The 52,388-nt window shown below is 63.0% G+C and carries 62 protein-coding genes, 2 tRNA genes, 1 pseudogene and 1 riboswitch (2 of these 66 cut by a window edge); of the genes and pseudogenes, 41 read left to right on the top strand and 24 right to left on the bottom strand.

Going from position 1 to position 52,388, the window contains the following annotated elements:
• The 13 genes and pseudogenes from ROE7235_RS02710 to ROE7235_RS02650 all read left to right on the top strand — a co-directional run.
• Positions 1 to 117, top strand: partial view of an ABC transporter substrate-binding protein gene (locus ROE7235_RS02710; protein WP_370743415.1) — the final stretch only. The gene continues 870 nt to the left of window position 1, outside the view; only the last 117 of its 987 coding nucleotides appear in the window; the start codon falls outside the window, past its left edge; the stop codon is at positions 115 to 117.
• A gap of 178 nt (positions 118 to 295) precedes the next feature.
• Positions 296 to 373, top strand: a riboswitch (SAM riboswitch).
• 54 nt (positions 374 to 427) lie between these two features.
• Complete coding sequence (metZ, locus tag ROE7235_RS02705; RefSeq protein ID WP_121093149.1) at positions 428 to 1,609, top strand: O-succinylhomoserine sulfhydrylase; 1,182 nt, start codon at positions 428 to 430, stop codon at positions 1,607 to 1,609.
• Between the two features lie 102 nt (positions 1,610 to 1,711).
• Entirely contained in the window at positions 1,712 to 2,803 is a 1,092-nt protein-coding gene (gene folE2 / locus ROE7235_RS02700) for a GTP cyclohydrolase FolE2 (RefSeq protein WP_121093114.1), read from the top strand.
• 80 nt (positions 2,804 to 2,883) lie between these two features.
• Entirely contained in the window at positions 2,884 to 4,332 is a 1,449-nt protein-coding gene (locus ROE7235_RS02695; RefSeq protein ID WP_121093113.1) for a TrkH family potassium uptake protein, read from the top strand.
• Between the two features lie 9 nt (positions 4,333 to 4,341).
• Positions 4,342 to 5,082 (top strand): glutamine amidotransferase, encoded by a 741-nt coding sequence (locus ROE7235_RS02690; protein WP_121093112.1) that lies wholly within the window; start codon positions 4,342 to 4,344, stop codon positions 5,080 to 5,082.
• 60 nt (positions 5,083 to 5,142) lie between these two features.
• Positions 5,143 to 5,218 (top strand) — tRNA-Thr (locus tag ROE7235_RS02685).
• A 127-nt stretch (positions 5,219 to 5,345) separates the two neighbouring features.
• Positions 5,346 to 6,446 (top strand): ABC transporter permease, encoded by a 1,101-nt coding sequence (locus ROE7235_RS02680; RefSeq protein ID WP_370743419.1) that lies wholly within the window; start codon positions 5,346 to 5,348, stop codon positions 6,444 to 6,446.
• Positions 6,446 to 7,225: an ABC transporter ATP-binding protein gene (locus ROE7235_RS02675; RefSeq protein WP_121093110.1), complete on the top strand. Its 780-nt coding sequence runs from the start codon at positions 6,446 to 6,448 to the stop codon at positions 7,223 to 7,225. The genes ROE7235_RS02680 and ROE7235_RS02675 overlap by 1 nt, the downstream gene beginning before the upstream one ends.
• A gap of 3 nt (positions 7,226 to 7,228) precedes the next feature.
• Positions 7,229 to 7,561 (top strand): annotated as a pseudogene (locus tag ROE7235_RS20915) (MlaD family protein); the annotation flags it as partial.
• A 1,376-nt stretch (positions 7,562 to 8,937) separates the two neighbouring features.
• Complete coding sequence (locus ROE7235_RS02665) at positions 8,938 to 9,570, top strand: ABC-type transport auxiliary lipoprotein family protein (RefSeq protein WP_121093108.1); 633 nt, start codon at positions 8,938 to 8,940, stop codon at positions 9,568 to 9,570.
• Between the two features lie 58 nt (positions 9,571 to 9,628).
• Positions 9,629 to 10,207 (top strand): YqaA family protein, encoded by a 579-nt coding sequence (locus ROE7235_RS02660; protein ID WP_121093107.1) that lies wholly within the window; start codon positions 9,629 to 9,631, stop codon positions 10,205 to 10,207.
• A complete protein-coding gene (locus tag ROE7235_RS02655; protein WP_121093106.1) occupies positions 10,204 to 10,659 on the top strand; it encodes a disulfide bond formation protein B in 456 nt (151 codons plus the stop codon). Before ROE7235_RS02660 ends, ROE7235_RS02655 begins: the two co-directional genes overlap by 4 nt.
• A gap of 58 nt (positions 10,660 to 10,717) precedes the next feature.
• Complete coding sequence (locus tag ROE7235_RS02650; RefSeq protein WP_121093105.1) at positions 10,718 to 11,068, top strand: DUF6614 family protein; 351 nt, start codon at positions 10,718 to 10,720, stop codon at positions 11,066 to 11,068.
• Positions 11,069 to 11,094: 26 nt separating this feature from the next.
• Here the strand turns inward: ROE7235_RS02650 and ROE7235_RS02645 are convergent, their stop codons facing one another.
• Complete coding sequence (locus tag ROE7235_RS02645; RefSeq protein WP_121093104.1) at positions 11,095 to 12,081, bottom strand: 2-hydroxyacid dehydrogenase; 987 nt, start codon at positions 12,079 to 12,081, stop codon at positions 11,095 to 11,097.
• Positions 12,082 to 12,238: 157 nt separating this feature from the next.
• On the opposite strand from ROE7235_RS02645, the gene ROE7235_RS02640 reads away from it, so the two are divergent.
• On the top strand, positions 12,239 to 12,745 hold the full coding sequence (locus ROE7235_RS02640) for an SH3 domain-containing protein (protein WP_121093103.1): 507 nt from the start codon (positions 12,239 to 12,241) through the stop codon (positions 12,743 to 12,745).
• A gap of 44 nt (positions 12,746 to 12,789) precedes the next feature.
• On the opposite strand, the gene ROE7235_RS20070 is transcribed toward ROE7235_RS02640, so the two are convergent.
• From ROE7235_RS20070 to ROE7235_RS02625, 4 genes are all read right to left on the bottom strand, one after another.
• Entirely contained in the window at positions 12,790 to 12,966 is a 177-nt protein-coding gene (locus ROE7235_RS20070) for a hypothetical protein (RefSeq protein WP_183073292.1), read from the bottom strand.
• Positions 12,963 to 14,018: a YeeE/YedE family protein gene (locus tag ROE7235_RS02635; protein WP_245963863.1), complete on the bottom strand. Its 1,056-nt coding sequence runs from the start codon at positions 14,016 to 14,018 to the stop codon at positions 12,963 to 12,965. Before ROE7235_RS02635 ends, ROE7235_RS20070 begins: the two co-directional genes overlap by 4 nt.
• Positions 14,019 to 14,161: 143 nt before the next feature.
• The gene (locus ROE7235_RS02630; protein WP_121093101.1) at positions 14,162 to 15,094 is read right to left on the bottom strand and encodes a sulfurtransferase; all 933 of its coding nucleotides are present in this window, start codon (positions 15,092 to 15,094) and stop codon (positions 14,162 to 14,164) included.
• 219 nt (positions 15,095 to 15,313) lie between these two features.
• Positions 15,314 to 16,240 (bottom strand): DMT family transporter, encoded by a 927-nt coding sequence (locus ROE7235_RS02625; protein ID WP_121093148.1) that lies wholly within the window; start codon positions 16,238 to 16,240, stop codon positions 15,314 to 15,316.
• A 139-nt stretch (positions 16,241 to 16,379) separates the two neighbouring features.
• On the opposite strand from ROE7235_RS02625, the gene ROE7235_RS02620 reads away from it, so the two are divergent.
• The 5 genes from ROE7235_RS02620 to ROE7235_RS02600 all read left to right on the top strand — a co-directional run bounded on the left by ROE7235_RS02620 (position 16,380) and on the right by ROE7235_RS02600 (position 19,603).
• Entirely contained in the window at positions 16,380 to 17,162 is a 783-nt protein-coding gene (locus ROE7235_RS02620; protein WP_121093100.1) for an SseB family protein, read from the top strand.
• 39 nt (positions 17,163 to 17,201) lie between these two features.
• Positions 17,202 to 17,975 carry a YiiX/YebB-like N1pC/P60 family cysteine hydrolase gene (locus ROE7235_RS02615; protein WP_121093099.1) on the top strand — a complete coding sequence of 258 codons (774 nt, stop codon included), beginning with the start codon at positions 17,202 to 17,204 and terminating at the stop codon, positions 17,973 to 17,975.
• A 137-nt stretch (positions 17,976 to 18,112) separates the two neighbouring features.
• Complete coding sequence (gene rplM, locus ROE7235_RS02610; protein ID WP_121093098.1) at positions 18,113 to 18,574, top strand: 50S ribosomal protein L13; 462 nt, start codon at positions 18,113 to 18,115, stop codon at positions 18,572 to 18,574.
• Positions 18,575 to 18,576: 2 nt separating this feature from the next.
• Positions 18,577 to 19,071, top strand: a complete 495-nt coding sequence (gene rpsI / locus ROE7235_RS02605; protein ID WP_121093097.1) for a 30S ribosomal protein S9 — start codon at positions 18,577 to 18,579, stop codon at positions 19,069 to 19,071.
• Between the two features lie 118 nt (positions 19,072 to 19,189).
• A complete protein-coding gene (locus ROE7235_RS02600; RefSeq protein ID WP_121093096.1) occupies positions 19,190 to 19,603 on the top strand; it encodes a universal stress protein in 414 nt (137 codons plus the stop codon).
• Between the two features lie 120 nt (positions 19,604 to 19,723).
• Here ROE7235_RS02600 and rpsU read toward each other — a convergent pair whose 3' ends face one another.
• Positions 19,724 to 19,930: a 30S ribosomal protein S21 gene (gene rpsU / locus ROE7235_RS02595; RefSeq protein ID WP_071470372.1), complete on the bottom strand. Its 207-nt coding sequence runs from the start codon at positions 19,928 to 19,930 to the stop codon at positions 19,724 to 19,726.
• Between the two features lie 109 nt (positions 19,931 to 20,039).
• Here rpsU and ROE7235_RS02590 point away from each other — a divergent pair, with 109 nt between their 5' ends.
• The 3 genes from ROE7235_RS02590 (at position 20,040) to ROE7235_RS02580 (ending at position 22,763) form a co-directional block, all read left to right on the top strand.
• Complete coding sequence (locus ROE7235_RS02590) at positions 20,040 to 20,729, top strand: COQ9 family protein (RefSeq protein ID WP_121093095.1); 690 nt, start codon at positions 20,040 to 20,042, stop codon at positions 20,727 to 20,729.
• A 57-nt stretch (positions 20,730 to 20,786) separates the two neighbouring features.
• Positions 20,787 to 21,686, top strand: a complete 900-nt coding sequence (locus ROE7235_RS02585; RefSeq protein ID WP_121093094.1) for a branched-chain amino acid aminotransferase — start codon at positions 20,787 to 20,789, stop codon at positions 21,684 to 21,686.
• 81 nt (positions 21,687 to 21,767) lie between these two features.
• Positions 21,768 to 22,763, top strand: coding sequence for an NAD(P)H-quinone oxidoreductase (locus ROE7235_RS02580; RefSeq protein WP_183073286.1), 996 nt, complete (start codon positions 21,768 to 21,770; stop codon positions 22,761 to 22,763).
• Positions 22,764 to 22,815: 52 nt separating this feature from the next.
• On the opposite strand, the gene ROE7235_RS02575 is transcribed toward ROE7235_RS02580, so the two are convergent.
• Positions 22,816 to 23,826: an extracellular solute-binding protein gene (locus tag ROE7235_RS02575; protein ID WP_121093093.1), complete on the bottom strand. Its 1,011-nt coding sequence runs from the start codon at positions 23,824 to 23,826 to the stop codon at positions 22,816 to 22,818.
• A gap of 202 nt (positions 23,827 to 24,028) precedes the next feature.
• Between ROE7235_RS02575 and ROE7235_RS02570 the strand changes: the two genes are divergently transcribed.
• Complete coding sequence (locus ROE7235_RS02570; RefSeq protein ID WP_121093092.1) at positions 24,029 to 25,684, top strand: ABC transporter permease; 1,656 nt, start codon at positions 24,029 to 24,031, stop codon at positions 25,682 to 25,684.
• Between the two features lie 169 nt (positions 25,685 to 25,853).
• On the opposite strand, the gene ROE7235_RS02565 is transcribed toward ROE7235_RS02570, so the two are convergent.
• The 5 genes from ROE7235_RS02565 to ROE7235_RS02545 all read right to left on the bottom strand — a co-directional run bounded on the left by ROE7235_RS02565 (position 25,854) and on the right by ROE7235_RS02545 (position 29,900).
• Entirely contained in the window at positions 25,854 to 27,035 is a 1,182-nt protein-coding gene (locus ROE7235_RS02565; protein WP_121093091.1) for a M24 family metallopeptidase, read from the bottom strand.
• A 66-nt stretch (positions 27,036 to 27,101) separates the two neighbouring features.
• The gene (locus ROE7235_RS02560; RefSeq protein ID WP_121093090.1) at positions 27,102 to 28,478 is read right to left on the bottom strand and encodes an aminotransferase; all 1,377 of its coding nucleotides are present in this window, start codon (positions 28,476 to 28,478) and stop codon (positions 27,102 to 27,104) included.
• 78 nt (positions 28,479 to 28,556) lie between these two features.
• Positions 28,557 to 28,796 (bottom strand): DUF8831 family protein, encoded by a 240-nt coding sequence (locus ROE7235_RS02555; RefSeq protein WP_121093089.1) that lies wholly within the window; start codon positions 28,794 to 28,796, stop codon positions 28,557 to 28,559.
• A gap of 71 nt (positions 28,797 to 28,867) precedes the next feature.
• On the bottom strand, positions 28,868 to 29,398 hold the full coding sequence (locus tag ROE7235_RS02550) for a cytochrome b (RefSeq protein WP_121093088.1): 531 nt from the start codon (positions 29,396 to 29,398) through the stop codon (positions 28,868 to 28,870).
• A 10-nt stretch (positions 29,399 to 29,408) separates the two neighbouring features.
• Positions 29,409 to 29,900: a CREC-EF hand family protein gene (locus tag ROE7235_RS02545; protein ID WP_121093087.1), complete on the bottom strand. Its 492-nt coding sequence runs from the start codon at positions 29,898 to 29,900 to the stop codon at positions 29,409 to 29,411.
• A 70-nt stretch (positions 29,901 to 29,970) separates the two neighbouring features.
• Here ROE7235_RS02545 and ROE7235_RS02540 point away from each other — a divergent pair, with 70 nt between their 5' ends.
• The 4 genes from ROE7235_RS02540 to ROE7235_RS02525 all read left to right on the top strand — a co-directional run bounded on the left by ROE7235_RS02540 (position 29,971) and on the right by ROE7235_RS02525 (position 32,534).
• A complete protein-coding gene (locus ROE7235_RS02540) occupies positions 29,971 to 30,429 on the top strand; it encodes a MarR family winged helix-turn-helix transcriptional regulator (RefSeq protein ID WP_183073284.1) in 459 nt (152 codons plus the stop codon).
• 57 nt (positions 30,430 to 30,486) lie between these two features.
• Positions 30,487 to 30,711, top strand: coding sequence for a hypothetical protein (locus ROE7235_RS02535; RefSeq protein ID WP_121093085.1), 225 nt, complete (start codon positions 30,487 to 30,489; stop codon positions 30,709 to 30,711).
• Positions 30,712 to 30,816: 105 nt separating this feature from the next.
• Positions 30,817 to 31,998: an RSP_2647 family RNA methyltransferase gene (locus tag ROE7235_RS02530; protein WP_121093084.1), complete on the top strand. Its 1,182-nt coding sequence runs from the start codon at positions 30,817 to 30,819 to the stop codon at positions 31,996 to 31,998.
• Positions 31,998 to 32,534, top strand: coding sequence for an RSP_2648 family PIN domain-containing protein (locus ROE7235_RS02525; RefSeq protein ID WP_121093083.1), 537 nt, complete (start codon positions 31,998 to 32,000; stop codon positions 32,532 to 32,534). The genes ROE7235_RS02530 and ROE7235_RS02525 overlap by 1 nt, the downstream gene beginning before the upstream one ends.
• Positions 32,535 to 32,585: 51 nt before the next feature.
• Here ROE7235_RS02525 and ROE7235_RS02520 read toward each other — a convergent pair whose 3' ends face one another.
• The gene (locus tag ROE7235_RS02520) at positions 32,586 to 33,377 is read right to left on the bottom strand and encodes a sulfite exporter TauE/SafE family protein (protein WP_121093146.1); all 792 of its coding nucleotides are present in this window, start codon (positions 33,375 to 33,377) and stop codon (positions 32,586 to 32,588) included.
• 26 nt (positions 33,378 to 33,403) lie between these two features.
• On the bottom strand, positions 33,404 to 33,829 hold the full coding sequence (locus ROE7235_RS02515; protein ID WP_121093082.1) for a SufE family protein: 426 nt from the start codon (positions 33,827 to 33,829) through the stop codon (positions 33,404 to 33,406).
• 134 nt (positions 33,830 to 33,963) lie between these two features.
• On the opposite strand from ROE7235_RS02515, the gene ROE7235_RS02510 reads away from it, so the two are divergent.
• On the top strand, positions 33,964 to 34,431 hold the full coding sequence (locus tag ROE7235_RS02510; protein ID WP_147434158.1) for a hypothetical protein: 468 nt from the start codon (positions 33,964 to 33,966) through the stop codon (positions 34,429 to 34,431).
• A gap of 97 nt (positions 34,432 to 34,528) precedes the next feature.
• Here ROE7235_RS02510 and rnd read toward each other — a convergent pair whose 3' ends face one another.
• Positions 34,529 to 35,695: a ribonuclease D gene (rnd, locus tag ROE7235_RS02505; RefSeq protein ID WP_121093145.1), complete on the bottom strand. Its 1,167-nt coding sequence runs from the start codon at positions 35,693 to 35,695 to the stop codon at positions 34,529 to 34,531.
• A gap of 118 nt (positions 35,696 to 35,813) precedes the next feature.
• Between rnd and ROE7235_RS02500 the strand changes: the two genes are divergently transcribed.
• Positions 35,814 to 35,890, top strand: a tRNA-Pro gene (locus ROE7235_RS02500).
• Between the two features lie 108 nt (positions 35,891 to 35,998).
• On the opposite strand, the gene ROE7235_RS02495 is transcribed toward ROE7235_RS02500, so the two are convergent.
• On the bottom strand, positions 35,999 to 36,805 hold the full coding sequence (locus ROE7235_RS02495) for a ferredoxin--NADP reductase (RefSeq protein WP_121093080.1): 807 nt from the start codon (positions 36,803 to 36,805) through the stop codon (positions 35,999 to 36,001).
• A 220-nt stretch (positions 36,806 to 37,025) separates the two neighbouring features.
• Between ROE7235_RS02495 and ROE7235_RS02490 the strand changes: the two genes are divergently transcribed.
• Complete coding sequence (locus tag ROE7235_RS02490) at positions 37,026 to 37,487, top strand: Lrp/AsnC family transcriptional regulator (RefSeq protein WP_121093079.1); 462 nt, start codon at positions 37,026 to 37,028, stop codon at positions 37,485 to 37,487.
• 65 nt (positions 37,488 to 37,552) lie between these two features.
• The gene (locus ROE7235_RS02485; RefSeq protein WP_121093078.1) at positions 37,553 to 38,161 is read left to right on the top strand and encodes a COG3650 family protein; all 609 of its coding nucleotides are present in this window, start codon (positions 37,553 to 37,555) and stop codon (positions 38,159 to 38,161) included.
• Here ROE7235_RS02485 and ROE7235_RS02480 read toward each other — a convergent pair.
• Positions 38,151 to 38,600, bottom strand: a complete 450-nt coding sequence (locus ROE7235_RS02480; protein WP_183073282.1) for a DUF1499 domain-containing protein — start codon at positions 38,598 to 38,600, stop codon at positions 38,151 to 38,153. The genes ROE7235_RS02485 and ROE7235_RS02480 overlap by 11 nt on opposite strands.
• Before the next feature lie 300 nt (positions 38,601 to 38,900).
• Here ROE7235_RS02480 and ROE7235_RS02475 point away from each other — a divergent pair, with 300 nt between their 5' ends.
• On the top strand, positions 38,901 to 39,146 hold the full coding sequence (locus ROE7235_RS02475; RefSeq protein ID WP_121093076.1) for a hypothetical protein: 246 nt from the start codon (positions 38,901 to 38,903) through the stop codon (positions 39,144 to 39,146).
• Between the two features lies 1 nt (position 39,147).
• Here ROE7235_RS02475 and cueR read toward each other — a convergent pair whose 3' ends face one another.
• From cueR to ROE7235_RS02455, 4 genes are all read right to left on the bottom strand, one after another.
• On the bottom strand, positions 39,148 to 39,537 hold the full coding sequence (gene cueR, locus ROE7235_RS02470) for a Cu(I)-responsive transcriptional regulator (RefSeq protein WP_121093075.1): 390 nt from the start codon (positions 39,535 to 39,537) through the stop codon (positions 39,148 to 39,150).
• Positions 39,534 to 42,005, bottom strand: coding sequence for a heavy metal translocating P-type ATPase (locus tag ROE7235_RS02465; RefSeq protein WP_121093074.1), 2,472 nt, complete (start codon positions 42,003 to 42,005; stop codon positions 39,534 to 39,536). Before ROE7235_RS02465 ends, cueR begins: the two co-directional genes overlap by 4 nt.
• Before the next feature lie 54 nt (positions 42,006 to 42,059).
• The gene (gene hisN / locus ROE7235_RS02460) at positions 42,060 to 42,872 is read right to left on the bottom strand and encodes a histidinol-phosphatase (protein WP_121093073.1); all 813 of its coding nucleotides are present in this window, start codon (positions 42,870 to 42,872) and stop codon (positions 42,060 to 42,062) included.
• A 64-nt stretch (positions 42,873 to 42,936) separates the two neighbouring features.
• Entirely contained in the window at positions 42,937 to 43,299 is a 363-nt protein-coding gene (locus tag ROE7235_RS02455; protein ID WP_121093072.1) for a helix-turn-helix domain-containing protein, read from the bottom strand.
• A gap of 278 nt (positions 43,300 to 43,577) precedes the next feature.
• On the opposite strand from ROE7235_RS02455, the gene ROE7235_RS02450 reads away from it, so the two are divergent.
• The 3 genes from ROE7235_RS02450 (at position 43,578) to ROE7235_RS02440 (ending at position 46,182) form a co-directional block, all read left to right on the top strand.
• Positions 43,578 to 44,543 (top strand): NADPH:quinone oxidoreductase family protein, encoded by a 966-nt coding sequence (locus tag ROE7235_RS02450; protein ID WP_121093144.1) that lies wholly within the window; start codon positions 43,578 to 43,580, stop codon positions 44,541 to 44,543.
• Positions 44,544 to 44,673: 130 nt separating this feature from the next.
• Positions 44,674 to 45,456, top strand: coding sequence for a Bax inhibitor-1/YccA family protein (locus ROE7235_RS02445; RefSeq protein ID WP_121093071.1), 783 nt, complete (start codon positions 44,674 to 44,676; stop codon positions 45,454 to 45,456).
• A 60-nt stretch (positions 45,457 to 45,516) separates the two neighbouring features.
• Complete coding sequence (locus ROE7235_RS02440) at positions 45,517 to 46,182, top strand: hypothetical protein (RefSeq protein ID WP_121093070.1); 666 nt, start codon at positions 45,517 to 45,519, stop codon at positions 46,180 to 46,182.
• A gap of 51 nt (positions 46,183 to 46,233) precedes the next feature.
• Here ROE7235_RS02440 and rpmG read toward each other — a convergent pair whose 3' ends face one another.
• The 3 genes from rpmG to ROE7235_RS02425 form a co-directional block, all read right to left on the bottom strand.
• Positions 46,234 to 46,401, bottom strand: a complete 168-nt coding sequence (gene rpmG / locus ROE7235_RS02435) for a 50S ribosomal protein L33 (protein WP_121093069.1) — start codon at positions 46,399 to 46,401, stop codon at positions 46,234 to 46,236.
• Positions 46,402 to 46,537: 136 nt separating this feature from the next.
• The gene (gene metG, locus ROE7235_RS02430) at positions 46,538 to 48,253 is read right to left on the bottom strand and encodes a methionine--tRNA ligase (protein ID WP_121093068.1); all 1,716 of its coding nucleotides are present in this window, start codon (positions 48,251 to 48,253) and stop codon (positions 46,538 to 46,540) included.
• Between the two features lie 68 nt (positions 48,254 to 48,321).
• Complete coding sequence (locus tag ROE7235_RS02425) at positions 48,322 to 49,647, bottom strand: FliI/YscN family ATPase (RefSeq protein ID WP_370743418.1); 1,326 nt, start codon at positions 49,645 to 49,647, stop codon at positions 48,322 to 48,324.
• 88 nt (positions 49,648 to 49,735) lie between these two features.
• Here ROE7235_RS02425 and ROE7235_RS02420 point away from each other — a divergent pair, with 88 nt between their 5' ends.
• The 6 genes in view from ROE7235_RS02420 to flgG are tightly spaced (at most 18 nt apart) and all read left to right on the top strand, a layout consistent with a single transcriptional unit that may run on beyond the window.
• On the top strand, positions 49,736 to 50,101 hold the full coding sequence (locus tag ROE7235_RS02420; RefSeq protein ID WP_121093067.1) for a FlgB family protein: 366 nt from the start codon (positions 49,736 to 49,738) through the stop codon (positions 50,099 to 50,101).
• 8 nt (positions 50,102 to 50,109) lie between these two features.
• Entirely contained in the window at positions 50,110 to 50,502 is a 393-nt protein-coding gene (gene flgC, locus ROE7235_RS02415) for a flagellar basal body rod protein FlgC (protein ID WP_121093066.1), read from the top strand.
• Between the two features lie 17 nt (positions 50,503 to 50,519).
• The gene (fliE, locus tag ROE7235_RS02410; RefSeq protein WP_121093065.1) at positions 50,520 to 50,810 is read left to right on the top strand and encodes a flagellar hook-basal body complex protein FliE; all 291 of its coding nucleotides are present in this window, start codon (positions 50,520 to 50,522) and stop codon (positions 50,808 to 50,810) included.
• 4 nt (positions 50,811 to 50,814) lie between these two features.
• Positions 50,815 to 51,081 carry a flagellar biosynthetic protein FliQ gene (locus ROE7235_RS02405; protein ID WP_121093064.1) on the top strand — a complete coding sequence of 89 codons (267 nt, stop codon included), beginning with the start codon at positions 50,815 to 50,817 and terminating at the stop codon, positions 51,079 to 51,081.
• Positions 51,082 to 51,083: 2 nt separating this feature from the next.
• Positions 51,084 to 51,800 carry a flagellar hook-basal body complex protein gene (locus ROE7235_RS02400; protein WP_121093063.1) on the top strand — a complete coding sequence of 239 codons (717 nt, stop codon included), beginning with the start codon at positions 51,084 to 51,086 and terminating at the stop codon, positions 51,798 to 51,800.
• A gap of 18 nt (positions 51,801 to 51,818) precedes the next feature.
• Positions 51,819 to 52,388 carry the 5' portion of a flagellar basal-body rod protein FlgG gene (gene flgG, locus ROE7235_RS02395; protein WP_121093062.1) on the top strand. Its footprint extends 216 nt past the window's final position, so only the first 570 of its 786 coding nucleotides appear in the window; the start codon lies at positions 51,819 to 51,821; its stop codon lies off the right edge, out of view.

Below are 52,388 nucleotides of genomic sequence, written 5' to 3'. Positions count from 1 at the left end.
GTCGCGGATTACGAGCGGACGGTGGCGTCGCTTCTGGCAGGCGGCTCCGACCCCGTCATCACCGAGCAGCCCGAAGGTGCATGGACCCATGCCATCACCGACGCGGCACTGAACTGATCGAATACAGGGCGGGGGACAGTCCCCGCCCTGTCTACACCCCTGTTCCGCGACATGCCCCATCGGCATCCCGTGCCGCATCAACGGCCATGTTCCCGAGTTTTCCGGCCTGACCCAACCCCGCACCGGCGATTGACGCGCCTGCCGCTTGGCGGTATGCACCCCGTGTGACGCGTAGTTGCGGCACCGTGGCGATTTGTCACCCGATTGCGGGCCACGTTAATCACACCGCTAAAGAGGTCTGGGCCAGCCCCCGACCTGCTTCAGGTTCGGGGGTTTTTGCGTGGCCGCAGGGCCGATGGGGAATGACATGAGCCAAGACTGGAACACACGCACGAAGCTCGTGCATCAGGGCGCGCGCCGCAGCCAATATGGCGAGGTGGCCGAGGCTATCTATATGACACAAGGCTTCGTCTACCCGACAGCCGAAGCCGCCGAAGCGCGGTTTCTGGGCGCAGGGCCGGACGAGTTCATTTATGCGCGCTACGGCAACCCGACCGTGGCCGCGTTCGAAGACCGCATTGCCGCCATAGAGGGCTGCGAAGACGCGTTCGCCACCGCCTCTGGCATGGCCGCCGTGTCCGGTGCGCTGATGGCAATGCTGCGCGCGGGCGACCATGTGGTCGCGGCACGGGCGCTGTTCGGGTCGTGCCTGTATATTCTGGAAAACGTTCTGGCCCGCTACGGGGTCGAGATTTCCTTTATCGACGGCACCGATCTGGACGCGTGGCGCGCCGCAGTCCGGCCCGACACAAAGGCTGTGTTTCTGGAAAGCATGTCCAACCCCACGCTAGAGGTTATCGACCTGCGCGGCGTGGCGCAGATTGCCCATGCCGTGGGCGCGACGGTGGTGGTGGACAATGTGTTTGCCACCCCCGTTTTCAGCCGCGCCGTAGAGATGGGGGCCGATGTGGTGATCTATTCCGCCACCAAGCATATCGACGGGCAGGGGCGTGCGCTGGGTGGCGTGATCTGCGGAACCCGCGAGTTTATTCGCGGCACGGTCGAGCCCTATATGAAGCACACCGGCGGCGCGCTTTCGCCGTTCAACGCGTGGGTGATGCTGAACGGAATGGCAACGCTGGACCTGCGCGTGCGCGCGCAAGCCGCCAATGCCCAAGCCATTGCCGAAGCGTTGCAGGATGATACGCGGTTGGCGCGGGTAATCTATCCCGGGCTGCCCGATCACCCGCAACACGCGATTGCCGTCGACCAGATGTCCGGTTTTGGCACGGTGCTGGCGCTGGACGTGGCAGGCGGACAAGATGCGGCGTTCAAGCTGCTGAATGCCCTGAATATTATCGTGATATCCAACAATCTTGGCGATGCGCGTTCGATCGCGACGCATCCGGCGACCACCACGCACCAGCGCCTTCCCGACGACCAGAAGGCACTATTGGGGATAACCCCCGGCCTGATCCGGCTATCCGTCGGCCTGGAAGATGCAACCGACCTGATTGCGGACCTACGCGCCGCGCTTGGCGCGATCTAGGCGAAAGGTGTCGCGAAAAGGGGCGCCTCGGCCATGAAAAAAGTGGAAAAGCACGATTGGGCGCTTACCTTTAGGTCCGACAGACAGGAAGGACGATCCAAGATGAACGTGCATGTCCCAGGCCTAGAACAGACCCCATCGGAAGCAGAGGCCGAAGCCGCGCTGGAAACCCTGCGCCGCTTTGCCGATGGTGCTTCCGGCGATGCGCGCGCGCGGGTCGAGGCGGCGGCAACCAGCCTGTTGCCCGCCACCAGCTATCCCGACCTGAACCGCGATTACCCAGAAGGGTTTCGCGCGGATGCCGCGTATAAAGCGGGTCTGCCCGACCTTCAGAACGGCCCTGCCAGCCTGATCGTGGGCGCAAAAGCCCCGATCCAGCATGTTGGCATTTCGAATTTCCGGCTGCCCATCCGGTATCACACCCGCGACAATGGTGATCTGACGCTGGAAACCTCTGTCACCGGGTCCGTCAGCCTGGAGGCCGAGAAGAAGGGCATCAACATGTCGCGCATCATGCGCAGCTTCTATGGCCACGCAGAGCGCACGTTCAGCGCGGATGTGGTGCGCGCCGCACTGGAGGATTACAAGGCCGATCTGGAGAGTTTCGACGCCCGCATCATGATGCGGTTCAGCTTTCCGGTGAAGGTGGAAAGCCTGCGTTCTGGCCTGCACGGCTACCAGTATTACGATATCGCCATGGAAGTAGTGGACCGCGCGGGCGTGCGCCAGACCTTCATGCATCTGGATTATGTGTATTCCTCGACCTGCCCGTGTTCGCTGGAACTGAGCGAACATGCCCGCGCCACGCGCGGGCAGTTGGCGACGCCGCATTCCCAGCGTTCCGTCGCGCGGGTGTCTGTGCAGGTTTTGCCCGGCAACAAGCTTTGGTTCGAGGATTTGATTGACCTGTGCCGTGCCGCCGTGCCCACCGAAACACAGGTCATGGTCAAGCGCGAGGACGAACAGGCCTTTGCCGAGTTGAACGCGGCCAACCCGATTTTCGTGGAAGATGCCGCGCGCAGCTTTTGCGAGCAACTCGACGGCGATGCGCGCATCGGCGATTTTCGGGTGGTTGCCAGCCATCAGGAAAGCCTGCACAGTCACGATGCCGTCAGCGTCCTGACGCATGGTGACACGTTCGAGTCCGAAAGCTTGGACCCGCGCTTGTTCGCGAGCCTGTTTCATGTTGGCTAAGCACGACAAAAACTGCGGCTAGGTCGCGGCGGCGATTGCGCGCTTGACAGCCGGGCGCGCAGCGACAAAGGCTGCGCGCTATGTTGGACCTGCGCCCTGTCATATACCTGATCGGCGTGCTCACCCTGACAGTGGGCGCGCTGATGTTGTTGCCCATGGCGCTGGATCTGAGCGCGGGCAATCCCAACTGGCGTGCATTTGCCGAAGGGAGCTTTCTGACCTGCCTTGTCGGCGCGGTTCTGGCCGGGGCGACCCGCAACGCGCTGGGGCAGGGGTTGGGCCGTCGGCAGTCCTTTCTGATGGCGACCAGTCTGTGGCTGGTCCTGCCCGGTTTCGCGGCCATGCCATTCATGTTCGGCGCGCCCAATGTCGGCTGGACCGATGCTTATTTCGAGGCGCTGTCGGGCATGACCACGACCGGCACCACGGTGTTCGTGGGGCTGGATGACATGCCGCGCGGGGTTCTGCTGTGGCGGTCCATGCTGCAATGGCTGGGCGGGCTGGGTATTGTCGTGGTGGCGCTGGTCTTTCTGCCGGTGCTGCGCGTCGGCGGTATGCAGCACTTCCAGTCCGAAGGGTTCGACACGCTCGGCAAGGTGATGCCGCGGGTCTATGATATCTCGCTCGGGCTGCTTCAGATCTACATCTCGCTCACGCTCTTTGCCGTGATTGCGTATATGGGCTTTGGCATGAGCGGTTTTGACGCGCTCAACCACGGCATGACCACGATTGCGACGGGCGGGTTTTCGACCACCGACCAGTCCTTTTCGGCATTTCAGGGGCCGCTGGAATATGTCGGCGCGCTTTTCATGGTGCTCGCCGGTTTGCCCTTCATTCGCTACATCCAGCTTCTGGGGGGCGATCCTTGGGCCTTGTGGCGCGATGTTCAGGTGCGCGCGTTCCTGCGCTGGATCGGCTACGCGGTGGCCGTGGTCATCCTGTACCGCATGGCCACGGGCGAGGGCGCGTTCTTGGATGTGTTGCGCGGCACCCTGTTCAATGTGATCACGTTGTTCACCGGCACCGGCTATGGCAGCGAGGATGTGGCCGGTTGGGGTGATTTCCCATTGATGGTGGTCATGCTGGTCGGTTTCATCGGGGCCTGCACGGCATCAACCGGTTGTTCGATCAAGGTGTTCCGCTTTCTGGTTCTTTTCGAAGCGATCAAGCTGCGGATGCGCCAACTTGGAAGCCCGCATCAGGTGATCGCGCTGCGCTTGGGCGGCAAACGGCTGGAAGAGGATGTTGTCTCTTCCGTGATCGTAATGTTCACAGCCTTTGCATTGGCCTTTGTGCTGCTTTCGGCTGCTTTGGCATTGTCCGGGTTGGACACGCGCACGGCGCTGACCGCCGCCTGGACCGCGATTTGCAATGTCGGACCGGCTTATGGGCCAGAGGTGGGGCCAACGGGCGCGGTTGACCAGTTTTCCACTGCGGCCAAATGGCTGATGATCCTTGGCATGTATCTGGGGCGTCTGGAACTGCTGGCCGTTCTTGTCTTGTTGATGCCCCGCTTCTGGAGAGGATAGGCCGCCTGAATGAAACCGTTCATTATCATTCAGTTACGGCCCGAAGCTGATGTTGCGGATGATGAGTTCGCCGCCATTTTGCGGCGTGCCCGTCTGACCGCAGGCGATGTGCGCCGCATCCGGCTGGAGCGCGAGACGCTGCCCGAAGATCTGGACCTTGCGGCTTATAGTGGCGTGATCGTTGGCGGTGGCCCCGGCTGTGTCAGCGACCCGCCCGACCGCAAAACCCCGATGGAGGCGCGGATAGAGGCGCAGATCCTTGGTCTTATGCCGCGCATTGCCGACAGCCGGACGCCATTTCTGGGGTGCTGCTACGGCATTGGCATTCTGGGCCGGTATCTGGGCGCGCCGGTGTCGCAAGAGCATCATTCCGAACCTGTCGGCCCGATCATCTGCACGCGCCGTCCCGAGAGTGCGGGCGACCCCTTGCTAGAGGGCGTGCCGGAGCAAATGACCGCGCTTGTCGGCCATAAAGAGGCGATGGACGCTTTGCCAGCGGGTGCGGTGCACCTGCTGCACGGGGCGCGCTGCCCCATCCAAATGCTGCGATATGGCGACCGAATCTATGCCACGCAGTTCCACCCCGAAGCCGATGGTGCAAATTTCGCCCTGCGCATTCGCGTCTACAAGGACAAGGGCTATTTCGACCCGACCCAAGCCGACAGCCTGATCGCGGCCTGTGACGGCGTGCAGACGGAAGCGTCAGGCCGGGTGTTGGCGAATTTCGTGCGCCATTTCGTACGCGATTAGCCATTGCGCTTGCGATCCCCGATTGCGCCCGCGCAGCCTTTGGGCTAAATCCCGCCCCACGCCGGCATAGCTCAGTTGGTAGAGCAGCGGTTTTGTAAACCGAAGGTCGGGGGTTCAAGTCCCTCTGCCGGCACCATGAAGCCCAGATTTGCGGATAATCCCGGCAGCCCGTGTCTGACAGCGGCGGCAGGCATGGCAGCGCGGCGCTTGGCCCTATATACACAAGGGCGACTCGGACCCTTTGCAAAGGACAGGTCTTGACCGTGGCAACCGACCCCGAAACCGTGACAACCTCTCCCGTGTTGGAGCGGGATGGCGGCGTGTGGCGGTTGTCTGGGGTGTTGACGGTGCGCAACGTATCAGCGCTGGCCGCAGAGCTGCCACGCGCCCAAGGCGCGCTGGACCTGTCAGGGCTTACACGGCTGGACACGGCCGGGGCCTATTTGTTGCACAGCCATTCCGGCGCGCTGGAACTGACAGGTCTGCGCCCCGACCATGCGGCACTGCTGGACCGTGTGGCGGGGACCATTCCGCAGCCGCCAGACCCGTCGCGCCACCCATTGACCGCTGCGCAGATCCTGGAACGGATCGGGCGGATGGTCGCCAATGCGGGCGGTTTCCTTGTAGAAATTACTGACATGCTGGGCTTGTTTCTGGCGCGTCTGGGCCGCATCGCCCGCCATCCCGGTCAGTTGCCGATGACGGCGTTGGTGCACCATGCCGATCAGGTGGGATGGCGGGCGATTCCCATCGTATCGCTCATGTCGTTCCTGATTGGTGTGGTGCTGGCCTTTCAGGGCGCGGTGCAGTTGCGCCAGTTCGGGGCAGAAATCTTCGTCGTGGACCTGATTTCGATCTCGATCCTGCGCGAACTGGGCATCTTGCTGACCGCGATCATTGTGGCGGGGCGCACCGCGTCCAGCTTTACCGCCGCAATCGGGTCCATGAAGATGCGCGAAGAGATCGACGCCATGCGCACCTTGGCGATTGATCCGGCCATGGTGCTGTTTGTGCCGCGCATTCTGGCGCTGCTGATCACGCTGCCCATTCTGGGGCTGGTGGCCAATGTCATGGGCCTGTTCGGCGGCGCGCTTATGTCCTGGATCGAACTGGGTATTTCGCCCGCCGTCTTTCTGACCCGCCTGCTGGAAGAGACGGGCACCAACCATGTGCTTGTCGGGTTTGTCAAAGCGCCGGTTTTTGCCATCATCATTGGCGTGATCGGCTGTCATGCCGGTATGCAGGTGCGCGGCAATGCCGAAAGCCTTGGCGCGCAGACCTCCTCCGCCGTGGTCCGCGCGATTTTTGCGGTTATTCTGGCCGATGCGCTGTTTTCCGTCTTTTTCGCGATGATGGATATCTGATGACACGCGATGTGGTCATAAAACTCCGCGGTTTGCGCAACGCCTTCGGGGCGGACGTGGTGCATGACAATCTCGACCTCGATGTACATCGCGGCGAAGTGCTGGGCGTGGTCGGCGGCTCTGGCACGGGCAAATCCGTGCTGCTGCGCTGCATTGCAGGGCTGCGTCCGCCGCAGGCGGGCAGCATAGAGATTTTCGGTCAGGACGCGCTGAACTGCTCGGAAACCGCGCGCCGCGCGATTGACCAGCGCATGGGCGTCATGTTTCAGGATGGCGCACTGTTTTCCAGCCTGACGGTGCGCGAGAATGTCGAAGTGCCGATGCGCACGATCGACGGGCTGGATGCCGGATTGCGCCGCGAACTGGCCGATCTGAAAATCGCCATGTCGGGCCTGCCCTACAAGGCGGGTGACAATTACCCGTCGGAACTGTCGGGCGGCATGCGCAAACGCGCGGGGCTGGCGCGGGCGCTCGCACTCGACCCTGAAATCGTGTTTCTGGACGAACCCACGGCGGGGCTGGACCCGATCGGCGCCTCTGCTTTCGACGAATTGATCCGCGGACTTAGCCGCGCAATGGGGCTGACCGTGTTCATGGTCACGCATGATCTGGACAGCCTGCACGCCTGCTGCGACCGAATCGCGGTTTTGGCTGACCGGCGGGTGAAGTATACTGGCACGATGGAAGAGATGCTCGAGATCGACCACCCATGGGTGCATGAATACTTCCACGGGCCGCGCGCGCGCGCCGCGATCGCCACCAAGGACAAGGTCAGCTAACCCATGGAAACCAAGGCAAATTATGTTCTGATCGGGGTGTTCGCACTGCTGGGCTTTTTCGGTGTGATGGGCTTTTTCCTAGCCTTTGGCAAGGTCCAGTTCGACCAGCAATATGCCTATTACGACGTCCGATTCGACAGCGTTTCCGGACTGTCGCCCGCTGCGGATGTGCGCTTTGCCGGTCTGCCCGTAGGGCGCGTGACCGATATTCGCCTGTCGCCCGATCAGGATGGCACTGTCTTGGTCTCGCTGGAAGTGCAGCGCGATGCGCCGGTGCGCGCCGATACCGTCGCCGTGGTCGACAGCTCCGGCATTACCGGTGTGTCCTATATCGCGCTGTCGGCTGGCAGCCCCGATGCGCCGCTCATCAACAACCGCGAGGATGTGCCCGAACTGCAAGCGGGGCGCTCGACCATTCAGTCGCTCACCGAAGGTGCGCCGCGCATTCTGGACGAAGCCTTGCAGGTTGTCGAACAGGTCAACCAGCTTTTGGGCGAGGAAAACCGCTCAAGGGTCCAGAATATATTGATAAACCTAGAGACATCATCGGGCGAGATTTCGCGCGCACTAGACAGTTTCGCAGGGTTTACCGACACGGTTCAAGCCGCGACCGTGACCTTTGCAGAATTTGCAGATAATCTTGAGCCGATCCTGCTACAGGCCGAAACAACATTGGAAAGCCTGCAATTTGCCGTCGATGAGGGTGCTTTGGTTGCGACCAACGCCCGCATCGCGTTCGAGACCGGGACACAAACGTTGGAAACCGTAGATCAGTTTGTGGCCCGTGATCTTACCGAAATGGTCGCACAGCTGCGGGACGATGCCACGGCCCTGCGCGGGGAATTGGAAACCGCCAGCCAAGAGGCAACGACCATGTTCGCCGACCTGTCGCGCACAGGCCGGGCGACCACAGAACGGATGGAAGCGCTTGATCCCGCATTGGCGCTGCTAGAGCCGCTTCTGGTGCGCGCGGAAACCACGCTGCAATCGGTAGAGCAAATGTCCGACAGCGTGGAAACGCTGGTCAGCGGAGAAGGCACGCTTCTGGTCACTGAGGCCCGCGAGATGGTCGCGCGCGCAACGGTCGCGGCCGATAGCGTGGCGACGATTGCGGAAACCGATCTTCCGGTCATCATGGCCGATATCCGCGCCGCCACCGCAGAGGTCCGCACGGTCGTGGATACGGTCGGAAAAGACCTTAGCAACGTGTCGGGCAACATCGACGCGCTCAGCACGTCCGGCCTGCAAACGCTTGACCAAGTGACTGAAACCTTCGGGAATGCCAACGCCACGCTCGAAGCGATCAACCGCGCGCTGGACACGGGCGAGGGCGCGTTGGAAGCTGCCGAGCGCGCCTTTATCGGTGCTGACAGGGTCATCAACGAAGATGTTGCCGCAATCACCACCGATCTGCGCGATGTGCTGGACCGGCTGGGTGCCGCGGTGGATGCGGTCTCTGCCGATATTCCCGCCGTCACGGCAGAGCTGCGCGCCACCGCCGAAAGCGCTGCGCGCACCTTTGACGATCTGGGCCAAGTGGTGCGTGACAGCGCCGGTCCGGTGCGCGATTTCACCTCCGCGGGTCTGCCCAACATTACGCAACTTGCCCGCGAAGCGCGCGGGTTGATCGCCAATCTTGACGGGCTGACGCGCAAGCTGGAAAGCGATCCTGCGCGCTTGCTTCTCAACAGCCAGACACCGGAGTTCAGAAGATGAAGTTTGCCCGTCTAGCCATTGTATTTTCAAGTATTTTATTGATTTCTGGCTGCGGTGCGATATCCGCGCTGAACAAGGCATCAACGCCGCTGGATGCTTACGAATTGCGCGCGCCATCGGGCTTGCCGCAAGCCACGCGCAGCCTGTCGCGCGCGCTGAGCGTAGAGCCACCGACGACCTCTGGCGCACTGGATACGGACCGCATTCTGGTCAAGCCCAATGCCGTGCAATCGCTGTATCTGCCCGATGGTCGCTGGGCCTCTGAATTGCCCGCAATGTGGCAAACCATGGCCCTGCGCGCGTTCGAGGATACCGGCGCGTTGTCCTATGTCGGACGTCGCCCGCTGGGTGCGGTGGGCGATTTTGCCCTGATCAGTGAGATCACCGATTTTCAGGCCGAACTGGTCGGCGAAGAGGCCGCAACGATCCGGCTGCGCCTGACCGCGCGGATGGTGCGCGAAAGTGACGCGCGGGTGATGGCGCGGCAGGTCTTTTCTGCCGCGGTGCCGGTCGAGGGCACGGAAACACTGGCGCTTGTCAACGGGTTCAACACGGCGTCAGACACGGTCCTGGCCGATATCGTGCGCTGGGGATTGCAGGTGATGGGCGTGACACTGCCGGCGTCATAACCGGGGCGCTGCCCCGGACCCCGGAGTATTTTGAGCAAGATGAAGAAGGGTCCGCAAGGTGCTGAAATCACTATATGACTGGTGCTTGGCAATGGCCAGTCATCGCCACGCTTTATGGGTGTTGGCATTTGTCGCCTTCATCGAATCCTCTGTGTTTCCCATCCCGCCCGATGTGTTGATGATCCCGATGATCATCGCGCGACCCTCAAGGGCGTTCCTGATTGCCGCAATAGCGACCGTGGCCTCTGTCGCGGGTGGGCTTTTGGGCTACTGGATTGGCGCTGGCGCGTTCGAACTGGTGGGCCGTCCGGTGTTGGAGTTTTACGGCAAGGACGCGTATTTCGCAGAGTTTTCCGCGCGTTATGCTGAATGGGGCGCTTGGGCCGTGCTGATCGCGGGCGTCACGCCTTTCCCGTACAAGGTTATCACCATCCTGTCGGGGGCGACCGCGTTGTCGTTGCCGGTGTTCATCGTCGCCTCCATTGTGGCGCGCGCTCTGCGCTTTTTCATTGTCGCCGCCCTGTTGTGGAAATTCGGCGCACCGATTCGTGATTTTATCGAGCGGCGGCTGGGGCTTGTCTTCATCGTCTTCGTGGTGTTGCTGATCGGCGGGTTCTACGCGGTGAGGTATCTGTGAGCAGATCACGACAGTTACAGCTTTTGGCGCTGACCGGTTCGGCCGGGTTGTTGCTGGGGGCGCTTGCGTTCCAGTATATTGGCGGAATGGCGCCTTGCGCCTTGTGCATCTGGCAGCGCTGGCCGCATTTGGTCGCACTGGTGGCAGGCGCGGGGCTGGTGCTGCCCGGGCCATGGGCGCTTCTGGGCGCGCTTGGCGCGGCGGGGTCAGGGGCGATCGGGGTTTACCACACCGGCGTAGAACGGCGCTGGTGGGAGGGCCCGTCCAGTTGCACATCCGGCGGCGACCTGTCGGGGATGAGCGCGCAAGAATTGCTGGACCAGATCATGGCTGCGCCGGTGGTCCGCTGCGACGAGGTGCCGTGGGAGCTGATGGGCCTGTCGATGGCCAGTTGGAACGCGGTGCTGTCATTTGCGCTGGCGGGGCTGTGGCTGGCGAGCCTGCGCGATTAAGCACTTGTTCATGCATCCGGCCTAAGCTGGTGTCGGAACAGGCGCTGCGCGGGACAAGATGACCAGTTATCATTGCATAATAGATCTGAAGCCGAACGCGAATGAACTTGCCTTTGCGCAGGCGGTTTCGACGTGGTTCGGGCTGTTGCAGACCGCGGGCAAGGTCGCGCGCTGGCATTTGTCGCGGCGCAAGTTGCGTTTGGCCGGGGCCGGGTTCGGCGATTTCATGCTCGTGGTGGAGTTTGTGGATATGGCGCAGATGGACCGCGCTTTTGCCCATCTGGAAGAGGGCGATCATGATGCGCTGCGCAGCTATACGCAAATGCATGGCATGATCGACCGGGCAGAAGTGGGCCTCTACCGTCCCTATCCCGACCCCGTGGCGGTTGAACGGCTGTCGTTGATATAGGCGCGGTGATATAGGCGCGGTGCCGCTTACAGCATGGACGGCAGAACCAGATCGGGGGGGCGGTGGCCATCGGCAAAGGTCTTTATGTTGATGATGACCTTTTCGCCCATCTCCGCGCGCCCCTCGCGCGTGGCCGATCCCATATGCGGCAACAGGACCACATTGGGCAATTCGCGCAAGCGGGGATTGATCTGGCGTCCGCGTTCGAACACGTCCAGCCCGGCCCCGGCGATCTCTCCGGCGCGCAGGCCGCGGGTCAGCGCGTTCTCGTCCACCACCTCTCCGCGCGAGGTGTTGACGATGATCGCCGATGGCTTGAGCAGTTTCAGCCGCCGCGCGTTGAGCAGGTGAAAGGTCGCGGGCGTATGCGGACAGTTCACGGAAATCACATCCATCCGGGCGACCATCTGGTCAAGGCTTTCCCAATAGGTGGCCTCTAGCGCGGCCTCGGCATCTGGCCTAAGCCGGCGCCGGTTGTGGTAATGGATCTGCATTCCAAAGGCGCGGGCGCGCCGGGCCACGGCCTGACCGATCCGCCCCATGCCCAGAATACCCAGCCGTTTGCCGCCGATTCGCGTGCCAAGATTGGCCATTGGCTGCCAGCCCGCCCAATCGCCCGACTGCATTTGCGCCAAGCCTGCCGGTATCTGCCGTGTGACCGCCAGCATCAGCGCCATGGTCATGTCGGCTGTGTCCTCTGTGACCACGCCGGGGGTGTTGCTGACAAGAATGCCGCGCTGCCGTGCGGTGGCGACGTCGATATGGTCGACGCCCGCACCGTAATTTGCGATCAGTTTCAACCGCTCACCGGCCTGACCCAGCAATCCCGCTTCAATATTGTCGGTCAGCGTCGGCACCAGCACGTCGCAGTCCCGCACCGCCGCCACCAGGGCGTCACGGGACATGGGGCTGTCGGTCTCGTTCAGGCGCAGGTCGAACAACTCTGACAGGCGGGTTTCGACGGCGTCGGGCAGGCGTCGCGTAACAACAACACTCAGGCGGGATTTCGGCATGATGCGGGCTCATCTCTTGCGTGTCGGGTCTGTTGTGGCAAACTGCCTGTTATCGGCGCGCGCGACAAGACCGGCTTTGATATTCCGGCAGGCGTGGCCACGAGCAGACAGCAGTTTTTCCAGAGGGGCTGGCCCATGCGGGCCGGTCGGCAGGCATATGAAGACAATCAGAATCCGCGCGATGACGGCGGCGGCGGTTGCGGCGATACTTTTGCCGGTGATGTCGCTGGCACAACAGCGCGGGCCGGTCACGAACCTGCCCTTGCCGCGTTTCGTCTCGCTCAAGGCTGGCGAAGGGAATGCCCGCCGTGGCCCCGACCTGTCGCACCGGATAGACTGGGTTTATAAACGGCGCGACCTGCCGTTAAGGGTGACGGCGGAATTCGAACACTGGCGGCGGGTCGAGGATATGGACGGGCAGGGCGGCTGGATGCACTATGCGCTTCTGTCCGGTGTCCGGACCGCGCTGATAAACACCGATATGACCGCGTTGCGTGCCCAGCCGGATGCGGACGCGCGCGAACTTGCACTGCTGGAGCGCGGGGTGATCGGCAGCCTTCAAAGCTGCGAGTCGGGGTGGTGCCAGATTGACATAGACGACCTGCAAGGCTGGCTGCCGCGTGCAGCGCTTTGGGGTGTTGAGTCCGGCGAGGTGTTCGACTGACCCCGCGCGACTATCGGTCCAAGCCTATTGATATGATTGCGTGGTTATTGCGCCGTGCAATGCGCGCCGGTCGGGGCCTGTCCTGACCCGAGCGCAATCGCAGGGGGCGCGGTGAACAGGTCGGGCGCACCGCTGCGCGCCAGATCAACCGCAAGGACGAGGCCGATCAGGCACACGGCCAAAGCACCAACAGTCACGCGGGAGAGTGCGGATAGGGTCATGCCGGCGCTCCTGTCAGTTGGGCAGCGGGGCGCAGAACCAAGGGCCGTAGTTTCAGCCCAAGGGTCGAGCCTGCGAAAGCCGCCGCAAGCCAAACCCAGCCATGTAGCGACCCGGTGGAAATTCCGCTGAAAAACGCGCCCACGTTGCAGCCAAATGCCATGCGCGCCGAGTAGCCAAGCACCAGCCCCGCCAGAAGCACCAGCGCATAAGAGCGCGCTGTCAATGCCCGCGCGGGCGCGCCCGGATCAGACCGCCAGCGCATGACGGCAAATGCGCCCAGCAGCAGCCCGATATTGGTCAGCGAGGTGACATCGGTCAGGATGGATGCATCCAGCCGTTCAGCATTGCCGGGATTGGCCCAGAAGCCTGACACGGCCAGGTCCGCGCCGCCCGCCTGCGCGATCTTGGCGCCCCAGAGCCCAAGCCCGTAGACAATGCCCCAAGGTTGGCCCGCGACCACAAGGTTTGCCAGTGCCAGCGCCGCAATCAAGGTTGCCGCCCACCACAGCCGCGCAGGCGGCAGGCGTTTGCCGGGTGCGGCGCGCCAGATGACCAGTGCGGCCAGTGCGGCCAGACCGGCAAGCGTGGCAAACAGCCCCCCATTCGCACCGAATACCCCTTGCATGGACAGCACCGGCAGGCTGGCCAGCCCTGTCCACCAGCCCAGATGCAGGCTGCCCGCGAAACTGCCGCCGATAAAGCCCAGAAGGGCGATGAGCCCGACAAGGTTGCCCGATCCGGCATTGATCAGCGTGCCCGACCCGCAGCCCATGACAAGCTGCATGGCCGCGCCAAAGACAAAGGCACCAAGGATCATGCCTAGGCCAACCGGCGCATGCGCGGGCGACAGCTCGCCCCCATGCGCGGCCAGCAGCGGAAAGGCGACCGAGGCCACCAGCGCGATCGCAAGGAACTGCGCGAGCAGGCCGCGCCCGTCGCGTTCCGCCACGATCAGCCGCCACGGCCCCGCAAAGCCGAAGCGCAGCCCTTCCAGCACCAGCCCGAAGCCGATGCCAATCGCGACCAAAAGCCCCGCGCGCGGACCGGCCATTGCAAAGGTGAACACCAAAAAGGCAAGCACAAGAAGAGTGACGAACGCGCGACGCGGGAACATGGGGCGGCCTTTCAAGCTGGTCCCCGGCACTGCATGTGGCAGGCCGGGGCGGTCGAGTATTTATGGCAAGATGAAAGGGGTTAGAAAAGCCCGCTCACCCAGCGCTTGGTCGAGAGCCACAAATAGGCGACGCGGCTTGGTTCGTTGTCGAGCGCATGGCCGTGGATGGTGTATTCCGCCATGCTTTCGGCATAAAGGCGCGTATTCGGCACTTCTGCCAATTCGCTAAGCGCGAACCAGTTGAGCGCGGCCCAATGCCCGGTGTTGCAGAAAGAGACCGTGACAGGGGCGTCCTGTAGGCCCTGCGCGTCGGCGATGGCGCGGGCCCGCTCGGCGCTGACCATCAGCCCGTCCTCAAAAAACTGGCTGAATTGCAGGTTTTCCGCGCTGCGGATCGTGCCGGGGCGGGCGATGGACCAGGTTGTGCCCTCGAAAAAGCCTTGCGGGCGGCTGTCAACCAGCCGGGCGTCACCACTGTCGACTAGGTTCACGACTTCTGATGTCGGGATATACCAGTCATCGCGCCACTCGGCGTAGAAATCGGATTCGGTCGCTGTGACCTCTCCCGTTGCGGTTGGCAGGTCCGCCGCGGCCCAAGCCTGATACCCACCGTTCAGCAGCGCGAGATCCTCGACACCCAAGGATTTCAGTGTCCAGTAGACGCGGGCGGCGGCGCCCATGTCACTGGGGCTGTCACCGTTATGGACGATCACAGTCGGGCGCTCGGCGGTAATACCAACGCGCACGGCTTCGGCTTCGTATTCAAGTTCGGGCTTGATCGCGCCCGGATTGGTCGGGCCTGCGCGCCACTCGGCATAGGGCGAGAAGACTGCACCGGGGATATGGCCGGCCTCAAAGTCGCCGGTCACGCGGATGATGTGGATATCCTCACCACGCTCCAGCATTGCCGACAGGTCGGCGGGCGACAGCAGCGGCTGCCAGCCTTCCGGAGCGGCCATGGCCAGTGCGGGCAGGGCGGTCAGTGTTACGGTCAGAGCGGTTCTGCGCAGCATATCATAGCCTCCGGAAGTTTATGTGTTGTCGCTCAGCTAGGCTCGTGCCCCGCACCGCGCAAGGCACGGACTTGGCCGCTGCTGCGGCATCGCGCGGCGTTAATTTTGCATGGCCCTTCACCGGGGAAACAGGCGTTCCATGTCGGGGCGCAGGCTTGGAACGCTGTTGTGTGTGGGGCAGGGTTCTTGGCAAATGGCCCTTATTTGCAAGTTTGCTGTCTAAAGCGGCGCTTCGCGCCGTCGCGCCCGTTTTCCCAGCTGCGATTCGCGCCATGCAATTAACAGGCCTGCCGCGATTACCAAGCTTGCGCCCATCAGCATCTGCGCAGTCGGCACCTCGTCGAACAGGAAAAAACCCAAACCGATCGCTAAAAGGAGCTGCGCATACCAAAACGGTGCTAGGGCGGATGCATCTGCGTAGCGATAGCTCGCGGTCAGTAAAAGCTGACCAATTCCGCCCAATATGCCCGAAGCAACAAGCAAGGCTGCAACACTGGCTGACGGCACCACCCAGCCGAACGGCGCGGTCAGCAAGCCAAGAAGCGCGGCCGTCACCGCAAAATAAAAGGCGATGGCCGGGGTGCTTTCGGTGGCTACCATGCGACGTAGCAAGATTTTGACAAGACCAGCCGCCGTGGCTGAACCTAGCGCCGCAAGCGCGCCAATCCGCGCGGCGTCTTCATAGGTGGTGCCAATTCCGAGCCGGGGCCAGACCACGATCAGCACCCCGATCAAGCCCAGCAGGACCGCACTCCAGCGCACCAACCTGACATTTTCCCCCAAGATCAGGACGGCAAATACCACGGTGATCAACGGGGCCGCGAACTCGATGGCCGTGACCTCGGGTAATGGCAGCAGGGACAGTGCGAGGAAATTCAAGGACAACGCCACCGTGCCCAACACTCCGCGCAGCAGATGCAGTTTTGGTTGCACGATGCTCAATCCGTCGCTGATCCGGCCCTGCAATGCGACCCAGCCCAAGATAAGCGGAATAGAGAATGTGGCTCGTGCAAAGACAGCCTGCCCTGTCGGAACCTCGACAGTCGTAGCTTTGACGCAGGCGGCCATGCAGACAAGCACAACCATCGCGCCAATGTGCAGCGCGATGCCGGTCAGGGGTTTGGCGGAATGGCCGCGGGTCAGCATGGGGCGGGCCTTTTGATGCTTCACATGTGTAATAGGGTGGATGCGGCGGGAATGCAATTCGGGCGCCGTGGCATTCGGGCGCCTTGCCAATTGCGCGCGCGCCTTCTAGCCATAGCGCAAGACATGACAGGGGGTCGCGATGACCGACACGCCACTTGACCAAGCCCATGCCGCGACAGAGGCCGCGCCTGACGATATTCCGACCCGGCTGCGCTACTACGCCCGCCTGACAGAGGGTGAATTGTTCCTGCTGCTGGAGCGTGAGGCCACCGGAGATAATCTGGACCCCAAGGTGTTCGAGTTGGAGGATGGACCGATCGTGCTAGCCTTCGACCGCGAGGACCGCTTGACCGAATTCACCGGCCTGCCCGCGCCCTATGCTGCGCTTCCGGGCCGCGTGGTGGTCGAGATGTTGGCGGGCAGCAATCTGGGCATGGGGCTGAACCTTGGGGTCGCGCCCTCGGCGCGGGTATTTCCGCAAGAAATACTTGTCTGGCTGGCCGAGACACTGTCGGAACGGCCCGAAGAACTGGAAAACCGCGTGTCGGCGTTCACTGCGCCGCGCGGTTTGCCAGAGGCATTGCTGTCCGCGCTGGATGCGCGACTGGCGCGGATGGAGGGGCTGGCCGCGCTCGCCTATCTGGTCGGCACTGAATACGAAGGCGGTGCACGCGGCCATATGCTGGCTTTTGTTGATGTGGCAGAGGGCGCAGAAAGCGCGCTGGCGCGGGCGGTTCAGGGTGCTTTGGGCTTTTCGGGCTTGGAAGCGGGACAGTTGGACGTGACCTTCCTGAGTGCCGACGATCCGCGCGCGGCCGAACTGGCGCGCATGGGTTTGCGGTTTGATTTGCCGCAACCGTCACAACCGGTCGAGATGAAAGCGCCGGGGCTGGACCCGGATGCGCCGCCGCGGTTGAAATAGACACGTAATGGTCCGCCGCGCGCGGACGAAGTGATTGGCATGAGTGACACCAGTTCAATCCTTGACCGCATTGGGCAGACCCTTGGCCGCTGGCTGGAACGCGACCGCGTGGAATTCGAGCCGCGCGCGGCGCTTGACCCCGACACGCTGGTGCGCAGTCTGCGGCGCGGCGATGTGCTGCTGGTCGAGGGGCGGGCCAAGATCTCGACTGCGATCAAGTATCTGACGCAAAGCACATGGTCGCATGCGGCTGTCTATATAGGCGATATGCTGCCCGACCAAGGGCCGCACATGCTGGTCGAGGCAACGCTGCAAGACGGTGTCCACGCGGTGCCGCTATCGAAATACGAGCGCGCGAATTTCCGTATTTGCCGCGCAGTCGGGTTGTCAGAGTCTGAACGCGATGCTGTGGCGCGGTTTATGATTGCGCGGCTCGGGTATGAATACGACCTGCGCAACATCATTGATCTTGCGCGCTACCTGTTCCCGACACCGCCCATTCCGATCCGCTTTCGCCGCCGGATGCTGGCGCTTGGGTCGGGCGACCCGACACGCGCAATCTGTTCGTCGCTGGTGGCGCAAGCGTTTCAATCGGTGCGCTATCCGGTCCTGCCCGATATCCGCCGGTCGCGCGCGCACGGGTCCGACTATTCGCGTCGAGAGATTTTCCATATCCGCCACCATTCGCTGTTCGTGCCGCGCGATTTCGACCTGTCGCCGTATTTCGAGATCGTGAAGCCAAGCATCCGCAACGGGTTCGACCATGCCGTGATTGAATGGGCGGCCCCATCCGAGGCGAAAAACTTGGGGTAATATAATACCTAAATTGTAACATGTTGATTATGCTTGCTTAATCCAAGCCAGCGCCTCTTGACCCTTGCGCGAATATCCGTAGAAGACACCCAGCGCCCCGCTTGGGGTCTGAAATGTTCTCTCTCAAGGGTAAACCCATGAAAACCTTCTCTGCCAAACCGGCGGATATCGAGAAGAAATGGATCATCATCGACGCCGAAGGTGTCGTGCTGGGCCGTCTTGCCTCGATCATCGCCATGCGCTTGCGCGGCAAGCACAAAGCGTCCTTCACCCCGCATATGGACATGGGCGACAATGTCATCGTGATCAACGCTGAAAAAGTGCAGATCACCGGCAACAAGCGCGCCAAGCCGAATTACTGGCACACCGGCCACCCGGGCGGGATCAAGTCGCGCACCACGGGCCAGATTCTGGAAGGCCGCTTCCCCGAGCGCGTGCTGATGCAGGCGGTCAAGCGTATGCTGCCCGGCGGCCCGCTGTCGCGCCAGCAGATGACCAACCTGCGCGTCTACGCGGGCACCGAGCATCCGCATGAAGCCCAGCAACCCGAAGTTCTGGATGTCAAATCCATGAACACCAAGAACACGCGGAGCGCATGACCATGAGCGACGATCTCAAAACACTCGACGATCTAAAATCGGTCGTGACCCCGGTTGCCGAAGAGGCACCCGTCCGCGAAGCCGTCCGTGACGAGCTGGGCCGGTCCTACGCCACCGGCAAGCGCAAGGACGCTGTTGCCCGTGTCTGGATCAAGCCGGGGTCCGGCAAGATGCTGGTGCGCGACAACAAGGGTCAGTTCATCGACTACACCAAGTATTTCGCACGCCCGGTGTTGCAGATGATCCTGCGCCAGCCGTTTCAGGTGGCCGGTGTTGTCGACCAGTTCGACGTGATCGCAACGGTGGCCGGTGGTGGCCTGTCCGGTCAGGCTGGTGCGGTCAAGCACGGCATCTCGAAAGCGTTGCAGCTTTATGATCCGGCCCTGCGCGCGCCGCTCAAGGCCGCCGGTTTCCTGACCCGCGACAGCCGCGTCGTGGAACGCAAGAAGTTCGGCCGCGCGAAAGCCCGCCGTAGCTTCCAGTTCTCGAAGCGTTAAGCGCCCCGATCCGAAATTCGAAAACGCCCGGTCCAGATGGTCCGGGCGTTTTTCTTTTCGGCTTTCGTCTGGCAGCACATCTTGGTTTAGTGGCATCGTGCAAAGGACAGGAGGTCGCATGTATTCCCATCTGCTCGTCACCGTCGCGTATGAAGGCCAGCACGACGCCGCCCCGTCGCTGGAGATTGCAGGCGCATTGGCTGCCGAGGGCGCCAAGGTCACGCTGCTCCATGTCATGGAACCCGCGCCCGTCTTCGCGCTGGATTACCTGCCCGATAACTGGCGCGAGGATATGCATGCTGCGATCAAGGCAGATCTTGGCACACTGGCTGCGCAGTTCGAGCATGGCTCTGCGGTGGTCGTCGAGGGCGATCCTGCAAGCGAGGTGCTGGAGTTTGCGCAAACCCACGGGGTGGATTGCATCGTCGTGGCCTCGCACCGGCCCGGAACGCACAGCCTGATGCTGGGGTCCACCGCGAATAAAATCGTTGCCCGTGCGCCCTGTGCCGTGCATGTGGCGCGCCGTGGCTGACGCCTTGATGCGCGGTTGCAAGCCGTACCGGCCATGCACGACTGAAAAACCCCCGCAGGCCAAGCCTTCGGGGGTTCGTTCGATTGCGGGGTCGAAACCCTGCTTTCGGTCCTGTCGAGCTTAGAGCCCGTTCTCGCGTTGCGCCTTCTTGCGCGCCAGTTTGCGCGCGCGGCGGATCGCTTCGGCCTTTTCACGGGCCTTTTTCTCGGACGGTTTCTCGAAATGCTGCTTGAGCTTCATTTCGCGAAACACACCTTCACGCTGGAGTTTCTTTTTCAGCGCACGAAGGGCCTGATCGACATTGTTGTCACGAACCGATACCTGCATGTGGTTTTCACCACCTTTCCAAGTTAAAGTTGCATAAATCGCAGGAAGCGGTCGCATAGCAGAGCCTTGGCGCTATGTCCAGCCGTATGACCAGAATGGAGGGTGTTCCATGACCGATCTAACCGAAAAACTGCTTGATGCCGCGTTGATCCATGTGCCGTTCGACGGCTGGGGCGATGCCGCGCTGCGTGCCGCCGCCGCCGATTGCGGGGTGGACATGGCCGCCGTCAAAGCCGTGTTCCCGCGGGGGGGCGTGGATATGGCGCTGGCCTACCATGCGCGCGGTGATGCGTTGATGCTGGCGCGGCTGGCAGAGCATGACCTGTCGCAACTGCGCATCCGCGAGCGGATTGCGCTGGCGGTGCGGTTGCGGCTGGAAGCGGCAGAGGACCGCGAACTGGTCCGGCGCGGCAGCACCCTGTTCGCCCTGCCGATCTATGCCGCCGACGGCGCACGCGCGATCTGGGGCACAGCGGATGCGATCTGGACCGCCTTGGGCGACACCGCCACCGATTACAATTGGTACACCAAGCGTGCCACGCTCGCGGGTGTCTATTCCGCAACGGTGTTGTTCTGGCTGGGCGATGACAGCGAGGGCGCGCAGGCGACATGGGCGTTTCTGGACCGCCGGATTGACGGCGTGATGCAGATAGAGCGGGTGAAGGGCGCGGCCCGCAAGAACCCAGTATTGCGCACGCTCTTTGCGGGGCCAAGCGCGGTGCTGTCGTGCATCAAGGCGCCAAGCAGCCGCGCGCGCCCGGACCTGCCGGGCTATATGCCGCCGAAGCCCCAGGGTTGACGCCACCGCCCCCACGCCGCAAGTTGCGCTGATCAAAAGCAAGACGGGACAGGCGCGATGGCGGTCGGAAAAGAGATCCTTACATGGTATGAGGGCGCGTGGCACGAGGGCAATGCGCCCATTATCGGGGCGGCTGACCACGCCGCGTGGCTGGGCAGCACAGTGTTTGACGGTGCACGCCAGTTCGATGGCGCGCGCCCCGATCTGGACCTGCACTCTGCCCGCATCATCCGTTCCGCCGAGGCGATGGGGATGATCCCGCCGGTTGATGCGGCCACGGTGCAGGGCCTGATGGAAGAGGGTTGTGCGCGCTTTGGCGCGGACCGCGCTCTCTACCTGCGCCCGATGATGTGGTCGCGCGACTCTGCCCCCGGTATCATCGACGTAGAGCCGGAAAACACCGGGTTTTCCATCTGCATCGAAGCGCTGGACATGCCCGCCGCTGGGGGATTTTCGCTGACCGTCTCGCCCTTCTGCCGCCCGCGGCCCGACATGGCGGTGACAGAGGCCAAGGCCGGCGCGCTTTACGCCAACAATGCCCGCATTATGGCTGATGCCCGCAAGCGCGGCTACTCCAACGCGCTGTCGCTGGATGTGGAGGGATTCGTGGCCGAAACCGCGTCGACCAACGTGTTCATGCTGCGTGACGGTGTGGTGTTCACGCCGGTGCCCAATGGCATGTTCCTGAACGGGATTACCCGCCAGCGTGTGGTATCGCTGCTGCGCGCCGATGGGGCCGAGGTGGTCGAGGCCAGCCTGACGCTGGAGGATTTTGACGCGGCAGACGAGATCTTCGTGACCGGCAACATCGCCAAGGTCATGCCGGTTGCGCGCTACAAGGACCGTGAGATGGGCACGCCCCGGATGGGTTTGCGCGCGCGGGAGCTGTATTGGGATTACGCCTTGTCCGGTGGCGAGACCGTCGCGGCGCTGCGCAGCATGGCAGGCGGTGTCTGAGGGGCGTTGCCCCTCTGGTCCCTGCGGGACCATTCACCCCAGGATATTTTTGCAAGGATGAAACACGGGAGGGGAGCAGGGATGGATCTGCCACATACGATGCGCGCGGTCGAGATCGCGAAACCGGGCGGGCCAGAGGTGTTGCGCGAGGTCGAACGCCCGGTGCCGGTGCCCGGCGCAGGACAGGTGGTGGTGCGTATGGCCTATGCGGGCGTGAACCGCCCCGATGCGCTGCAACGCGCGGGCGCCTATGACCCGCCGCCGGGTGCCAGCGATCTGCCGGGGCTGGAGGGCGCGGGGGTGATTGCTGCCATCGGCGCAGGCGTTGCCCGCTGGAAGGTGGGCGACCGGGTTTGTGCGCTGTTTCCTGGTGGCGCGTATGCCGAGCATGCCGCGACCGATGCCGGGCAGGTTTTGCCCGTGCCCGATGGCATGACCCTGCGCGAGGCAGCCTGCCTGCCGGAAACCTGTTTCACCGTCTGGTCCAACGTGTTCATGCGCGGTGGCCTGCAGGCCGGAGAGCGGTTTTTGGTGCATGGCGGGTCGTCCGGGATTGGGACGACGGCCATTCAACTGGCCCATGCCTTTGGCGCGCGGGTTTTCGCCACTGCCGGGTCGGCTAAGAAATGTGACGCCTGCACGCGTTTGGGGGCCGAGCGCGCGATCAACTACCGCGACGAGGATTTCGTGGCGGTGCTGCGGGGCGAGGGCGGCGCGAACCTGATCCTTGACATGGTGGGCGGCGACTACTTGCCGCGCAACCTGAAGGCTTTGGCCGAGGATGGGCGGTTGGTGCAGATCGCCTTTTTGCAAGGCCCCAAGGTGGCAGTGAATTTCGCGCCGCTGATGATGCGGCGGCTGACGATCACCGGGTCCACGCTGCGACCGCAATCGGATGCCGCAAAAGCCGCGATTGCCGCAGAGCTGGAGGCCAAGGTCTGGCCACTGATTGCCGCGGGCCGTCTGGCCCCGGTCATGGACAGCGAATTCCAGCTGGCAGATGCGGCGGGCGCGCATGCCCGGATGGAGAGTTCCGAGCATATCGGCAAGATCGTGCTGGCCATCGCGCCTTCCTGACGCGAAAGGGCCGGTCCTACAGACCGGCCCTTTGAAGTTCAGCGCGACACAATCAGGGGAATGCGGCGCGGTCCCAAGCCGCAATCGCGGCAGCCTGGTTGGTGCCATAGTCGGCAATATTGGTGTCGCTGCGCTTGAAATCGTTCCAGTCGCGCATCGGGCCGGAAATGACCGTATCCTCGACAACGGGGTATTCGTTGTTCGAATCGGCCAGAATGCTCTGCACGAAAGGCGAGGTCAGGTATTCGATGAATTGCACCGCGTTGTCACGGTTCGGCGCATTCGCCACCACGCCGATGCCCGAGACGTTCACATGGGTGCCGCGCCCGTCCTGATTGGGGAAAATCGGCAGTACTTTGGCCGCCACTTCGCGGTCCGCCGGATTGGCCGAGGTTTGCAAGCGGCCCCAGTAGTAGGTATTGGCGACGGCAAGATCGCATTCGCCCGCCGCGAGAGCCCGCAGCTGGTCGGTGTCGCCGCCTTGCGGGTCGCGGGCCAGATTGCCTTTCAGCCCCTCGGCCCAGGCCTGCGCCTCTTCCTCGCCATGGACATGGACCATCTCTGCCATCAGCGACACGTTATAGATGTTCGACGAGGTGCGAATGCATACCTCCAGCCCAAGATCGTCGCGCGCCAGATCCTCGTAGGTGGTCACACCGTCGGGCATTCCGGCATCTGCGTTGTAGTAGATCACGCGGGCCCGGCTGGTCAGGCTGTAAAACAGCCCGTCGGGATGGCGCAGATCGGCGGGGATGCGTTCGTTCAATACGTCGCTTTCGACCGGCTGGAAGATGCCCGCTTCCACGGCGCGGTGCAGGCGGCCGCCATCGACGGTCCAGAACAGGTCGGCCGGGCTGTTGGCGCCCTCGGCCTCTATCCGGGCCTGAAGCTCATCGCCCGAGCCATCAAGGATATTCACCTCGATCCCGGTTTCTTCGGTGAAACGCTCATAGATGACCAGGTCTGTGTCATAGTGGCGCCCGGAATAGAGGTTCACCTCTTGGGCCAGCGCAGGGAGCGCTGTTGCCAGCGCCATCACGGATACGGTTGCAAACCGAAGCATGGAAGTCTCCTTTGTTACAGCTTTCCGCCTGCCTGGGGCACCTGCACGCAGGCTCCCGCTGGGTTGGCTGTTTTGGCAGGGCGCCCCCTGCCTCGGGACTGACATAACGCGCCAGAACAATCTTGACAATAATAATCGGTTATTATTTTCCGACGCTGGATATTTGCTTTTCCTGACGCCGCAAAGCCGGTAATCAAACGGTATGACAGACCAGCCCATCCCCAGCCGGATCCGCCCGCGCGCGCGCTATTCGCCTTGGGCGGTTCTGGCGCTGATTGTTGCGGCCATTATCCTGATGCCCATTGTCAGCGTGGTTAGCCGCGTTTTCATGCCCGCCGAAGATGTCTGGGCGCAGCTTATCGACACGGTGCTGCCGCTCTATATCCGGAATTCCGTGCTGATGGTCCTGGGCGTGGTCAGTCTGGCTGCGCTGATCGGCGTGGCCACGGGTTGGCTGGTCGCGGCGTATGAATTTCCGGGCCGGCGCGTGTTCGAATGGGCGCTTATGCTGCCCTTGGCCATGCCGGGCTATGTGATTGCATATGTCTATTACGACCGGCTGAGCTATTGGGGCCCATTTCAATCGGGGCTGCGCGACCTCTTCGGATGGGAAGGGCAAGGCTACTGGTTTCCCGAAATCGCTTCTGTGCCCGGTGCTATTTTCGTGCTGGCGCTGGTCTTATACCCTTATGTCTACTTGCTGGCGCGGGCGGCTTTTATCGGCCAGTCGCAACACCTGATGGAGGCGGCGCGCACGCTGGGACATAGCCGCATGTCTGCGTTTTTCCGAGTGGCGCTGCCCATGGCATGGCCTGCGGTGGCCGCGGGTGCCGCCTTTGTCGCCATGGAAACACTGGCCGAATATGGCGCGGTGTTGCATCTGGGCGTGCAGACGCTGACCACCGGCATTTTCCGCACATGGTTCGCGCGGGGCGCGCCGGTGGCGGCAGGGCAGCTTGCGGCGCTTCTGCTGCTCTTCGTGGTCGCGTTGTTCTGGGCAGAACGACTGGCACGGGGCAAGCGGCATTTCGCGTCTGACAGTGGCGGACGGTCGGGGCGGCTGGTGCGCGCGCCGCTTCGTCCGCGCGCCGCCTTGCTGGCGTTTGTGATATGCGCTCTGCCGCTTGGGCTGGGCTTTGTCTTTCCTGCGGCGGAACTGGCGCGCTTGGCCATCATCGCGGGCGACCCGATGTGGGGGCCGCGCTTCTACGCCTTTGTGACCAATAGCCTGACCATGGCGGGCGGGGCTGCGGTGCTGCTTGTCGGGGTTGCACTGCTCTTGGCCTATGCCAAGCGCTTGCAGGGCGGGCCGGTTGTGGCGGTCGCCACGCAGGCCGCCAGCCTTGGCTATGCATTGCCGGGTGCCGTGATCGCGGTCGGCATTCTCATTCCGATGGCGGCCTTCGACAACGCGCTAGATGCGTTCATGCGCGCGTCATTCGGCCTGTCTACGGGGCTTTTGTTGACCGGCACCATCACGGCGCTTATGTTCGCCTATGTCGTGCGCTACCTAGCTGTCGCGCTCAAAACCACAGAGGCCGCGTTCGCCCGCATCCCGCGCAGCATGGACGACGCCGCGCGCAACCTTGGCATGGGGCCTGCGGGGCTGCTTGCGCGGGTGCATATCCCGCTTTTACGCCGGGGCATGCTCACCGCCGCGATTTTCGTCTTTGCCGATGTCATGAAAGAACTACCCGCCACGCTGATCGTGCGGCCGTTCAATTTCGACACGCTGGCGATCCGCGTGTTCCGGCTTGCCAGCGACGGGCGGCTGGAAGAGGCTTCCACCGCTGCGCTGCTCATCGTTGCCGTGGGTGTCCTGCCGGTCATCATTCTAAGCCGGGCGATGAACCGATAGTCAGGCTTCATCTTGCCTGAAATACTCATGTCCCATCCGCAGCCACACGGCGCGCCGAAGGGCAAGGACGCACGCTGTCGGCCCGCGTGGCGCCGCGCAGCGGGGCCGTCTTTTGGCCTGACGGGTGGGGGCGGGTCGCAGGCCCGTCCGCGCCCGTCAGGGCGCCCCCTTATTTAACAAAGATCTCGCGCGGGGTATTGCACAGCAGTTCCGGCCCGTGTTCGGTAATCAGCACCGGCTCGGTCAGTTCCAGCCCGCCATCCTCTAGCCAGAGTGCGGGCATGAAATGCATCACCATGCCGGGTTTCAGCTCGGTCATGTCACCGCGCCGCAGCGACAGCGTGCGCTCGCCCCAATCGGGCGGGTAACTCAGCCCGATGGAATAACCGCAGCGGTTGTCCTTCTCGAAGCCGCGTTTGTTCAGTGTTGCGTTGAACGCATTGGCCACGTCTTCGGCGCGCCCGCCGGGGTGGCATTGCGCAAGCCCCGCTTCGGTCGCTTCCAGAACCGCCTCTTCGGCATGGCGATACAGGTCCGGCACAGTGCCGAAAAACAGTGTGCGCGATTGCGGGCAATGGTAGCGGCGGTGCACGCCCGCGATCTCGAAAAAGGTCGATTCGCCCGCGCGCATGGGCCGGTCATCCCATGTCAGATGAGCAGAGGTCGCATCCAGCCCCGATGGGGCCATGGGCACGATGGCGGGATAGTCGCCCCATTGTCCATCCGCGCCTTCAATCCCGGCGCGCGTGATCTCTGCCACCAGCTTGTTCTTGGGCATCCCCGGTTCGGCCACGTCCTGAATGACCTGGTGCATCCGTTCCACGATCCGCGCGGCACGGCGCATATACAGCAGTTCCGATTCCGATTTGACCAACCGTTGCCAGTTTACCAGCCCCGTTGCGTCCTCGAACCGGGCCTCGTGCAGATGGTTGACCAGCGTGTGATGCGCGGCGGCGGAATAATAGTAATTGTCCATCTCGACCCCGATCCAGCCGGTATTCCAGCCACGATCGACGATCAGTGTGGACAGCGATTCCATCGCGTGTTTCTGAGGGTTCTGAACATAGGTGTCATCATAGGGCACAACACTTTCGGGGCTGCGCATGAACACGGTGCGCGCGGCCCCCGGACCGTCAATGCCACGGCCCCACCAGACGGGTTCGCCCTCCATCGGCAGCAAGATCGCCTGATGCACATAAAAGGTCCAGCCATCATAGCCGGAAATCCAGTTCATGTTCGATGGGTCGGAAATGACCAGCAGGTCGATCCCGCGTTTTTCCATCTCGGCGCGGGTGCGTGCGATGCGCGCTTCGTATTCGGCATCGGTAAAGTTCGGGTTGGTGGTGGTCATGGGCGTGCGGTCCTGTGGCGCGAGAACGAAAAACCCCGACGCGAAGGACGCGCCGGGGCAGGTGGATCAGAGTGCGCCTGTGACGTCTTCCAGCGCTTGGGCTGTCACATCCGCGACCTTGTCGACCTCTGCGGGCGTGATGCACAAGGGCGGCGCAAACCCGATGATCTCGCCCTGCGGCATCGCGCGCGCGATCACGCCATGCTTGGCCATGGCCCCCACAACCTGCGCGGTGGTCTTGTCGGCGGCGTCGAAATCGGTGCCTGCGTCGGGGTCGCGCTGCAATTCCACGGCGGCCATCAGCCCTTCGCCGCGCACATCGCCGACAAAGCGGTGGCTGCCCAGCCGTTCGCGCAGCGCGTTTTGGAAATACGCCCCAGTCTCGCGCGAATTCTGGACCAGTCCCAGATCATCCACCAGTTTCAGGTTTGCCACGCCCGCCGCCGCGCCGATGGGATGCGCGGAATAGGTCCAGCCATGGCCGAACGGGCCGAACTTATCCGTGCCCTCTTCCAGCACCTTGAACACGCCGTCGCTGACAATGCTGCCCGACAGCGGCGCATAGGCCGATGTCAGCCCCTTTGCGATGGTGATGATATCGGGCGTGATTCCGTAATGGGTGGACCCCATCATCGTGCCCAGACGGCCAAAGCCGGTGACGACCTCATCCGCGATCAGCAGGATATCGTGCTTTTTCAGGATCGGCTGGATCGCTTCCCAATAGCCTGCGGGCGGGGGGACAATGCCGCCGGTGCCAAGGATCGGCTCGCCGATAAAGGCACCGATATTGTCCGCGCCTTCGCGCTCGATCAGCGCCTCCAACTCTGCCGCGCAATGAGCGGTGAACTCGGCTTCCGACATATCCCTGCGCGGGCGGCGGAAATAGTAGGGCGCTTCGGTATGCACGACCTCTGCCATGGGCAGGCCGAATTTGGCGTGGAACGGCGTGAGGCCGGTCAGCGACCCGGTCACAAGGCCGGACCCGTGATAGCCGCGCCAGCGCGAGATGATCTTGCGCTTTTCGGGGCGCCCTTTCACGTTCCAGTAATACCAGACCAGCTTGACGTTGGTTTCATTCGCGTCCGAGCCGGACAGTCCGAAATAGACCCGGTTCATATGCGCGGGCGCGCGCTCGGCGACCATATGCGCCAGAGTGATGGACGCTTCGGTTCCATGGCCGACATAGGAATGGTAATAGGCCAGCTCATGCGCCTGTTTGGCGATGGCCTCTGCGATTTCGGTGCGCCCATAGCCCACGTTTACGCAGTAAAGCCCGGCGAACGCATCCAGAAAGCGGTTGCCGTCGCGGTCCTCAATATGCACGCCGTCGGCGGTGGTCACGATACGGGTGGCGCTTTCGCCGCGCGCGTGCTGCGCGAAATGCGTCGACGCGTGCAGGAAATGCTCGCGGTCCCACTGGTTGAGCTGGTCATTGGTCAGCATCGGATGTCCTTTCTTACCCGTTTTGCGGGCAGGTCTGTTCAGGGGGTGGTCGGGCTTTTGTCCAGCGGGGCCAAGCCCTTATGGAGTTTTGCGCACCAACCGGTAGCTTCCCTCGGGCAGGTCAAGCGCTGCGGCCAGATCGCGCAGTTGCGACAGCGACAGCGTGACGACCGCTTCGGTCTGCGCGCCCGCGTCGAACTGCGCCACGCTTACCCGGTCATCGGCGGCGCGGATAACGATATCCTCGCGCAGGCTGGGGCTGCCTTCGTCGATCAGGGTGATGATGGTCGCGTCGAAATCATGCTCGATGGTAAACATGTCGGGCACGCTAGCCCAGAGCAGGGGCTATTGAAAGGGGGCAGACCGAATCCCCTTGGGGCGGGCGCGGTTTATTCGCCGCGGCCCCGCCAGATCCGCTGCAAGGTCGCGTCTTTCAGCACAAAATGATGATAAAGCGCGGCCCCCACATGCCCCGCCAGCAGCAGGCCAAGCGCAATAGCGGCAACCCGGTGGCCCAGTCGCGGGGGCAGATCAGTCAGTTCCGGCATCGGCGCGCCGCCATACAGCGCGCCGGGCAAGCCAGAGAGCACCGACATGGCAATCCCGCTGGCCAAGAGTGCCAGAAGCGCTGCATAGATCAAGCGGTGCACCCAATGCGCAAGCCCCGCTTGCCATGCGGGGACCGACACCAGGGGCGGGGGGTTCGCCAAACCGCGTGCCAGATTGACCAGCCGCGCCACTGTCAGGGCCAAGACAAGAATCGCCACAGGCAAATGCACCTGCAAGGCCTGAACCTTGGTCGCGGGATCGTCCGACAGACCGGCGCGCAAGCCGCTTCCCACAAGAACCATGATCAGCGCGGCGCTGCCCCAATGCAGCGCACGCACGGTGGGGCTGTAGCCTGTTGCCTGAACCGACATGGCGCGCCCCTTACAGATCGGGCCGGATCGCGGCACGCATGGCGACCATCATCGGAAAACCGCCGATGAATTCGCTTTCGCTGAGCAAGGCGTCGCCATCCAGATCGGCGCGGCGGAAATCATGCGACATGGCAATGCGGTATTCACGCTCGTTCAGGCTGTCATTGCCGTCGCGGTCCCAAAACGCGTAGACAATCTTGGACGCCGTGACATAGGCCTCGCCGCGTCCCTGCGTTTCGGCAATGCGCGCAAAGCCCGGATCCCAGCTTGCGAATTCGGCGTAGCTCACTTGGCCATCGCCATCACCATCCATGGCCGCAAAGGACGAGGCGCGGAATTGCTCGATATCGCCCATATTGACATGATCCCCACCGGGGCTGAGCATACTGGCAAAGATGGTTTCGGCCAGCTTGCGGCCTTCAATTCCGGCTTCGTCGCTCTGGGCGCTGGCCTGGCCTGCAAGGGCCACAAGAATTATAGCAGGAAGTGTCAGTCTGGTCATGGCTTCTCTCCGTCGGGGGGATGGTCTATAAGATTCAAACAAGGTAATTATTTACATGACAACAAATAACATGGCAACAAAAAATCCGACCGCCCCGACCTCACTTGGGCGGGAGTTGAATTTTGCCGCGGGCGCGGGGAATGCCGTGGTCGCCCGCTTGCTGGCCCCGTATGACCTGAGCCTTGCGCAATGGGCGGTGTTACAGACGCTATGGCGCAATGGTCCGCTGAAACTGGTCGAGATTGCGCGTCTGACCGGCAACGCCGCCCCCGCAACCTCTCGGCTGGTGGACAGGATGGTCGACGCGGGCCTTGTGACCCGGTCAGAGGTTCCGCAGGACCGCCGCACCGTGACCGTTGCCGTCGCGCCGCGTGGCGAGGAGTTGCGCCATCTGCAAGATATCTATCAACAGGTGAACGCGGTTTTGATGCGCGACCTTACGCCAGAGGACGCGGACCGCCTGTTCAACCTGCTGGCGCGGGTGGAACGCGCGGGGCGCGACTGGCTGGACCAAACGGGTGCAGGCTAGGCGCAAACCGCCGCAAGGGAAGTTTGCCCTTTGCGGTTTCCGCGCGATAACGGCTGCATGACCATTTTCAGGCCTATCACCCTCATACGTCTTGGGCTGGCGCTTTTTGTGCTGGGTTTCGGGTATTCCGTTTTCCATATCGGGATTCCGTATCAAGATCCGACACCCGAAATGCTGGCATATGAGCGGTTTCATGGCATGATCGGGGACCGCATTTTGCTGATGGGCATAGCGCTATTCGTGTCGGGCTGCCTTTGGGGGCTGGTGCGGCGTTTGCGCTAGCGCGACAGCCGTATAGCGGACGGGTTCGTCCCCCGCGCCCCTTTCCCCGCCTGCACAAAGCGGCTATGGCCTGCGGTCACATCCCTGCTCAGGAAAGCACCTCTCATGCCAACGATCCGCCTAAAACCCAAGGCCGAAGCCCGCGCCATCCGCCATGGTTTTCCGTGGGTCTTTGCTAACGAGGTTGTGACCGACCGGCGCACCCGTGCGATTGCGCCCGGAACATTCGCGCAGCTAGAGGAACATGACGGGCGCGCCTTGGGGCTTGTGACGGTCAACCCCGCCTCCAAGATCATCGGGCGGATGATGGACCGCAACCCCGAAGCGCAGATCGACCAAGCATGGATTGCGGCCAAGATCACCCATGCACTGGCCATGCGCACAGCACTTTACGACACCCCGCATTACCGGCTGGTCCATGCCGAGGCTGACGGGCTGCCCGGCGTGGTCATTGACCGGTTCGGGGATGTGGCCGTGATCCAGCCCAATGCCGCTTGGGCCGAGGTCAATTTCGACCTGATCGCCGGTGCCTTGGCAGACGTGACCAGCGTGGCGACGATTATCCGCAACGGTTCTGGCCGCGCGCGCAGTCTGGAAGGATTGCCAGAGGTGACGGAACTGGCACGCGGCACGCTGGACGGGCCTGTGCCGGTGCCGATGAACGGGGCGACCTATATGGCCGATGTATTGGGCGGGCAGAAAACGGGCTTGTTTTTTGACCAGCGTCCGAACCACGCGTTTGCCGCCAAGCTGGCCAAAGGCGGCACGATGTTGGATGTCTTTGCGCATGTCGGCGGCTTTGCGCTGGCAGCGTTGGCGGGCGGCGCGACACAGGCTTTGGCAGTGGACAGCTCCGCCCCCGCACTGGCCTTGGCCGAAGCGGGCGGCAAAGCCAGCGGCATGGGCGACCGGTTCGAGACCCTGCAAGGCGACGCCTTCGACATGTTGCAAAAGCTGGCCGATGAAGGCCGGCGCTTTGACACCGTCATCTGTGACCCGCCCGCTTTCGCGCCCAACAAGCCCGCGCTGGACGCCGGTCTGCGTGCCTATGAGCGCGTGGCGCGCGGGGCGGCGGCACTGGTGGCGCCGGGGGGCTATCTGGGCCTGTGTTCATGCTCTCACGCCGCAGACCTGACCAGCTTTCGCAATGCGTGCGCGCGCGGGATCGGGCGTGCGGGGCGGCGCGGTGTCATCTTGCACACCGGTTCTGCCGGACCGGACCATCCGCAATTGCCGCAACTGGCGGAAAGCGGCTACCTGAAAGCCGTGTTCTTCCGGCTGGACTGATGCGGCTTGTTCTGGATGCCTGTGTGCTCTACCCCACGGTGCTGCGGGAGTTGCTGATCGGGGTGGCCGCGCGCGGTGGCTTTGTGCCGCTTTGGTCGGCGCGCATCCTTGGCGAATGGCAACATGCGGCCGCGCGGCTGGGACCAGAGGGCGCTGCGATTGCATCGGGCGAAATCGCGGTGCTGCGCGCGCGCTGGCCCATGGCAGAGCTGCCCGCAGACCCCGTGCTAGAAGCCCGCTTGTCGCTGCCCGATCCCGCCGATACGCATGTTCTGGCGGTCGCGATGCGCGGCGACGCAGAGGCGATCGTCACGCTTAACCTGCGTGATTTTCCCCGCAACCGGCTGGAGGGGCTGCGCGCATTCTCGCCTGACGAAATGCTGATGGATCTGTGGCTGCAAGACAGTGCTCTGGTTGACGCTGCGGTGGCAGAGGTGCAGGCACGGACCGAAGAGATCTCTGCCCGCCCACAACCACTGCGGCCCCTGCTGAAGCGCGCGCAACTGCCGCGTCTGGGCAAAGCGTTGGGCGGGTAAGTTAAGCGTCGGCACCAGCGGCAGGGTGCGGCCTTGCTGTGCGCCGGATTTTCAAAACCCCAGCGATTTGCGCAGCATGTTGAGCGCCATCACCATGATGAAAACCGCGAACACCCGTTTCAGCGGTTTCGGGTCCATTGCATGGGCCAGCTTCGCCCCCATGGGTGCCGTAATCAGCGTCATTGCGACCACAAGCGCAAAGGCGGGCAGGTTGACGGCCCCGATGGTGAAAGGCGGGGCATCGACAACCGGCACCAGCAGAAAGGTCAGCACCGACGGCAGGGCAATGATTATCCCGAACCCCGCCGCCGTGGCGACCGCGCGGTGAATGGCCACGCCGTGCAGCGTCATCAGCGGCACGCCGAACGACCCGCCGCCAATGCCCATCAGCACCGATAGAAAGCCGATGACCGGCGCTGTCACCAGCTTCTTGATGCCTCCGGGCATTGCCGTGCCCAGTTGCCAGCTATTGCGGCCGAACCCGAAATAGAGGCCGATGAACATCCCCAAGACGCCGAAAATACCCTGTAGCACCACCGAGCGCAGGCTGGCCGCGACCAGCACACCAACGACCGCGCCAGCACCGATCCAGGCCGCCCAGCCGCGCAGGATGTCCCAATCGACCGCGCCCTTGCGGTTATGGCTTTGGACCGAGCGCGCCGATGTCACGATGATGGTGGCGAGCGACGTGGCCAAGCAGACTTGCATCAGTTGGGCACTGCCATACCCCATGGCGGAAAATGTGTAGAAAAATGCGGGCACCAGAACAATGCCGCCGCCAACGCCCAGCAATCCCGCGACCACGCCCGCGAAAGCGCCGATGACCAGCAATGTTGCGGCCATCTGCGCCAGCAGCCATGGGTCGGCGGTCACGCGGCGGCCTCTGCGGCCTTGATGCGGATACGTTCGACCATGGCGCGCAACCCGTTGGAGCGTTGCGACGACAGGTGTTGGTCCAGCCCCAGCCGGGCCAGTTCGGCAGGCGCGTCAATCTTGGGCACGTCGCCCACGGGCTGGCCCGCATAGAGCGCATGCAGCACGGCGATCAGCCCTTGCACGATCATCGCGTCGCTTTCGCCCGCGAAATCGAACACGGCATCGCGGCCGGTGCCGGCGATCAGGGGCTGGATCCAGACCTGACTGGCGCATCCATCGACCTTGGTCGCAGGAGTTTTCAACGCCGCATCCATGCCGGGCAGGGCGCGCCCCATCTCGATGACGTGGCGGTAGCGGTCTTCCCAACCGTCCAGAAACTCGAATGTTTCGACAATATCCTCGAATGCGGGGCTGGCCATGCGCGTTCCCTTTCGTGCTATCGCGACACAGGTAAAGCGCGCCCGGCGCAAGGTCCAGCCTGCGAGAGCACTTTTCAACGTGGCGCATTTGCGCTAACCCGAAAGCGTGCCTGTGCCAGATGAGGACTGACCCGATGCAAAAGCCCGCCCTTGCCGCCCTTGCCTTGGTGCTCGCGCTTGGCGCTTGCGGGTCGGGGAGCTGGTCGCGCCTGAACCCGATGACCTGGTTCGGCGACGATTCGGTCGAGACCATCGCCCCATCAAGCGGGTGGGCCAGCACTGTCGACCGCCGCGCCTTGGTGCCGGTCGTGTCGGACATGGAAGTGCTGCGAACCCCGGAAGGCGCGATTGTCCGCGCCCGTGGCACGACCGCGACTCAAGGCTGGTGGGACGTGCAACTGCGCCCTGTGAATGACGAAAAACCAGTCGATGGCGCGTTGATCTACGAATTCGTACTGGCAGAGCCGCGGCAGCGCACCGGCACTGGCCCGGAACAGTCGCGCAGTGTGAACGCCGCTGTGAAAGTGTCGAATTACACGCTTGCCGGTGTGCGGCGCATTGTTGTGCGCGGTGCGCAGAACGCGCGGAGCGTACGGCGCTAGGCGGCGCGCGGACGATTTCAGGCCATGAAGCGCCCAAAACGTCGGCGCGCAGTGGCACGGTCTACCAGAAGCGGTTGATGATTTCGGGCGGTGAGGGTCAGAGCGCGATGACTTCGACACGCTCGCCCTTGACCGCCAAGGCCAGTTCACCCGCGCATAGGCGCAAGGCATCCTGCCCGAACACATCGGCACGCCAGCCGCGCAGGGCGGGCGCGTCGCGCAGTCCGGCCGCGATCCCGTCCAGATCGGCGCTTGACGCGATGAGCTTGGCGGCAACCCCTTCATTGTCGGATTTCGCCTTGAGCAGAACGCGCAGCAAATCCGCGAGCGCGGGGTTGACCTGAAGGTTCTCACGCCCTGACGCGGCCTTGGGCATGTCATCGGGCGCGCATTCCAGCCCGCGCGCAACCGCGGCCAGAATTCCGTCCGCGATATCGCCGCGCCGGGCCTCGCGCAGCAACAAGCGCGTGCGACCAAGATCATCGGCGTTGCGCGGCTTGACCGCCGCCAGTTCCAGCAGGGCGTCATCCTTGAAGACCCGACCGCGCGGGATGTTGCGCTTTTGCGCATAGGCTTCGCGAAAGGCGGCCAACTCGCGCAGCAGCGCCAGAAACTTGCCCGAATCGTTGCGCGTCTTGATGCGTTTCCACGCGTCTTCAGGCCTGACGATGTAGGTTTCGGGATCGAGCAGAACCTCGATTTCCTCGTCCAGCCACGGCGCGCGCCCGGTTTCGGCAAGCATGGCGGCCAGTTTTTCATAAATCACGCGCAGATGTGTCACATCGGCCAGCGCATATTTCGCCTGCGCGTCTGATAGCGGGCGGCGCGACCAATCGGTGAAGCGCGAGGATTTGTCCACATTTGCCTTGGCCAGCTTGCGCGCCAGCGTCTCATACCCCACCTGATCGCCAAAGCCGCAGACCATCGCCGCGACCTGCGTATCGAACAGCGGACGGGGCAGGGTGTCGCCTTCGATGCAGAAAATCTCCAGATCCTGGCGCGCAGCGTGCAGCACCTTGACCACAGCATCATTGCGCATCAGCGCGTAGAACGGCGCCAGGTCCAGCCCGTCCACCAGCGGGTCGACCAAGACGGCGGGCCCGGAGGTTGGACCATCCGCACCGGGCAGCGCCATCTGCAACAGGCACAGCTTGGCGTAATAGGTCCGCTCGCGCAGAAACTCTGTGTCTATGGTGACGTATGGCGCAGCGTTGGCCTGTTCGCAAAAGGCGGCGAGCGCGTCGGTCGTGGTGATCAGCGGGATGGTCGTGTCTTTGGTCATGGCCCAGAGCCATAGGCAAAATCGCAAGGCTTGGAAAGAACTTCTTGGCGGGTGCCCCCTTGTCAAGCGCCCAAGCCCGTCTTATACGCCGCGACACGGTCGGAGTGTAGCTCAGCCTGGTAGAGCACTGTCTTCGGGAGGCAGGGGCCGGAGGTTCGAATCCTCTCACTCCGACCATTTTCACAGCAAGATTCTGGACGTTGCAGCCAACGCTTTGCCCGAGTGGCGCGCCCGTTTCCTGTGGCGCGCCATTTGAGTATTTAGGGCAAGATGAAGGGGATAGCCCTAGTCCACGAAGGCCTTCTCCACGACATACTCGGCGGGCGCGCTATTGGCACCCTCTGTCAGGCCAGCCTCTTCAAGCACGCGCTTGATGTCGAGATTGAAGTCAAGCGAGCCGCAGACCATGGCGCGGTCATGCGCCGGGTCCATGGGGGCGATCCCCAGATCGGTGAACACTTTGCGCGACGACATATTGTCGGTGATGCGGCCCATACGGTCGGAGGGTTCGCGTGTGGTGGTGGGGTAATAGTGCAGCTTGCCCGCGACCAGCTCGCCGATCAGGGGGTCTTTGGGCAGGTCTTCAACCAGATTGCGGCCATAGGCCAGCTCCGCAGCCTCTCGGCAGGTGTGCATCACAACGACCTGCTCATACTTCTCCCAGGTTTCGGGGTCACGCAGCAGCGAGGCGAAAGGCGCGATGCCGGTGCCGGTGGCCAGCATCCACAGTCGTTTACCGGGCAAAAGCGCATCCAGCACCAGCGTGCCCACGGGTTTGGGGCGCAGGATAATCTGCTCGCCCGGCTGAATGTGTTGCAAGCGCGAGGTCAGCGGGCCGTCGGGCACCTTGATCGAGTAGAATTCAAGCTCTTCATCCCAGGACGGCGAGGCGATGGAATAGGCGCGCAGCAGCGGTTTGCCATTGTCACCGATTAGTCCGATCATGACGAATTCGCCCGACCGGAACCGCAGGGATTGCGGGCGTGTGCAGCGAAAGGCAAACAGCCTGTCGGTGTAATGCGTGACAGATGTGACGGTCTGCGCGTCGGGCAGGGTGGGGGTTGCCTTGGTCGGGGCAGTCTGGTCGGTCATATAAGGCGACTCTCTGTTCGGGCGGTGGGTGCTGTCAAAGTCTTGAACGTGATACGTCTTTGCGCGCTCAGTAAGCCTTGATGCAGGTCAATATCAAGGTATCGGTCGTGCGATAAGGAGGAACTTTCACAGTTTACAGGAATATGTTCCAAAACTGGCTTTCATATTCGACCTCAATGAAATAATTTCCCAATGTGACCGCAATACATAAGAGAGCAGCATGACCGCAGAGATTGATGACCTTGATCGCCGCATTCTGGCCGAACTGCAGCGCGACGCCAGCCAGTCCCTAGATGAGATCGCGCGCAAGACAGGGTCCAGCAAGACCCCGGTCTGGAACCGTATCCGGAAATTGCGGGCGGCGGGCGTCATCCGCAATTATACGGTGTTGCTGGACGAATATGCGCTGGGGCTGGAAGCCTGTTTCTTTGTGCTTGTGCGGACCTCGTCGCATGAAGCCGGGTGGCAGGCCGCGTTTCTGGACGCGGTGCGCGCCCGCCCAGAGGTGATGGAGGCCCATAGGCTTGCGGGCGATATCGACTATATCCTGAAGGTCAAGGTGGCCAATGCCCGTGCCTATGATCGCTTCTACCAATCCCTGATTGAAGATGTCAGCATTTTCAACGTGACTGCGCTGTTGTCGATGGAAGAGATCAAGTTCACCACCGAAGTCCCGCTTTAGAACAGGAAGTGCTGAGCGGATGGGTTGCGATGTGATAGAGTCGCGCATCTGCGAAGGAGGTCTTGATGCGTCTGTTCTGGGTTTTCGTGATGGTGTGGCTGACGGGTGTCGGCGCGCAAGCGCAAACCTTGCCGCAGCTCTATGACGTGACGGGCGTTGCGGCGGATGATGTGCTCAACATCCGTGACGCGCCATCTGCAAGCGGTGCGATCATCGGCGCACTTGCTCCAAATGCCCGTGGGGTAGAAGTGGTGGCGCAAAATGCCGCTGGCACCTGGGGGCAGGTCAACGCGGGGGAGCGCGCGGGCTGGGTGAGCCTGCGCTACATGTCCGCGCGCGGTGTGGTGATCGACGCGTACAACCTGCCCGTCGGGCTAAGCTGTTCCGGAACGGAGCCGTTCTGGTCGTTGGACGCGGTTGGCGGCATGTTGCGCTACCGCACACCGGACATGGCACCGCGCGAGTTCTCTGTCTGGCTAGCGCAAGACAGCGGTATTGGCCGCGATCTGCGCCGCATGGTCCGTTTTGGCGGGGTTGGTGGGCCGGGGGTGGCGTTCCTGTATCCGGCAGCTTGCAATGACGGCATGAGCGACCGCGCGTTTGGTCTGGCGATCAGCCTGATGACGGGGCCGAGCAGCCCAATGCGCAGCGGCTGTTGCAGCCTTAGTCGCTAAGCGCTGCGACCCATGCCTCCAGTCGTGCGCGGTTGGCGCCCATGTCGGAATAGCCGTAGCGCGCGCGTGCAAAGGCTGTCAGGACGGATCCGTCGCCAGCCGGTTCGATAAAGACGCTGGTGTAGTCGGGAAAGCCCATTACGCGCGAGCGGGTGCGATAGGTCATATGCCCTTCGGACACGCGCCCCGCCAAAAGCGTGGCACCATCTGCAAGCGCCACCTCGTGCAGGCGTTCGGCCAAGGCTGTCGGGGCCGTATCGAAGATCGGCGCGGGGGCGTCGCCATCGCCCATCCGCAGCAAGTGGAAGTTGGGCGTGGTCGGGCGGGCAACCCGGCGCGGGTCCAGATGCCAGCGCGCGGGGTCGTTCGGGGCCAGCCGCACCCAGCCCATGCCGACAACCGCCGCAATCAGGAGTGTCAGTAGGATCAGTTTCAACATGGCGCCGCCCCTTGCCTTGTTCGACCGTGTCTTGATGACGGATGGCACCCTCGGGCGCAAGCCCGCGCCGTGTGTGCCAAAAGCATAAGCACCCGCGCATTCGTGACCGCCCATGACGCCGCTACACTTTGACAGCCCGCGATCCGGCCCAATACGATTGGATGCAAGACGTTCGCGCTTCGATTGCGGTAGAATCGGCGAAAAAGCTGCGCTAGATCAACGCACCGATTGCCAGATGCCGCTAGGCTTGGGGCGCGAGGATAGGTCGCACGCACCGCGTGCGACGGTTTGGAGGGAAATATGCCGTTTGATCCACTGACATTCTGGTTGCAAGGCTCGATGGTCTGGGCCTCTGTGTTCCGGCAACAACAACAGGCTTACATGCGTATGCTGTGCAATATGGCAAACGCCGTGCCGCATGAAACCGCGGCCGATGTCGCGGCAGAGGCTGAGAGCATGCGCCGCAGCAAGCCCAAAACGCAACCGCTGCACCGCCGCCCGCGCGCAACCAAGGCAGCACTAAAAACCAAGCCGGTTCCGGCCTGAGTCAGCCGTCGCGCGCCAGGTCCGACAGGATCGGACAATCAGGCCGCGCGTCGCCCGCGCAGGCCTGAACAAGGTGTGCCAAGCTGCGGCGCATCTCTTGCAATTCGGCCAGTTGCGCGTCGATACGCGCCAGCTGCGCGCTGGCCAGTTTGCGCACATCGGCGCTGGCGCGGCTTTGATCGGTATACAGGCTTAAAAGCTGGCGGCATTCCTCGGTCGAAAACCCAAGCGCACGGGCCCGGCGCAAGAAGGCCAGTTTGTGCAGGTCATCCTCTGAAAAATCGCGGTAGCCATTGGCACGCCGCGTCGGAGCTATCAGGCCGATATCTTCGTAGAACCGGATGGTTTTGGGCGGCAGGCCAGAGCGTTTGCCCGCTTGCGATATGTTCATAGCGCGCCTCCGAGTGTCATGAACCGCAATCTGAGCGCATTGGACAACACAAATACCGAACTGAGCGCCATTGCCCCGGCTGCAAGCATCGGCGACAGCATAACCCCCGTAGCAGTGTAAAGCACCCCGGCGGCAACGGGCACCAGCGCCGCGTTATAGGCAAAGGCCCAGAACAGGTTCTGGCGGATGTTGGTCATGGTGCGGGCAGATACGTCCAGCGCGGCCAAAACCGCGCGCGGATGACCCGAAGACAGCACCACATCCGCCGTATCGACGGCAATGTCTGTGCCGGTGCCGATGGCAAGGCCGATATCGGCCTCTGCCAGCGCGGGCGCATCATTGATCCCGTCACCGACAAAGGCCACGGCGCCATGCGCGGCGCGCAACTCTTGCAGGGCTGTCACCTTGGCTTTGGGCATCACTTCTGCGGTGACATGGTCAATGCCCAGATCGCGCGCCACGGCATTGGCGGTCGCGTGGGCATCGCCAGAGATCATGGCCACTTGCAGCCCGCGGGCATGCAGGTTTGCGACCATCTGCGCCGCGCCCGCGCGCGGGCGGTCTGCGACACAGACAAGCGCCACCGCCACGCCATCGACGGCAAGGAAAAAGGGTGTTTCGCCCTGTTGCGCAGCATCGGTCGCGGCTTGGTCCAGCGCATCGACGGCGACGCCCTCGGCCTGCATCAATCGTGCGGCGCCCAGCAGCACGCTCTTGCCGTCGATATCTCCGCGCAGGCCCAGCCCGGTCAGGGATTTCACGGTCTGCGCCCTCGGCACGGGCACGCCCTGTTCTGTGGCGGCATCGCGCAGCGCGGTCGCGATCGGGTGATCGGAATCGCGCTCCAACGCGGTGGCCAGCCCGAGGGCGGTGTCTTGGGACATATCGCCCAAGGCCACGATCCGCGTCAGGCTCGGCCGCCCTTCGGTCAGCGTGCCGGTCTTGTCAAACGCCACGACACGGACCTTTTCTAGGCTTTGCAAGGCGCTTCCCTTGCGAAACAGCACGCCCAGTTCCGCCGCGCGGCCCGTGCCCACCATCACCGATGTCGGTGTGGCCAGCCCCATCGCGCAGGGGCAAGCGATAATCAGCACCGACACACCCGCAACCAGCGCAAGGTTAGCACCTGCGCCAAAGGCCAGCCAGACCGCCACCGTCAGCGCCGCCACCGCCATGACCACGGGGACGAAATACATCGTCACCTTGTCGACAAGGGCCTGCACCGGCAGTTTCGCGCCCTGCGCCCGTTCGACCATGCGGATGATCTGCGACAGAACGGTCTGCCCGCCGGTCGCGGTCACACGCATATCAAACGCGTCGCCCGCGTTGATGGTGCCGCCCACCAGCTTTGCACCTGTGTCCTTTGCGCAGGGCAGGGGTTCGCCGGTGATCATGCTTTCATCCAGCAACGCATGATCCGTGGCCAGCACCCCATCTGCGGCCAGTCTTTCGCCGGGGCGCAGGCGGAGCACGTCATCGGGGACGATGTCATCCAGCGCGACCTTATACTCTTGCCCGTCCTGCACCTTGCGTGCGTGGCGCGGCTGCATATCCATCAAACGCGCGATTGCCGCACCCGTGCGCCCGCGCGCCCGCGCTTCCAGCCAGCGGCCCAACAGGATGAGGGTCACGATGACGGCGGCGGCCTCGAAATACACCGCTTGCGCGTTTTCGGGCAGCAGGGTCGGCACGAACAAGGCCACGCTGGAATAGCCCCAAGCGGCGAGTGTGCCAATGGCGACAAGGCTGTTCATGTCGGGGGCTGCGCGTGCCAGCGCAGGCAGTCCGCTTGTATAGAACGCACGCCCCGGAAAGATCAGCACCAAGCTGGACAGAATGAACTGCCCCAGCCAAAGCGGGGTTTGCCCGATTGTGTGCAACACCCAGTGGTGAAAGGGCGGCAACAGATGCCCGCCCATTTCCACGATGAACACCGGCAGCGTCAGCGCCAGCGCCACAAAGAAGCGCCGCGAAAGCGTACGGGCCTCTGCGGCCTGACGCGCGGTCGTGTCTGGGCTGCTGGTTTGGCTGACGGGGCTGGCCGGATACCCTGACGCGGTCAAAGCCTGTGCGAGATTGGCGGCTTGCCCCGCATCCAGCACATCGGCCTGCACGCGGCCCGTGGTCAGGTTGGCACTGGCGCGCAGCACGCCGGGCTGGACGGTCAGGGCTTGTTCGACCCGTGTGATGCAGCTGCCGCAGGACATGTTGCCGACCTCGAATTCCAGCGTCTCTGTCCGCATGGGATAGCCTGCGCGGCGCAAAGCGGTTTGCAGGTCGGTCACATTGGCATCGGGTGCAAGCGCGACTTCAGCGCGGTGACTGGCCAGATTGATCTGCGCGGAAACAACGCCGGGCACGTCCGCCAGCGCGCGTTCCGCGCGCCCGACACAGCCCGCACAGCTTAGCTTTTCCACCCCGAACCCCAGTTCAGAGACATGATCCTCGGCGGCCGTTTGCGTCGTCATGCGTCACCCATAACCTTGGTTATTGGGGATATGGGGCTTCCACAAGCAGGAAGGTCAAGAGGGGCTTTGCAGCATTTTCAGAGCGGCGTCGTGCAACGGTCCGTTTGCCGCCGCCAACACTTGCCCGCCATCATGCGCCGGACCGCCCTGCCAGTCGGTCACAATGCCGCCCGCCGCCTCTATCACGGCGATGGGCGCGCAGATGTCATAGCTGTTCAGCCCCGCTTCTATCACAAGGTCGATATGGCCCGCCGCCAGAAGCGCATAGGCGTAGCAGTCCATGCCATAGCGGGTCAGCTTGCAGGCCTGCGACACACGTTGAAACGCCGTGCGCTCTTTCGCCGTTCCGATTTCGGGAAAGGTCGAAAACAGGATCGCCTGATCCAGCGCCGTCGTACCGCGTGCCTGCAATGCGACCGTGCCGCGCGGGCCATGCAGTTCTGCCACGCCAAGCCCGCCGACAAAGCGTTCCTGCGTGTAGGGCTGGTCGATCACGCCCAAAAACGGCCCATCCGCATCGGCCAGCGCGATCAGCACGCCCCATGTGGTCGTGCCGCTGATATAGGCGCGGGTGCCGTCGATCGGGTCAAGCACCCATTGCAACCCGCTGGTGCCGGGGCTTGGGCCGTATTCTTCGCCCAAGATGGCATCATCAGGGCGTTCGGCGGCCAAGATTTCACGAATCGCGGCCTCTGCGGCGCGGTCGGCAACCGTCACCGGGTCAAACCCGGTTGCGAGCTTTGTCTCTGCCGTCAGGCCGGGTGCCCGAAAATGCCGCAGCGTTTGCGCGCGCGCGGCATCTGCCAGCCGGTCGCACAACGCCAGCAGGTCGCGATGGTCTTGCAATGTCAGATCGGTGCGGCGCATGGCGGAAGTCCAAGTAAACGGAGATCCGCCAGTTCTAACTGTGCCGCAAGCGGATGCAAGCCGTTCAGGCCGCATCCCCCAGCGCGCGGGCCAGATCGAACAGACGGCGGCGCTGGGCTTCCGGGATGGCATAGTAGGTGCGCAACAGGTCGAGCGTTTCCTTGCTGCCCATCATATCGGCGGCAGAGGCGTCAGCAGTATCCTCGCTGCTCTCCAGCCCCTCGAAAAAGAAGCTGACCGGCACTTCCATCGCGGCGGCGATATCCCACACCCGCGAGGCCGAAACACGGTTCGCGCCGGTTTCGTATTTTTGGATTTGCTGGAACCGGATGCCAACGGCATCGGCCAGTTGTTGCTGGGTCATCCCAATCATCCAGCGCCGATGGCGCATTTGCTGCCCAACATGGCGGTCTACGGGGTGTGTCATCTCGTCCTCTTTGTGCAATGTTACTCATACGCAGCGGGCTGGTTTCTTACTTGGCTACGCATCTGCACCACCCGCAGTTGCACGATTGCGCTTTTTTTAGCCGAGAAGTGTAAAAAGACGCTTTCCGGCGCGCTTGTTGGATTGTTTCGCATTTCGCATTGCAATTTGCAAAACAACCTTAAAGAGAGTTGCGGAATGCGCAATTCGCGCGCGGCAGTTTGGCGCTTGCTTACGCAATCGCAGCACGGCACGCTGTCGCAAAAGCCCAGAGGATCACGATGCGCGCCTTTCGCCTTGCCGCCTACGAATCGACCCCGCAGCTCCAGCAAGTGGAGATGCCCGCGCCGGGGCCCGATGAGTTGCGCATCCGGGTCGCCGCATGCGGGTTGAATTTTGCCGATCTGCTTATGATGCAAGGTAAATATCAGGAAAAAGTCGCGCCCCCATATACGGTCGGCATGGAACTGGCTGGCACGGTTGACGCCATCGGCGACGGCGTCAGCACGTTCAAACCCGGCGACCGTGTCGCGGCGTTTACGGGGCAGGGCGGCTTGGCCGAGTATGCGGTTTGCCGTGCCGAGATGTGCGCGACCATGCCTGCGTCCATGCCCTTTCCCGATGCCGCGGCGTTTCTGGTTGCCTATGGCACCTCGCATCTGGCGCTTGCGCATCGCGCAAATTTGCAACCGGACGAAACGTTGGTCGTTTTGGGCGCGGCGGGCGGCGTCGGGTTGACCGCGGTTGAAATCGGCGCGCGGATGGGCGCGCGGGTTGTGGCCGTCGCGCGCGGGGCCGACAAGCTGGCGGTGACCGAGCGCGCGGGCGCAGAGGTCTGTCTGGATAGCGGTGCGGACGGGTTCGACCTGCGCGCCGAATTGAAGGCACTGGGCGGCGCACATGTCATCTATGACGCGATCGGAGAGCCGCTGGCCACGCCTGCCATGCGCGCGCTACACCCCGAAGGCCGGTTTCTGGCCATCGGTTTTGCAGGTGGCACACCGCCCGCGTTTCCCGCGAACGTGCTTTTGGTCAAGAACCTGAGCGTGATCGGTCTGTATTGGGGGGCGTATCTGCGGTTTGCGCCCCAGGTGATGACCGGCTCTATCGCCACGCTGTTCGGCTGGTATAACAGTGGCAGCCTGCGCCCGCATATCAGCCACACGCTGCCGCTGGAGCAGGCCGCAGACGGGCTGGAATTGCTGCGCAGCCGCCGTTCTACCGGGAAAATCGTCATCACGATTTAATCAGGCTTTATCGAATTTCCCGAAATCCTGTGTGTTTGACTCCGGTTTTGCTTGAAAACCGCGCCCATCATGCAAATATCTTATCGCAAGGTGATCCATCACCGCATGTATTTCGCCAACGGAGGACGCAATGGCAGATTTCAACACGATGCGCGCGCAGGTAAGCGGCGCTCGCGCTGAACAGATCGACACCGGGCTACGCGCCCACATGAACAAGGTCTACGGCACCATGTCCGTGGGCATGCTGATTACCGGGGCCGCAGCTTGGGCCATCGCAGGGCTGGCCACGACGACCGACCCGTCGGCGGCCGCCGCCCAACTGCCAAATGGCACCTACCTCAACGGGTTGGGTAGCGCGATCTACATGTCGCCTCTGCGCTGGGTCATCATGTTCGCGCCACTGGCCTTCATCCTGTTCGGCTGGGGTGCGCTGATGCGCCGGGCGTCGGCAGCTGGTGTGCAGCTTGGCTTCTTCATCTTTGCTGCAGCCATCGGTTTGTCGCTCAGCTCGATCTTTCTGGTCTTCACCAGCTTCTCGATCGCGCAGACCTTCCTTGTGACGGCCATCGCCTTTGGCGGTCTTAGCCTTTATGGCTACACCACCAAGAAGGACCTGTCCGGCATGGGCACCTTCCTGATTATGGGTGTGATCGGCCTGCTCGTTGCGATGATCGTCAACATCTTCCTGCAAAGCCCGGCCATGATGTTCGCCATTTCGGCCATCGGTGTTCTGATCTTCGCCGGTCTGACCGCGTTCTACACGCAGCAGATCAAGAGCGAGTATGTCCAGCACGCCATGGCAGGCGATCAGGAATGGCTGGACAAGGCCGCGATTGACGGTGCTCTGTCGCTCTACATCAGCTTCCTGAACATGTTCCAGTTCCTGCTGATGTTCATGGGTCAGCAAGAATAAACCGTCTGAGAGTAAGGTAAGGGCCGGTCGTTTGACCGGCCCTTTTTCATTGGAAACCGCATGTTTCAAAGCCTGACGCACCTGCGCGGCGCGTGGCGCATTATCGTCGCAAAGCCCCGCCAGGTCCGGCGCCTGCTATTGCCGCCCTTCCTGTTGGCCATGGCGCTGAAGGCGTGGCTGAGCGTGCAAGCCACTGGGCAGGTCTGGCCCGATCTGCCGCCCGCAGCACCTGTCGGGCCAGAGCTTGCGGTGCGGGTGGCTTTGGGCCTTGCGCTCGCGGTCATGGGACTTTTGTGGCACCGCGCAATCTATTTCGGCGCGCGTGCGCCGCTGTCACCAAAACTGGCGTTGCGCTATTGGGGGCAGGGTGCGGCGCTAAGCGCGCTGGCCGCCATACCCTTTTTGCCGCTTGTGCTGGGGTGGGTGCCAAGGCAGGCAGTCTTTGCCGCCGACGCGGTTTCGCTATCGCTGGTGCTTTGCTTTGGGATCGTGGTTGCGCGCGCCGCAGGCGGTGAGCGTTTGGCCTTGCGCGCAGTGTGGTCGCCTGCGCAGGCAGGTGCGGCGTCGGTTTTGGCGGTGTTGCTGGCACTGGCGCTGCTGGCGCAGAGTGCTGCTGTGTCGGCCCTAGCCGCGCTGCATTCCGGTGCAGCTTTCCTGCTGGATGGCGCGATAACATTTGCGCTGATCGTGACGGTCCTGACGCTGATGTCGCGCCCCGGATCATAAAAAAACCGCGCCAAATGGCGCGGCTTTCAAATTGCCAAGGCGGGTGCAAGATTACTTGATCTTGCCTTCCTTGTATTCAACATGCTTGCGCAGAACGGGGTCGTATTTGCGCACGGCCATCTTCTCGGTCATGGTGCGGGCGTTTTTCTTGGTTACATAGAAATGCCCGGTCCCCGCGGTCGAGTTCAGACGGATCTTGATGGTGGTTGGCTTCGCCATGTCATTCTCTCCTGCACCGGTCCGTCGACGCTACGCGCGCCCTGACCGCAAATTCTTGAACCTACCTTCTACTGGTCAGCCCGCGCGTGTCAACCGGATTCGCCGGTGTTTTGTTCGGTGCGCGGGGTTTTTCGCGCTATCGCGCACCCGCGAACCGGGTTTCCCAATCGGTGCGCTGCTCGTCAGTGATCTTGGCGAACAGAACCTCCGGCACCGCAAAGGCATGACCGGCGGGCAAAGCATCCAAAGCCGCGCCAAGATCGTCGGGCCATGCCCAGTCGTCGCTGCCCATAGCCGCCATCAGGCTTGCGGCTGCGTCGGGGATGAACGGGCGCGAGATGATCGCGTAGACACGGATCAGGTTCAGCGCCAACCGGATCTGCGCCGCCGCTTGTTCCGGGTCTGTCTTGTAGGTCGACCACGGTGCGGCATCTTGCAGGTATTCGTTGCCCAGCACCCAGAGCGCGCGCAATTCGGTGGCAGATTTGCGGATGTCCATGCCTTCCATACGCTCCTCATAGGCGCGCAGGCGGGTGGTCAGGTCCGTGATCAACTGCGCCTCGCGCGGGCCGTATGTCCCGCCATCGGGCACCACCTCGCCAAATTTCGAGCGGCAGAATTTCGTCACGCGGCTGGCAAGGTTGCCCAGAACATCGGCCAGATCCTTGTTGACCGAGGCTTGGAAGTTCTCCCACGTAAATTCCGCATCCGAGCTTTCGGGCGCGTGGGACAAAAGCCACCAGCGCCAGTAATCGGCGGGCAGCAGCGACAGGGCCTGATCCATGAACACGCCGCGCCCCAAGGACGTGGAAAACTGTCCGCCATCATAGTTCAGGTAATTAAAGGACTTGATGTAATCGACCATCTTCCAAGGCTCGCCCGACCCCATCAGCGTGGCCGGAAAGCTGAGCGTGTGGAACGGCACGTTATCCTTGCCCATGAACTGCACATAGCGCACATCATCGGCCCCGTCGTCGGTGCGCCACCAGCGCCGCCATGCACAGTCATCCAAGCCTTGCGCTTCGGCCCATTCGGCGGTGGCAGCGATGTACTCGATGGGCGCGTCGAACCAGACATAGAACACCTTGCCGTCCATGCCCTGCCAGGGTGCTCCGTCAAACTGTGCGGGCACGCCCCAATCCAGATCGCGGGTGATGCCCCGGTCCTGCAAGCCGTTGCCGTCATGCAGCCATTTCTTGGCAATGGACGTGGTCAGCACCGGCCAGCCGTTCTGGCTGTCGATCCACTGGTCCAATCGGTCACGCAGCGTGGATTGCCGCAGGAACAGGTGCTTGGTTTCGCGCACCTCCAGATCGGTCGCGCCGGAAATGGCAGAGCGCGGGTTGACCAGATCGGTCGGGTCCAACTGCTTGGTGCAGTTTTCGCACTGATCGCCGCGCGCGCGCTCATAGCCGCAATTGGGGCAGGTGCCCTCTATGTAGCGGTCGGGCAGGAAGCGGCCATCGGTGATCGAATAGACCTGGCTTTCGCTCACTTCCTCGATCAGCCCGGCCTCTCCCAGCTTGGCGGCCAAATGCTGTGTCAAAGCGTGGTTCTGCGGGCTGGACGAGCGCCCGTAATGGTCGAAAGACAGCCGGAACCCGCGCGCCAGTTCGGCCTGCGTGTCGTGCATTTCGGCGCAATAGGCGGCCACGGGCTGCCCGGTTTTGGCGGCGGCCAGTTCGGCGGGTGTGCCATGCTCGTCGGTGGCGCAGATGAACATCACCTCGTGCCCGCGCGCCCGCATGTAGCGCGCATACAGATCGGCGGGCAACTGGCTGCCCACAAGGTTGCCCAGATGCTTGATACCGTTGATATACGGCAAGGCCGATGTAATCAGGATGCGCGCCATCTATGCCCTCATGAACCCTGTTTCGATCACGGGTGTAGACCTATCGCGGCCAAGGGAAAACCCCTCTCTTAGCCCTTTGTGGGCGGCTCCAGGCATTGCGCAAGCTTCGCGAATGCCCCGCGCACCCCATGCGGGGCCATTTCGCCCATAAACGCATCCAGCGCCGGCCAGACAGCCACGGCGCGGTCAACCAACGGGTCCGATCCCGCCTCATACAGCCCCGCCTGTATCATCACCTCTGACCGGTCATAGGCGCCCAAAAGGCGCCGGCCTTCGGAAAGGCGTGCGTTTTCCTCGGGGTTGGCCGCGCGCGGCAGCGACCGGCTGACAGAGCGCAGCACATCCACCGCCGGAAACCGCCCGCGCTCGGCGATGGCGCGGTCCATGACGACATGACCATCCAGCACCCCGCGCAGGATGTCGGCCACCGGTTCCTCCATGTCAGACCCGGCGACCAGAACCGTGAAAATCGCGGTGATCGCGCCCACCCCGTCTGCGCCCGGCCCTGCGCGCTCCGCCAGCGCCATAATGCGGTGCGACAGCGACGGGGGAAAGCCCCGCAAGCTGGCACTTTCGCCGCGGGCAAGGGCCACTTCGCGGTGCGCTTCGGCCATGCGTGTGACGCTGTCGGCCAATAGCAGCACATGCTTGCCCTGATCGCGGAAATGTTCGGCCACGGCCATCGCGGCTTCGGCGCAGCGTTTGCGGGTCAGCGCGGGCTGGTCGGACGTGGCGGTCACAATGACCGCGCGTTTCAGCCCGTCCTCGCCCAGCACATCCTCGACGAACTCGCGCAATTCGCGGCCGCGTTCTCCAATCAGCCCGATGACCACGACATCGGCCTCCACCAGCCGTGCGAAATTGCCTAGCAGCATGGTTTTGCCCACGCCCGAACCGGCAAACAGGCCGATGCGCTGGCCTTGGACCAGCGGCAGGAACGTATTGAACACGGCCATGCCCGTGTCGAGCCGTTGGCCAAGCCGACCCCGCCGCGCGGGCGCAGGCGGCGGGGCCGTCACCGGGCGGGGGCGCGCACCCGCGGCCAGTGGTCGCCCGTCCAGCGGCTGGCCGAACGGGTCTATCACACGTCCGATCCAGCTGTCATCGGGGGCCAGATGGCGCGGGCCGACCAGTTCCGCGCGGTCGCCCAAGGCCAGCCCCGAGGGCTCCCCATTGGGGAAGACGTGGACGGCATCGCCTTCCAGCTTCACCACCTCGCCGCCGATCGGGGCGCCGCGCGCGGGTTCCAGCGCGACCCAATCGCCCAGCCGCGCATCTTGCTCCAGCCCCGCCAGCACCACGCATTGCCCGTGGCTTTCGCTCACGCGGCCGAACAGGCGCACCGGTCGCAACCCGGCAACAGCGGCCCGCAGTTTTTCGATCTGTTCCATGATCCTCCAACCAGATTCGCGTTCTTGCTTACCGAACATTAAGCGAATCAGGCTTAAAGCTTTGTGTATCGCAATGACGGGAGAAGCCCTCATGTTAGACACACCAGCCATCATGCGGCTGTCACAGGCCATGGCGCGCCACGCGGCGGAGCGTCAGGTCGTGATCTCGCAAAACGTGGCAAATGCCGACACGCCGGGCTACCGCGCCCGGGACGTGGCGCCGTTTGCCGCCTATCTGCAACAATCGGGCGTGATGGACGCAATGCGCGCGGGTCGGTTGCAACATATGCCCGCCGCGCGGCTGTCCGAGACCGCCGATACCATGTCCCCCAACGGCAATAGCGTGTCGCTGGAGCGTGAGATGATGCGCGCCGCCGAAACCCGTCAATCGCACGATCTGGCGCTTGCGGTCTATGGCTCTGCGCGCGGTATCCTGCGCACGGCGCTCGGGCGATAGGGGGGATCATGGCAGACCTGTTTTCCACATTCGCCATCGCCGCGTCGGGCATGGATGCGCAATCGCGCCGCATGCGCCATGTAACCGAGAATATCGCAAATGCCGACACGCCGGGCTACCGGCGCAAAACCATCGACTTCACCGCCCAACTGGACCGTGCGCGCCATGTGACCACTGTGGCCGCAGGCCCGGTGCAACTGGACCGGGGCGAGCTGCCGCGCATCTACGACCCCGGCCACGCGCTCGCCGATGAGGACGGGTATTACCGGGGCTCCACCGTGAACACGATGGTCGAAATGGCCGATGCCCGCGAGGCCGGGCGCAGCTACGAGGCCAATCTGGCGATGTTCGATCAGGCGCGGCAGATGTCGCAAAGCCTGCTCGACCTGTTGCGCCGTTAACCAAAGGATATTGAACCATGCAAATTCCCTCATCTCTGGCCATTAACGGCTATGACCGTGCCCGCGACGCGGCCCAACCCGGCGCGCCGCAGCCGCGCGCCGAAGCGGCTTTCGGGCAAGCCATGGGCAGTTTCGTCTCGGGCTTGCAAGCGTCTGAACAGGCCGCGACCGCGTCCATGGTCAGCGGTGCCGACCCGCATGCGCTGGTGCAGGCGCTGGCCGATACCGAGCTGGCGGTGCAAACCGCCGTCAGCGTGCGCGACCGCGTGGTCGAGGCGTATCTTGAAATTCTGCGCATGCCGGTCTGACGCGATGGATGAGGTGATCTTTTTCGACACGCTCCGTCAGGGCCTATGGATCGGCACGCTGATTTCAGCCCCCATCCTTGGCGCGGCATTGGTGGCGGGCGTGGGTGTCGGGCTGTTTCAGGCGCTCACCTCGATTCAGGAGATGTCGCTAACATTCGTGCCAAAGCTGCTGGCCATCGTTCTGGTTTTCTGGGCGTCCATGAGTTTCATGACCGCCACTCTGGTCGGGTTTTTGCACGATGAAATCCTGCCACTGATCGCGGGGGGCTGAGCATGGACAACGCATCTTATGTCATGCTTACCCGCATGTCGGGCTTGCGCCGCGAATTGCAGGTGGTGGCGCATAACATCGCCAATTCCGCGACCACGGGCTACCGCAAGGAAGGCGTGCTGTTTTCGGAATACGTGGTCGGAATGGGGCAGACGGAACCGTCGGTCTCCATGGCGCTGGGCAATACCCGCCAGACCATCCAGATACAGGGCGCGCTGTCGCAAACCAATGGCCGGTTCGATTTCGCGGTCGAAGGCGACGGGTTCTTTCAGCTTGAAACCGCCCAAGGCCCGCGGCTGACGCGTGCGGGGCTGTTTACGCCGAATGCGGCGGGTGAATTGGTCAATCCCGACGGCCACCGCCTGCTGGATCTGGGCGGTGGGCCAATTTTCGTTCCCCCCGATGCCCGTGATGTCAGTCTGGCGCGCGATGGCACCCTCTCGGCGGATGGCGCACCAATCGGGCAGGTCGGCGTCTTTGCGCCCGCAGACCCCGTTACAATGACACGCGCCGCGGGCACCCTGTTCGCGGTTGAGGGAGAGGTTATCCCGGTCGAAGCGCCGCAAATCCTGCAAGGGTTTCTGGAGGACTCGAATGTTGACCCGATGCTGGAGATGTCGCGCATGATCGACGTGCAGCGCGCCTATGAGAGGGGTCAAAGCCTGATGCAACGCGAAGATGAACGGATCAAGGGCGTCATCCAGACGCTTGGCCGTTAACCCGAACCGGAGGTCCGAATGAAAGCCCTGCAAATTGCCGCAACCGGCATGACCGCACAGCAAATGCGCGTCGATACGATTTCCAACAACCTCGCGAATATGAGCACCACGGGCTACAACGCCCGCCGCGCCGAATTCGCCGATCTGCACTACCAGCAATTCGCCCGCGCCGGCGCTATCACTGCCGCCGATGGCACCGTGCTGCCCACTGGTGTGCAGGTGGGTCTTGGCGTGCGTCCGGCGGCGGTCAGCATGCAAATGCAGCAAGGGGCATCAACCTATACCGGCAACGATCTGGATGTCGCAATAGAGGGCAAGGGCTATTTGCAAGTGACCCTGCCGAGTGGAGAGGCCGCCTTTACCCGTGACGGCGGCCTAAAGCGCACGGGCGACGGCCTGATTGTCAATTCCGAAGGGTATGAGGTCGCGCCGGGCATCGTCATCCCCAATGATGCGCGCGACCTGTCGGTAAATTCCGAGGGCGAGATATACGCCTATTTCATCGGTAATGTGCAGCCGCAACGGCTGGGGCAGTTGAACCTTGCCAATTTCACCAATGAAAAGGGGCTGGAGGCGATCGGCTCGAAC

It is taken from the genome of Roseinatronobacter ekhonensis, assembly GCF_900499075.1.
Lineage (GTDB): Bacteria > Pseudomonadota > Alphaproteobacteria > Rhodobacterales > Rhodobacteraceae > Roseinatronobacter > Roseinatronobacter ekhonensis.
The sequence above is the reverse complement of the archived record's forward strand: the minus strand, read 5'-3'. Positions and strand labels throughout refer to the sequence as shown.

What these genes read in the sequence shown, in the direction of transcription:
- metZ (WP_121093149.1), top strand. Translation starts at nt 428, where the DNA reads ATGAGCCAAGACTGGAACACACGCACGAAGCTCGTGCATCAGGGCGCG.
- folE2 (WP_121093114.1), top strand. Translation starts at nt 1,712, where the DNA reads ATGAACGTGCATGTCCCAGGCCTAGAACAGACCCCATCGGAAGCAGAG.
- ROE7235_RS02695 (WP_121093113.1), top strand. Translation starts at nt 2,884, where the DNA reads ATGTTGGACCTGCGCCCTGTCATATACCTGATCGGCGTGCTCACCCTG.
- ROE7235_RS02690 (WP_121093112.1), top strand. Translation starts at nt 4,342, where the DNA reads ATGAAACCGTTCATTATCATTCAGTTACGGCCCGAAGCTGATGTTGCG.
- ROE7235_RS02675 (WP_121093110.1), top strand. Translation starts at nt 6,446, where the DNA reads ATGACACGCGATGTGGTCATAAAACTCCGCGGTTTGCGCAACGCCTTC.
- ROE7235_RS02665 (WP_121093108.1), top strand. Translation starts at nt 8,938, where the DNA reads ATGAAGTTTGCCCGTCTAGCCATTGTATTTTCAAGTATTTTATTGATT.
- ROE7235_RS02650 (WP_121093105.1), top strand. Translation starts at nt 10,718, where the DNA reads ATGACCAGTTATCATTGCATAATAGATCTGAAGCCGAACGCGAATGAA.
- ROE7235_RS02645 (WP_121093104.1), bottom strand. Translation starts at nt 12,081, where the DNA reads ATGCCGAAATCCCGCCTGAGTGTTGTTGTTACGCGACGCCTGCCCGAC.
- ROE7235_RS02640 (WP_121093103.1), top strand. Translation starts at nt 12,239, where the DNA reads ATGAAGACAATCAGAATCCGCGCGATGACGGCGGCGGCGGTTGCGGCG.
- ROE7235_RS20070 (WP_183073292.1), bottom strand. Translation starts at nt 12,966, where the DNA reads ATGACCCTATCCGCACTCTCCCGCGTGACTGTTGGTGCTTTGGCCGTG.
- ROE7235_RS02635 (WP_245963863.1), bottom strand. Translation starts at nt 14,018, where the DNA reads ATGGCCGGTCCGCGCGCGGGGCTTTTGGTCGCGATTGGCATCGGCTTC.
- ROE7235_RS02630 (WP_121093101.1), bottom strand. Translation starts at nt 15,094, where the DNA reads ATGCTGCGCAGAACCGCTCTGACCGTAACACTGACCGCCCTGCCCGCA.
- ROE7235_RS02625 (WP_121093148.1), bottom strand. Translation starts at nt 16,240, where the DNA reads ATGCTGACCCGCGGCCATTCCGCCAAACCCCTGACCGGCATCGCGCTG.
- ROE7235_RS02620 (WP_121093100.1), top strand. Translation starts at nt 16,380, where the DNA reads ATGACCGACACGCCACTTGACCAAGCCCATGCCGCGACAGAGGCCGCG.
- ROE7235_RS02615 (WP_121093099.1), top strand. Translation starts at nt 17,202, where the DNA reads ATGAGTGACACCAGTTCAATCCTTGACCGCATTGGGCAGACCCTTGGC.
- rplM (WP_121093098.1), top strand. Translation starts at nt 18,113, where the DNA reads ATGAAAACCTTCTCTGCCAAACCGGCGGATATCGAGAAGAAATGGATC.
- rpsI (WP_121093097.1), top strand. Translation starts at nt 18,577, where the DNA reads ATGAGCGACGATCTCAAAACACTCGACGATCTAAAATCGGTCGTGACC.
- ROE7235_RS02600 (WP_121093096.1), top strand. Translation starts at nt 19,190, where the DNA reads ATGTATTCCCATCTGCTCGTCACCGTCGCGTATGAAGGCCAGCACGAC.
- rpsU (WP_071470372.1), bottom strand. Translation starts at nt 19,930, where the DNA reads ATGCAGGTATCGGTTCGTGACAACAATGTCGATCAGGCCCTTCGTGCG.
- ROE7235_RS02590 (WP_121093095.1), top strand. Translation starts at nt 20,040, where the DNA reads ATGACCGATCTAACCGAAAAACTGCTTGATGCCGCGTTGATCCATGTG.
- ROE7235_RS02585 (WP_121093094.1), top strand. Translation starts at nt 20,787, where the DNA reads ATGGCGGTCGGAAAAGAGATCCTTACATGGTATGAGGGCGCGTGGCAC.
- ROE7235_RS02580 (WP_183073286.1), top strand. Translation starts at nt 21,768, where the DNA reads ATGGATCTGCCACATACGATGCGCGCGGTCGAGATCGCGAAACCGGGC.
- ROE7235_RS02575 (WP_121093093.1), bottom strand. Translation starts at nt 23,826, where the DNA reads ATGCTTCGGTTTGCAACCGTATCCGTGATGGCGCTGGCAACAGCGCTC.
- ROE7235_RS02570 (WP_121093092.1), top strand. Translation starts at nt 24,029, where the DNA reads ATGACAGACCAGCCCATCCCCAGCCGGATCCGCCCGCGCGCGCGCTAT.
- ROE7235_RS02565 (WP_121093091.1), bottom strand. Translation starts at nt 27,035, where the DNA reads ATGACCACCACCAACCCGAACTTTACCGATGCCGAATACGAAGCGCGC.
- ROE7235_RS02560 (WP_121093090.1), bottom strand. Translation starts at nt 28,478, where the DNA reads ATGCTGACCAATGACCAGCTCAACCAGTGGGACCGCGAGCATTTCCTG.
- ROE7235_RS02555 (WP_121093089.1), bottom strand. Translation starts at nt 28,796, where the DNA reads ATGTTTACCATCGAGCATGATTTCGACGCGACCATCATCACCCTGATC.
- ROE7235_RS02550 (WP_121093088.1), bottom strand. Translation starts at nt 29,398, where the DNA reads ATGTCGGTTCAGGCAACAGGCTACAGCCCCACCGTGCGTGCGCTGCAT.
- ROE7235_RS02545 (WP_121093087.1), bottom strand. Translation starts at nt 29,900, where the DNA reads ATGACCAGACTGACACTTCCTGCTATAATTCTTGTGGCCCTTGCAGGC.
- ROE7235_RS02540 (WP_183073284.1), top strand. Translation starts at nt 29,971, where the DNA reads ATGGCAACAAAAAATCCGACCGCCCCGACCTCACTTGGGCGGGAGTTG.
- ROE7235_RS02535 (WP_121093085.1), top strand. Translation starts at nt 30,487, where the DNA reads ATGACCATTTTCAGGCCTATCACCCTCATACGTCTTGGGCTGGCGCTT.
- ROE7235_RS02530 (WP_121093084.1), top strand. Translation starts at nt 30,817, where the DNA reads ATGCCAACGATCCGCCTAAAACCCAAGGCCGAAGCCCGCGCCATCCGC.
- ROE7235_RS02525 (WP_121093083.1), top strand. Translation starts at nt 31,998, where the DNA reads ATGCGGCTTGTTCTGGATGCCTGTGTGCTCTACCCCACGGTGCTGCGG.
- ROE7235_RS02520 (WP_121093146.1), bottom strand. Translation starts at nt 33,377, where the DNA reads ATGGCCGCAACATTGCTGGTCATCGGCGCTTTCGCGGGCGTGGTCGCG.
- ROE7235_RS02515 (WP_121093082.1), bottom strand. Translation starts at nt 33,829, where the DNA reads ATGGCCAGCCCCGCATTCGAGGATATTGTCGAAACATTCGAGTTTCTG.
- ROE7235_RS02510 (WP_147434158.1), top strand. Translation starts at nt 33,964, where the DNA reads ATGCAAAAGCCCGCCCTTGCCGCCCTTGCCTTGGTGCTCGCGCTTGGC.
- ROE7235_RS02495 (WP_121093080.1), bottom strand. Translation starts at nt 36,805, where the DNA reads ATGACCGACCAGACTGCCCCGACCAAGGCAACCCCCACCCTGCCCGAC.
- ROE7235_RS02490 (WP_121093079.1), top strand. Translation starts at nt 37,026, where the DNA reads ATGACCGCAGAGATTGATGACCTTGATCGCCGCATTCTGGCCGAACTG.
- ROE7235_RS02485 (WP_121093078.1), top strand. Translation starts at nt 37,553, where the DNA reads ATGCGTCTGTTCTGGGTTTTCGTGATGGTGTGGCTGACGGGTGTCGGC.
- ROE7235_RS02480 (WP_183073282.1), bottom strand. Translation starts at nt 38,600, where the DNA reads ATGTTGAAACTGATCCTACTGACACTCCTGATTGCGGCGGTTGTCGGC.
- ROE7235_RS02475 (WP_121093076.1), top strand. Translation starts at nt 38,901, where the DNA reads ATGCCGTTTGATCCACTGACATTCTGGTTGCAAGGCTCGATGGTCTGG.
- cueR (WP_121093075.1), bottom strand. Translation starts at nt 39,537, where the DNA reads ATGAACATATCGCAAGCGGGCAAACGCTCTGGCCTGCCGCCCAAAACC.
- ROE7235_RS02465 (WP_121093074.1), bottom strand. Translation starts at nt 42,005, where the DNA reads ATGACGACGCAAACGGCCGCCGAGGATCATGTCTCTGAACTGGGGTTC.
- hisN (WP_121093073.1), bottom strand. Translation starts at nt 42,872, where the DNA reads ATGCGCCGCACCGATCTGACATTGCAAGACCATCGCGACCTGCTGGCG.
- ROE7235_RS02455 (WP_121093072.1), bottom strand. Translation starts at nt 43,299, where the DNA reads ATGACACACCCCGTAGACCGCCATGTTGGGCAGCAAATGCGCCATCGG.
- ROE7235_RS02450 (WP_121093144.1), top strand. Translation starts at nt 43,578, where the DNA reads ATGCGCGCCTTTCGCCTTGCCGCCTACGAATCGACCCCGCAGCTCCAG.
- ROE7235_RS02445 (WP_121093071.1), top strand. Translation starts at nt 44,674, where the DNA reads ATGGCAGATTTCAACACGATGCGCGCGCAGGTAAGCGGCGCTCGCGCT.
- ROE7235_RS02440 (WP_121093070.1), top strand. Translation starts at nt 45,517, where the DNA reads ATGTTTCAAAGCCTGACGCACCTGCGCGGCGCGTGGCGCATTATCGTC.
- rpmG (WP_121093069.1), bottom strand. Translation starts at nt 46,401, where the DNA reads ATGGCGAAGCCAACCACCATCAAGATCCGTCTGAACTCGACCGCGGGG.
- metG (WP_121093068.1), bottom strand. Translation starts at nt 48,253, where the DNA reads ATGGCGCGCATCCTGATTACATCGGCCTTGCCGTATATCAACGGTATC.
- ROE7235_RS02420 (WP_121093067.1), top strand. Translation starts at nt 49,736, where the DNA reads ATGTTAGACACACCAGCCATCATGCGGCTGTCACAGGCCATGGCGCGC.
- flgC (WP_121093066.1), top strand. Translation starts at nt 50,110, where the DNA reads ATGGCAGACCTGTTTTCCACATTCGCCATCGCCGCGTCGGGCATGGAT.
- fliE (WP_121093065.1), top strand. Translation starts at nt 50,520, where the DNA reads ATGCAAATTCCCTCATCTCTGGCCATTAACGGCTATGACCGTGCCCGC.
- ROE7235_RS02405 (WP_121093064.1), top strand. Translation starts at nt 50,815, where the DNA reads ATGGATGAGGTGATCTTTTTCGACACGCTCCGTCAGGGCCTATGGATC.
- ROE7235_RS02400 (WP_121093063.1), top strand. Translation starts at nt 51,084, where the DNA reads ATGGACAACGCATCTTATGTCATGCTTACCCGCATGTCGGGCTTGCGC.